The sequence below is a fragment of the Moraxella sp. genome, from assembly GCF_030525845.1.
In the GTDB taxonomy this organism is placed as follows: domain Bacteria; phylum Pseudomonadota; class Gammaproteobacteria; order Pseudomonadales; family Moraxellaceae; genus Moraxella.
The window spans coordinates 1-55,773 of the sequence record NZ_JAUNDY010000009.1; the positions used below are offsets into that span (position 1 = coordinate 1).

Sequence of the window (55,773 nt, forward strand, 5' to 3'; positions counted from 1 at the left end):
GTCAGTTGCTCTACCAACTGAGCTAAGCCGGCGGTGTTTCCTAAGTGGTGCGTATGATAGCATAATTTTGAGTTTGTGCAAGCACTTTTTTATTATTTTTGCAAATTAGTTTATAATTTATTGATTTTTAATTATTTATTTTTTAATGCATTGCCACCGCCAAAAATGGCATTTTTGCTCTTTTACAAAAATTTGCACAAAATATCACGCAGAGGTCGCACAGACATTCTGTGATTTTGTATAATATCATCAATCTAATTTTGGTGGATAGCCATGAGTACAGAGTTGTTATTAAGTGTTTGTTTGGGGATTGGCTTGGCGGCCAGCTCAGGGTTTCGGGTATTTGTACCGTTGTTTGGCATGTCTTTGGCAAGTTATTTTGGCATACTGCCATTGAGCGATGGCTGGTTGTGGCTAGGCAGTACGACCGCACTCATTATTTTGGCAATTGCTAGCATTGCCGAGTCTTTATCTTATCTTATTCCCTTTGTAGATAATCTACTAGACACCATCGCAGTACCGCTTGCTGGCATGGCCGGCACGATAGTCATGGCAAGTAGCCTGACCGAGCTTAGTCCTGCGATGACGTGGGCATTAGCCATCATTGCAGGAGGGGGAGCAGCAAGCATGGTAAAAACCACCACCGCCAGTGCCAGAGCTGTATCTAGTGCCACCACCGCAGGGGTCGCCAATCCCGTCATCGGACTTGCCGAAACAGGGGCGGCGGTTGGGTTGTCCGCTTTGGCTATATTTGCCCCCATCATTGCAGGAGTGGTGTTTGTCGTAGGTATCATCATATTCATTTGGCTCATCGCCAAAATCAAACGAAAATTGCACACCTCCACAAATACCACAGACCACTAAAAACCATTTGCAATTTGCGTGGATTTTTTGTAAATTAAGACTTTCATTTGCCAAATAAGGATTCATTATGCCCGCCCTACGAGATGACATCGACCCACAAGGACTTTTGGAATATTCGGTGGTTTATACCGACCGTGCCTTAAACCACATGTCTGCCGAATTTCAACGTGTCATGAAAGACCTATCCACCACCCTAAAATCCCTCTACAATGCTGACGCCCTCGCCATCATTCCAGGTTCTGGCACGTCAGGCATGGAAGCGGTTGCCCGTCAGCTTGCCACCGACAAAGACGTGGTCATCGTGCGAAATGGCTGGTTTAGCTATCGCTGGACACAGATATTAGAACAAGGACGCATCGCCAAATCCACCCAAGTTTTCACCGCCCAAATCCACACAGGCGAAAAAACCACTTTCGCCCCTGCCGACATTGATACCATTACCGCTTATATCCGTAAAAACCGTTCCCAAATCGTTTTTGCTCCACATGTAGAGACCGCCTCTGGCATGATGTTGTCCGATGATTATATCAAGGCACTCAGTGAAGCGGTGCATGAAGTTGGTGGTATTTTGGTGATTGACTGCATTGCCTCTGGCTGTGTGTGGCTTGACATGAAGGCACTTGGTATCGATGTACTACTGTCCGCTCCCCAAAAGGGACTATCCAGCACGCCCTGTTGTGGACTTGTCATGATGTCAGAAAATGCCAAAAAGCTCGTGGCAGAGAGCGAATCCACGAGTTTCGCCCTTGATTTAAAAGTGTGGGCGGGCATCATGACCGCTTATGAAAATGGCGGACACGCTTATCACGCCACCATGCCTACCGACAGCCTAAGACAGCTTAGAGATACGCTGGTAGAATGTCAAAAAATCGGCTTTGACACGCTCAAATCCGCCCAACTTGAACTGGGCCAAAAAATCCTAACCGTCCTAAACGACAAAGGCATCGCCAGCGTGGCAGACCCATCCGCCCAAGCGGTCGGGGTCATCGTCTGTCATGCCCCAAGTGATGAGGTGCATAAAGGCGTGGCATTTGCCAAAGTCGGTGTCCAAATCGCAGGCGGTACACCCCTACAAGTGGGCGAACCTGCCGATTACAAGAGTTTTAGAGTTGGGCTATTTGGACTTGATAAGCTTACCGATGTTGATGGTGCGGTGGCTCGCTTTAAGCAAGCGTGCGATGAGGTCTTTGCTTAATCCACTCTAATTTATCAACAACCAGCCATACCTGTTCGGTGTGGCTTTTTGCTGTATTTTTAATTGTTTACCAATAATGATTTACCAGTATCATCACACAGTCAATGCAATCCCACAAAACTTTTAATGAATTCTTATTATAACAGTTGGTTATAAATTATTTTAAATAAAATCTTTGGTTTTATGCGATATACAAGCCCCTCAAGCCCATTTATATTAAGGTCATGAACCCATCATCATGATTGCAAATATCCTTGCAATACACCAATAACTCATCGGAGGTAGTCATGCAAAAGTTAGGTTTATCAATGATTGCTGTTGCGTCTTTATTGGTGGTGGTGGCAGCGTTATTTGTCGCTGTATTTATCGCCACAGAGTACGCCAGAATGGACCCAGACCTTGCTCAATATAATAGGCAGGACCGCCACGAAATTTACCTGTGATGGGGTCTTTGATTTTAAAAAGCTGGGCAAGACTAGACTCAGCCAATGCCGATGCCATACCAATGATAGCAATCAGCCACATCCAAAACACCGCCCCAGCACCACCAATACCAATGGCAAGTGCCACCCCTGCAATATTGCCCACGCCGACACGGCTGGCAAGTCCTGTTACAAATGCCTGAAAAGCCGAGATGCCTTCGCTTGCGTCATGACCTTTGCGACTACTTAGCATACTTTTGACGCTTCGCCCAAATAAGCGAAACTGTGCAAATCCTGAGGCGATGGTAAAAAACGCCCCTGCAAAAATCAACATCCACAACAAGATGTCCCACAAGGGCGAATTAATGGCATTAACCGCACAATGCAGTTTATCAACGCCACCACCCGCTTGGGCGATGCATTCAGAAAAACTAGACATGCTATTACCTTTTGTCATTTAATCAAAAAACGACACGCCAAAATGACGGTCGCTATGGTTGCACCGATTACCACTTCAAAAGTTATCGGTATTTGTCATAAGTTTATGGGAAAATATTATAAACCATTCTTATCAACTTTTCAAATTTGAATGATTGGACTTCGTATTCAAATCGCCCCCTCTTTGTCTTTGGTAAATCCTAGCACCCAATTTAAGAAAATCGCCACAAAAGTCGCTGTACCGATACCGCCCAAATCAAATGAACCAAGCATCAAACCAAAATTACCCGTACCCAAAATCACGGTAACAGAGGCAACCATGAGGTTTTTGTTGTTGCTAAAATCCACTTTGTTGTCAATCCAAATTTTCGCCCCTGCAATAGCAATCAAACCAAAGACAACAATACTCGCCCCTGTCAGCACAGGCGTGGGAATGGTTTGGATTAACGCCCCAAACTTAGGCGATAACCCCAGCAAAATCGCAAATACACCCGCCACCACAAACACGAGTGTCGAGTACACCCGAGTGATTGCCATGACACCGATGTTTTCGCCATAGGTGGTCATGCCTGTACCGCCCACACCTGCCGAGAGTGCCGTTGCCACGCCATCAGCGACAAAGGCTTTGCCAAGCTGTGGCGTCAGGTTTTCGCCTGTCATTGCTCCGACTGCCTTGATGTGTCCTAAGTTTTCCGCCACAAGGATAAACGCCACAGGAGCAATGATGAGCATGGCGTTCATGTCAAACACAGGCGACGAAAAATTTGGCACGCCAAACCAACTTGCCTGCCCAATCACGCCAAAGTCAATCGGTGTTCCCATGTTCATGCCATTGGCGACAACGGCATAAATCACATACGCCATAATCAATCCCACGAGGAGTAGTAGGCGTTTTAAAAAACCTTTGGCAAATACCGCCACCCCACTCATACAAAGTACCGTTACTAGTGTCATGGCAAGCTCAAAGGGTTTGCCCGCCACGCTCAACACCGTCACAGGGGCAAGGTTAAGCCCGATAATCATGACGACCGCACCTGTTACGACAGGGGGCATGAGTTTTTCAATCCAGCGAGTGCCTGTCCCCATGACGATAAAGCCGATGAGAGCATAGACCACGCCACAGGCAATGATACCGCCCAAAGCCACACCCAGATTGGGGTTTGCCCCAGAACCTGTGACATGAGCCGTTGCTGCTGCCACCACGCCAATGAAGGCAAAAGATGACCCAAGATAACTTGGCACACGTCCGCCCGTCATGACAAAAAACAAAATCGTACAAATGCCACTCATCATAATGGCAAGGTTGGCATCAAAGCCCATCAAAATGGGGGCAAGCACGGTCGCCCCAAACATGGCTAGGACATGCTGAATGCCAAGCATGACCGTTTGGGCAGGAGGTAGGTATTCGTTGGTTGCCACAGGCTCTTTGGCAATGTCGCCTTGATAAGGTTTGAATGTGGGAAAAAATGACATTTTTTATCCTTTTATGTTTTGCAATCAATGTTTAAAAAATCAATTTAATAACCATCATTGCCAAGCTGCACCCAGCATCGCCAGATAAATCAGCTGAAACGGTGCGGTGACCACATCAGCCACAAAGGCAAATGGTTTTAATAAGGCTCGTTTAGCTTTATCATCTCTAAGATGAGTGATATGAATGGGATAAGTGCCTTTGACGGGTTGTAGGGTGGCGTTGGGTGGGGTGGTTTTGTCGTACACTTTCATCAGAAATGACATTTTACAGCTGCCATAAGGGCTAGGGAGATGGGTGTAACAATAACGGTTTAGTAGCTCTTTTTCTTGGTTGGTGATGAGATTTTCTGGTTTATCATAAGAAAAATAAAAAACAGCGTAATCATCTACAATGGTATCATGCTTATAATGGCGAATTTTAAACTCAATTGGTTCAGGCTTAAAATGCTTTAAATCCAGCACTTTGCCAATTTTATTGAGATTATCTAGATTTTTACCATCATCATAAGTATCATTGAGTTCATAGGTGTATTTGTCGCCCAAAATCACCATCAAATCACGCCGTGGCGTACCATCTGCCGAGACGTAATTTAACATATAACGCACGTGGTCGTGTTCGGTGGTTTTGATACTTAGGCTGGTTTTGTCATACACATGGGAAGTGACACAGCCTTGCAATAGCAGGGCAGTCAAGCTAAGTGTGCAAGCGGTTTTTAATAAGTTCATACAATACTCCTTAGTAAAATACCACAAAAAAGCGATAATTAAACAATCATCGCTTTATGATTTATTGGGATTTTAATAAAGGGTTGGTTGCCAAATCAGTTTCGGACAAACGCCAACGCCCCTTTTTTTTGGTGGTGGCACGCCCCTTTAAGGTAGTATTACCCAAAAGTTTGTGCATCGAATGGCTAGAATGAGCATGACAAATGGCACACGCCAAGCCGTCCGATGCGTCCGCTTGTGGCACGACCGACAGCTCCAAAATACGGCACACCATCGCCGTTACTTGCTCTTTGTCCGCTGCCCCATAGCCACAGACGGCTTGTTTAATCTGACGAGCGGTGTATTCGGACACCGTCAAGCCCTGTGCGGTCAAAGACGCTATCGCTGCCCCACGAGCCTGCCCAAGTTTTAAGGCACTGTCGGGATTGGTTGCCATAAATACTTGCTCAATGGCGGCATGTATTGGCTCATCAAAGTATTTTTGATGGTGCTGAACAATACGAGTAATGCCCCCAAAAATCTGCCCAATACGCACAGGCATATCCGTCCCTTCGGTGCGTATCACTCCTGCATCTAAAAAGCTAAGACGGTCGCCCACAGCACGAATAATGCCATAGCCTGTCATACGAGAACCAGGGTCAATGCCGATGATGAGTGTCATTGTTCAACTACTAAATATGTTACAATTTGTTATCCAAAGCCTTGAAAATTTGGCGTTGGGGCAAAGATTTGGTATTATAAACCATTTTGTTTTCAAATTCATTATCTGTTAGGTATTCTAAGGAAAATTTATGGGCGTGGTCGTTGGCATTTTGCTCGTTTGGTTCATCATTGAAATGCTTGTTTGGTATTTGCTTGCTCAATTCATGAGCGGTTGGCTTGTGTTTATTTGGTTCATCGTGGCGATTTTTATTGGGCTTGCCCTCATCAAAAAATCCGCCAGCACCCTAAACCCAATGGCTCAGCAAATGAAAGCCATGCAAAATGGCGTGATTCCCAACCCTGCCAACCAGCCCCCCGAAGCCACTGTCACCAAATCGGTAGCAATGGGATTGGCTGGGATTTTGTTTCTATTACCAGGTTTGTTGACGGATGCGGTGGCGTTTTTATTATTATTGCCTGCCATTCAAAAAACACTTACCACCAAAGCCAAAGATTACGCCATGAAAAACCAAGACAAAATGATGGCGATGATGGCAAAACAAATGGGCGGTCAAAGCCCCTTTGGTGGCATGGGCGGAATGGGTGGCAATCCATTTGGCGGTATGGGGGGTATGGGCGGACAAAATCCGTTTGGACAAGGAGGGTTCGGCTCCGGCACAACCATTGATGGACAAGCCAAAATCAAAGGCAAGTCCGCCAACGATGATTGATAATGCATAAATAAAATCGCTCAATGAAAATTGGGCGATTTGCATTATTGGTAAGGCTTTTTTATTTTATAAACCGATAAACATCAATCGGCATTTTATGGGGTTTGCCTGCGATTTCTTGGACAAATTTTGGCATAAGATAACCCGATAATTTTTCTAGCATTTGCCAATAAATCTCCGCCACCCTTTCTGATGAAATGTCAAAATGGCTCGCCCCTGCCACTTTATCCAAAATGTGCAAATAATAAGGCAAAACCCCAATGTCAAATAAGCGATGACTTAATTCACACAATGTATCTGCGTCATCATTAACCCCTTTTAATAAAACGCTTTGATTTAATAACATCACGCCATGATGTTTTAGGGCTTGGCATTTATTGGCTAATGCGTCATCAATTTCGTTGGCATGATTGATGTGTAATACCATGACGATGTTTTTTGGGCTTTGATTTAATATATTTAATAATTCATCGTCAATACGATTTGGTAGTATCGCAGGCATTCTAGTATGAAGGCGAATGGTTTTAACGTGGTCAATATCAGATAATGCCGTTATCCATTCATTAAATCGGCGATTATTGATATTTAAAGGATCGCCACCGCTTAATAACACTTCATCAATATTTTCATCACGACTGATATAATCAGCAATTTGGCGAATGTCATCAGAGCTTGGCAAATTCGCCCCATAATCAAAATGCTGACGAAAACAATAACGACAATGCACCGCACACGCCCCCGTTACCGTAATCAAGGCTCGGCTTTGGTATTTGTGCAATAATCCCTTGATGGGATTGTGGTTATTTTCATCGAGTGGGTCGGTCGTATAACCCATGACGGGCAAGGTTTCGGCGATGTCGGGTAGGATTTGTAAAAGTAGGGGGTCATTTGGGTCGCCTTTTTTTATTTTTTTGATAAAAGCGTGTGGCACTCTTAGGGGGAATTTTTTGGGCTGGTGTGGTTCGGTAGGTGCTGGCAAATCAAGCAAGGCATATAAGGTCGGCACGTCGCTCACGGCATTGGCAAGTTCGGTTTGCCACGTCGTTTCTTTAAAAAAAATCTCGTTCATTTTTGACAAAGTTTAGGGATATTGGGTATAATAAGGGGTTAAAGTGCGTTATTATAACGCATTTTTCTGATTTCTTTTACAATTAAGGTAATTTTCATGGCAAGTTTTTCTACCAACGAATTTAAAGCTGGCTTAAAAGTCATGCTAGACGGCAACCCCTGCTCTATCTTAGAGAACGAATATGTCAAACCTGGTAAAGGTCAAGCCTTTAACCGTGTCAAACTACGCAACCTAAAAACAGGTAAAGTCCTAGAACAAACCTTCAAATCAGGCGACACCCTAGAAGGGGCGGACGTAGTAGACACCGAAATGAACTATCTGTACAATGATGGCGAGTTCTGGCATTTTATGCACCCTGAGACCTTTGAGCAGCTATCTGCTGACAAAAATGCGATGGGCGACGCTGCCCAATGGCTCAAAGAAAACTCAAACGCCCTTTGCACCATTACCCTATTTAACGGCGCTCCCTTGTCTGTTACCGCTCCGAACTTCGTTGAGCTAGAAATCGTAGAGACTGACCCTGGTGTGCGTGGCGATACTTCTGGTGGTGGCGGTAAACCTGCCAAGCTAGAAACGGGTGCGGTGGTGCGTGTGCCATTATTTGTTCAACAAAACGAAATCGTCAAGGTAGACACTCGTACTGGCGAATATTTGGGTCGTGCGTGATTAAATCCCATGAAGACAAAAGACAGTTACAACAACTGTCTTTTTTGTTTTGGGTATCCTACACACCTTAGTATTAGAAGTTGAACGACAAACTTGCCGACACATGACGCTCTGGCATGGTCGCACGCTCTATTTGAGTGCTATCCGTTGCCGACATGCCTGATACAGTAGCGTAGTCATGGTATTTTTGATTGAACAAGTTGTTTAGATTGACATTTAGACGAATATTGGGGTTGATGTTCCAATAAGTTGCCAAATCCATAACATGGTAACCACCAGCATGATAAAACTGCTCGCCATTATCCGAGCGTTTACCCGCCACAAAACTAGAAGTAAGCCCCACGCCATATTTATCATCTGGACTGTCATAACCAAACCCTAAGGTTGCTTTGGCAGGCTGTACGCTATCAATAGCCACCTTAGCTCCTAACCTATCAGTGGCTTTGTAGTTACTCGCCCCTGCCCCAAATAGTCGCCCCAATTTGGCTGATTTCTTTGGCATCAATAGAGGTAACCGACCCAGCCCCACGCTCCAACGCTCGCCCTACACCAGAGACTGAAATAACCATCGGTTCAAGTTCTATATGAGGTATTTGCGATAACGCTTTGGCAGACGCAGGCGACATCAACACCACAATACTCAGACTAAGCAAGGTCAATTTTATTTGCATTGTTTCTCCAAAAATTAAATGATAATCATAATTATAACATTATTATTTTCATTAATAAATGGGATTTATTCACAAAAATTCATCAGACAATAAAAAACCCAAGACATTCATCTTGGGTTTTGGGTAGGTTATTGTTTGTCGTTATTTTCTAGTTTGTCTTGCAAGCGAGCCAAATAACGAGCCGCAGCCTCACGTCCTCCCAAGCCAAAGGCTAAGGCAAAAGCGACAGCCACAGAACCAAGTGTCAGACCAAAGGCAAGGTTGACGATACTATCAGCGATACCCATTGCTTTTAGACCCATCGCCAGCACCAAACCAACAACCAGTGTGCGTACGATGTTAGCAAGGCATTTTGAGCCTTGATTGGAACGCTCAATCACACCAGCCACGATGCCAGAGAGCCAAAAGCCAATGACCATGATGACTGCACCCAAGATGATTTGTCCACCAAAATGAATGAAATGCGTGATGATTTGGCTAATTTGTACCAAGCCTAGCACGTCCGCTGCCGCCACAGAAGCAAACAACATAGCAAAGAACAAAATACCGCCACGCACCAAGCCTGAGACTTTTTGTGAACCTAGTGCTTCTTGTACGCCCAACTTGGCAGGAATGCTATCCACCTGCGTGTTTTCAAGCAAGCCCTTAACGATGTCCGCCACCATACGCACCACAAAATAAGTCAGCACCAAAATCGCTGTCGCCGTGAAAACATTCGGCAATGCCCCCATGATTTCGTTGAGCATGTTGGTAGCAGGACGGCTAATCGCTTCTACTTGCAGTGCATCGAGCGACGCAATGGTAAACGGCACAATAACAAGCAAGAAAGCAAGCGAACCTGCGATGTTTGGCAAGCTGTTTTTTTCGCTGATACCCGCTTTGCTGGCTAGGGCTTGGATATTTAGTGAGCCCACCAAATCAGTAGCAATACCCTTGATGATTCTAGCAACCACAAGACCAATAAAGAAAATCACGCCTGCAATAAAGATGTTTGGTACAAATGCCAACATCTTATCAATCATGTTGGTTAGTGGCGTAAATAGTCCATTTAGCCCCAAACGACCCAACACGATGGTTAGCACCACAAGCAAAATCAGCCAATACACCGCATCAGCAATCGCCCCACTCATGGGCTTAACAGAGGCTTGTTTTGCCAATTTATCATCTAAGGTGGTCTTAGATAGTGCTGTCAAGATGGCATTTTTTGCCATGATGGCAAGTACCCAGCCAACCACACCGACCGCAACCGCTGCCAGCAGGTTTGGCACAAACAGCAGCACTTGGTTTACCATGTTGGCAAATGGTGCTGAGATGGTAGATAGATTTAGCTGATTTAAAGATGCTGATACGCCAATAGCAAAAACAAACCAAAACACGATTTTACTAAGCAGACTGTGCAAATCATAATTTTTGCCCGTCTGAGCGTTCATTTTTTGGTTAAGGTTAATCTTGGTCAGTGCTGTTTTGGTTGCCGAACCAAAAATCAGTGCAGCAAAATAACCCAACAAAAAAATCAAAATCGCCCCAATAACCGAACCTATCGGACTGCTCAGATAGTGGTTAAACAACGCAAAAGAATTTGGTTGCATAAGGACACTCCTTACTAGTTATGAAAAATTTAATAATAATAAATAAAAAGCAAACCCATAAGACTTTGCAAAAATCATACCTTTTATTCATTTTAACGACATATGCTATCATTTATTTGACTGAAAACACCGTCAAGACACAAAAATTTACATTATTATAACAAATATCAAACCAACATCAACCGCAAGCACTACCTTCGGTAAGGATTTTTAAAAGATTTTGGGTATAATACCAATAAATTTATCAGCTTACCAAACCCATGAAATCAAGTGCCAGCCCTCCAAAACCCACCAAACCCATTTGGCTTATCCTAAACCGAGTGTGGTTTTTGTGGATTTTTTACCGCCTACTGGCGTATCCGTTGCTGGTTGGTTTCTCTTTGTCATCAATGGGGCAGGCACTGATGGGTGTGGTATGGCAATTTTTTGTTCTGCTCCCTGCCTTGCTTTTGACACCCACCATCAAAAAAGGAAACTCCCCCTACGCACTCATCGTTGCAAGCCTTGTGATGTTGGTATATTTGGGGGCGGTTGGCGTGTTTTTACTCATGCGACTTTACGAAAATGCACCCTTGCCAGTCAGCATAGGGTTTGCCATCGAAACCTTCTTACTACTTGCCATCAATGCCCTACTGTTTGTTTTATTAAAACGGCTGCCACCCATGCACAAAAGTGCCTTGCAAGGACGCTCCAATGATTTGTAATTTTAAAAACATGGTCATTTTAGCCTTTTTGACATCATCTTTACCGTCGTTTTCCCAAGAAAATCCAATGCCTATGGGACAGACCACGCCCACCGTGCCACTCATTTATCAAAATCATCATCAACATTTTGGCTATCATAACAAATGGCATAACAGCACCTCATTAGCAAGCGAGCCGACCCAAAAACCCCTCGCCCCCAGCATGACCACAGGGGCACGTTTTAACGAGCAATATCTAAATAAAGAAATCGCACTGTGGATGCTTCGTCAAATCAATGAAAGTACACCCATCATTGAGGACGCATGGGTAAGTCAGCTCATTTATGACATGACCGCTAGCATGAACGCCACCGTTCGCACTCAGCCCCTCATTGCCACGCCCATCATTCACGACAACAGTATCAACGCCTTTGCCGTACCAGGTGGGCTGATTGGGCTGAATACAGGTACGGTGCTGTCGTCGGGGTCGCTTGATGAAGTGGCGAGCGTGTTGGCTCATGAAATCGCTCATCTTTCTCAACGCCACTACGAACACCGCCAAGACGAAAAAGGCAAACTGCTCGCTTTGCAATTAGGTGGACTTTTGACAGCGGTTGTGGCAAGTGCAGTCAGTGGCGATTTGGCAACCACCGCCCTTATCGGCTCACAAACCGCTGTGGCAGAAAGTATGGCAACCCACAGTCGAGAGCATGAAAAAGAAGCCGACCGTGTGGGCATGCAGATTCTCGCCCAGTCAGGCTATGATGCACGAGCGATGGCACGGTTTTTTGAGCGTCTTTATAAACAAGCATCGCTCCATCAAAGCAAAGATGCTTTTTTGCCAAGTTTTGTGCAATCTCACCCACTGACCGCCGACCGTCTTTCCGAAGCGTCCGTGCGAGCGATGGCATATCCGCTTGTGAGTATGAGTACCAAAGAAAGCCAAGCCAGAGATTTTGATAAATTGACATGGCGACTTAGATACCTTACCCATCAAGCCGACATCAGCACGCTAGATATCGCCAGCAAAAGCAGTCAAGGGGCGACGTTGGCTTTGGTTGGTGCGTTGGCGGACAAGGGGCGATATGATGAAGCAATGGAAGTTTTTGGGCGTGGCAATTTTGATAAATCCGACCCGCTTGTGTGCATAACTCACGCTCACGTTTTGACCAAAAAAGGCAGCCACGCAGAAGCAGTGGCGGTTTTGACAGCGTGCCAAGCCATTTATCCAGAACGGCGAGATTTGCGGATACATTTGGCAAATGCACGCATTGATGTCAATGATGGCGATGAGGCAATCAGGCTAGTCAAACCATTAACCGATAAAACCGCTCACGACCGCGAAGCATGGGGTGTATTACAGCGAGCCTATGAAAAATCCACCCTAAGCCCAGCCCTTGCCAATATCTACGCCCTACACGCTCGCTCGCAAGTGGAATTGTGGGGAGCAAAATATCAAGGAGCGTTACAATCCAACGCCCAAGCCATTAAAATCGCCAAAGAAAATCCCGATTTTAACGTTTTACCCATGCTAGAAAACAGCAAGCAAGCGATAATGACGGCGAGGGATTATAGACCTTGATAAAACTACGTGCTAAGAGGTGGTCTTAGTTACGTCTTGCAAACAAATCTTAATTTTATCAATCAACGTATCCACCTGCTCCACACTCGTATCAAAACTCATCATCAGCCTTATTTCACCTGTGGTCGCATTCCAATCATAAAAATGAAAATCCTCATGCAATCGTGCCACCACATCGGCAGGCAATATGGCAAAGACAGCATTAGACTCCACCGCTTGGGTAATGCTAACACCGTCTAAGTCTTTGATTTTATGGTATAAATACCGTGCCATCTCATTGCTATGGCGAGCAAGGGTCAGCCACAACTCATCGGTAAACCACGCCACAAACTGAGCCGAGATAAAGCGGTGTTTGCTGGCTAGGTGCAGATGATTTTTACGCAGATAGGGCATGACACTATCTATGGCAGGGTTTAGCACCACCAAGCATTCGCCCATCATCATGCCATTTTTTGTACCACCGACTGAGAGCATATCCACGCCCGTACTGGCGATGTCAGCAAAGCTGCAACCCAGATAAGCACAAGCATTTGCAAGCCTCGCTCCGTCAATATAAACCGCCAGCCCATAAGATTTGGCAACTTGGACAATCGCGCGGATTTCGTCCAGCGTATAGCACGTCCCAAGCTCCGTAACTTGACTGATATAGACGGTGGTGGGCTGTGGGGCGTGCGGATTGCCGATGTTTTGGCAAAGGCGAGCGATGTCATCAGGGCGTAATTTGCCGTCAGGGGTGGCGACCGTCAGTAGGCGAAGTCCAGCCACATAGGCAGGGGCGTTACTTTCATCGTTGTGAATGTGGGCATTAGTGGTGCAAATCACCGCCCCATGTCTGGGGGTGAGTGCCGACAGGGCGATGATGTTCGCCCCTGTGCCGTTAAAGACAGGGTAGGCGGTGGCGGTCTTACCAAAATTTGCCTTGATAAGCTCATCAAGTTTACGATTGTAAACATCATCGCCATAGGCAGGCTGGTGTCCACCGTTAGCCTCTGTTATTGCCTGCATTATCGCAGGGTGTACGCCTGAGTAATTGTCAGAAGCAAAGGCAAAACTTGTAGGATTGTGCAAACTCATGCGGTGAGTGCCTTTTTTACCAAGCCAGAAATGACGGCAGGGTCAGCCTGTCCTGCGGTGGCTTCTTTGACGGCATTCATGACTTTGCCCATGTCTTGCATGCCACTTGCCCCAAGCGTGGCAATGGTTTCGCTGATGATTTGGGCAAGTTTTTCTTCGGAGAGTTGGGCGGGCAAAAACTCGCTAATCACATCAATCTCAAACTGCTCTTTTTGTGCCAAATCATCACGCCCATTGGCAACATAAATACCCAAAGACTCTTGGCGTTGTTTGATTTGTTTTTGCAATAGTGCCAAAACTTCTTTGTCATTGAGTTCTTTTTGGTCATCGATTTCAATTTGCTTAATGACGGCTTGCACATTGCGTAGCACTTTGACTTTATCCATGTCTTTGGCTTTCATGGCGGTTTTAACGGTTTCGGTGAGGGTTTGTTTTAGGGTCATGGATTGTCTCCTATGGATGGATGAGGGTTATTTATGCTGTTTTAACAATTCATTCATTTCTTTTAAAAGTTTAATTTCTTCTTTTAAAGAGAGAATAATTTCATCTTTTTGAGCGTTTGATGATTTTTCGTAGGCAATTTTTTGTTCTAAGAAATCAATTTTTGATTTTAAATCAGTATCGCTGAAATTTTCATAATAGTTATTTTGAGCATAATGACTGATATATCCATTTAAAACAGAAATATTATAATCACTGTCTCGCCATGCTATTAACTCTTCTATTTTCATACCAAAAGCATGAGCAATTTTTTCTAAGCTATCAATGTTGGGTATACTCTCCCCACGCTCAATATTAGCATAGCCGTTTTTAGATAACATGGCACGCTCTGCCATGTCTTCTTGGGTAAGCTGATGTAACTCACGCAATTTGCGAATGGTGTTATGAAGTGCCATAAAATACCTAGTAAAATGGGTGGAGAAACCCAGTGGTGTGGGTTGTTTGGATTGATTTTTGTAATTATTATAACAAAGATATTGCATTATTATCAATTTATTTAAATATTTTTTGAATGATTTTGTGTTAAAGGTAGTGGATATGAAAGGTGTGGTTATTGATTTTTCGATTCAGACAAACAGCGGACTTATTAGTGGTGATGATGGTAATCGCTATACTTTTACAGGGTCAGAGTGGCGTGAGAATTCTCCACCAATGCGTGGCATGAGAGTGGATTTTGATATAGACGGCAATGGTTTTGCTTCTGCAATTTACCAAGAGATTGTCGTCAAGTCGCAAAAAATTGAACGCCCTACATTTAGGCAAAATCCACAAAAATACGCACCAAAAACTGAGATTATGTCTCAAGATGAGTATATTGATGAGAGTGAGTATACTTTTATAGATTGGTACAAAAAAGTACTTGTGAATTACGTAAATTTTACAGGTAGAGCGAGACGTAAAGAATATTGGTTTTTTGTCCTAGTCAATTTCATGGTGGGTGTAGCTCTTGGTATCGTAAGCCCGTTTATTAATGAATGGGCAGTGGCACTTTACTGGCTATACAGTCTTGCGACTTTTTTACCAGCTTTAGGTGTAAGTATTAGACGACTACATGATATTGGTCGTTCAGGCTGGAGCCTTTTGGTAGGCTTAATACCAATCATCGGTCCATTTATTGTCTTATTCTGGTTTGCAACAGAAGGCGATGATGAGGAAAATGAGTATGGATATCCACCAAAATAAATTCAAGGATAGGTAATGGCAACCGCAATTCTTATATTTTTAAATGCTAGTATGCTTATCGGCTTGATATTGATAGCAATACACGGCATTAATTATTTTGTTAAAAATTTTAATCAATTTGAGCAGGCATTAGAGAAGAAAGAAAAGCAAAGAGAGTTGGGTTATGTTACCGCTGACGATGGCTTAACTTTTACGGGAAATAGGTCTGAGCTTTCTGACATTTCTGAGCAGGAAATAACGCTTTTTAAAGGCGTGATGATGAATGGCTACCTTGAACTAGAAAAGCAGTTTATGTGGATAGTTGCTTATGATGTTGCCAAAAATTATGCCAATAGATTAGCTCATATTGGCATTTTAGTTGGTGAAGAGGAGAAAACAACGGTAGAAAAATTATTTAAAAGCATTGCCAATAGGTTTCCAAAACTGCATATTCATGGTATGGATGAAGATGTAGAAAACTTTATAGACCTTGAGACTACCGCTACCATTAATGCTGTTAGAAGACGTTTAAGATAATTAAACTTATGTTGAGTTTTTTAATTTATTTAAGGCAGTCAAGATATTATGCTTAAAAAAATTTTAATAGGTTTTATTGCTTTTATCATAGGGTTAATTATTTTAGCTTTTATTGGTTTTAAAGTGGCTTTGCATTACGAAAAACAAGAAGCAAAGGAGTATTTGTTTCAAGAGCGTTACAAGCATTGTCGATGGCAAGGTCATAGTGATGAGAGTTGCTTAGAGTTTGCAGAGCGTATGCAAGAAATAGATGAAAATCCAATTCGTGTTGTTGGTTCAAATTTTAATTAATTCGGAGAAATTATGTCATTTTTAAAAGAACTCTTTACTGGTGCAGGTCAAGGTGCTGGTTTTGTGCTTGGTGGTGCTATTAAAGCGGTGGGTCATGCCACAGACAGCAATTTTATTAAAGAAGTTGGCAGTGGTGTTGAAAACTCAATGACTTATACTGGTGTTGTTTTAGGAAATGTCGCTGATGGTATTGCTGATGTGGTGGATGGTATTGCTTGTCAAGATGAGCGTAAAGTCGGACAAGGGTTTAGCAATCTTGGTAATACCGCAGTGGATGTTGGCTCACAAATGGTTAATACGGTTGCAACAGTTGCCAAAGAAAGTGTAAATACGGTCGGCTGTATCGTAGATGGTGATTTAGATGGCGCCAAAGAATCAGTCAAACATCTTGGAAAAGTTGCGGTGGTATCCACTTTGGCTATTGGTATTGTTGATGTAGTGGACAGCATTGAGGACACAGAAATGCAAACAGACAATCCACAATATTTAACAATAGACAATCCTAATACTCATTATGTAGAACCACACGAAAGAGTATTGCATGACGGTAGAGTGATTTGGGTGGATGGTGATGGAGATACTTCGGTTCATCGTGATACAGGTTGGTTCCAAACAAATCCTGATTATAAAGTTCCTGTTTAGTAATAATGCCCACAAAGGGCATTATTTATTTCTGCAATTCCAATAACCTATCATAAACCTCACTTTTTTTAAGTCCTAACACTTCTGCCACAATGCCACTTGCTTTTTTGGGGGGTAATTCACGGGCAATAGCAAGTAACCAGTCGTCATAATCGGCTCTACTCTGCTGGGCGGTGTTGCCCGCCACCACGATGACGATTTCGCCTCGTTCTTGGTTGGGGTCATTTTTCACAAATTCTAACAAATCAGCAAGCGGTAATTTTTTAATGGTTTCAAAGGTTTTGGTAATCTCACGGCACAGTGTCGCCTCTCGCTCTCCGCCAAACACTTCTGCCATGTCAGCAAGGCACGCCACGATACGGTGAGGAGCTTCATAAAAAATCAAAGTTTCGCTACTGTTTTGGTATGCTTTTAGGGTCTCAATACGCCCATGTTGTTTGGCGGGTAAAAAGCCAATAAAACTAAACTTATCAGACGGCAAACCCGCCACCGACAACGCCCCAATGACCGCACACGCTCCCACGATTGGCACAGCCTGTATGCCCACTTCATGGCAGGCTTTGACGAGTCGAAATCCAGGGTCGGAGATGAGTGGTGTGCCAGCGTCCGAGATGAGAGCGATGGATTTGCCTTGTTGCAGTAAGTCAATCAAACGAGCGGTTTGGGTGTCGGCATTATGCTCATGATAGGCGAGCGTGGGCGTGGATATATTAAAATAACTTAATAATTTACCACTGGTGCGAGTGTCCTCACAAGCGATAAAATCCACCGTCTTTAAGGTGTCGATGGCTCGTGCTGTCATGTCGCCCAAATTACCAATCGGGGTGGCGACAATATATAAAATGCCTGTCATCAGTTTTCCTGTGTATTATCCAAATCGGTGTTTTTCAATTCATCATTTGCCGTATTTTCATCAAAAGATAAATGCTCGCCCAAATGTAGCCAATTACCCAAAACATCTGCCAATTCATCAAGCCCTTCTTTATCTAATGCCGAAAAAAGCTGAATGGAAAAAGGTAAATCTAGGGCTTGTAGTTGTTTTTTGGTTTGTAGTAAGGCGGTTTTTTGAGCCCCCCGTTTTAATTTGTCTGCCTTAGTTAAAAGTACATGAACGGGCAATTCGCCGTCTTTTGCCCAATGGAGCATTTGCTCATCAAAATATTTTAAAGGGTGGCGAATGTCGGTCAGCAAAATCAATCCTGCCAAACTTTCACGGTGCACCAAATAATTCTCCAGCTCTTTTTGCCATTTGATTTTCATCGCCTCTGGCACTTGGGCATAGCCATAACCGGGCAAATCCACGATACGGCTATGGGGCGAGCCGACATTAAAAAAGTTAATCATCTGCGTTCGCCCTGGGGTTTTGGAGGAGCGGGCGAGCTGTTTTTGGTGGGTAATGGTGTTGATGGCAGAGGATTTGCCTGCGTTGGAACGCCCTGCAAATGCCACCTCGAAACCTGTGTCAGGCGGACAAAGTTTGAGCGTGGGGGCGGACATGGAAAAGGCGGTTTGGCGAATGAGTTTTTGATAATCGGCGGTGTTCATGAGGTTTTTGATAAATATAAAAATAAGCAAGTTTACCACGAAAACCATAAAATCGCCAACGGAAAAAATGCAAACAAAACTCATTTTAAATTGTTACCAAATCACTATGGTAAATTGGTTAGAATTTTGCATAATGAAACCAATGACAGTCATCAAACGAGAATTTGCCATGTCAAAAGTTGCCATATCTGCCCTTGTTGGTTTGATGTGTTTTGCCACCACAAGCCATGCCAATGTTGCTGATACTTATAAAAAAACGTGTGGCACTTGCCATGATACTGGGGCGTTGAATGCCCCCAAAAAAGGCGATAAAGCCACATGGGATAAACTCAAAGCCCAAAAAGGCATGGACGCTCTACTCAAATCCACCAAGCAAGGCATGCCTCAAATGCCTGCTCGTGGACTATGTCAAACATGTAGCGATGATGATTTTCGCTTGCTTATTGAGTACATGGCAAGATAGTCAAATGATAAAATTTTACCAAAATTGCCCAAAAAGCATTCAAAATATTAAAATTTTAAAAAAAAATACGACCAAAGCCACATTTTTTGTAGGAAAATTTAGTCAAGTCTTGCTATAATATGACAGAGTTTTAAATTTAGCCAAAATTTGGCTAAATCAACGTATACAAAACCCAAGACACGGATATTATCTCCGAAGTTAGTAGGAAGTTGTTATGAAAATCAATACGCCATTAACCAAAGTTACGCTTGCCAATGTACTGCTCGCTACTGGCTTTGGCTTTGCGACACTGACCGCTAGTGCCGCTCCGGTTGTTCCTGAGTTTGACATTGAAGCTGGTAAAGCCATCGCTGAGTCCAACTGTGCCGCCTGTCATGGTACAGATGGTGTCAGCCCTGTTCCTACCCAGCCTAACTTAGGCGGTCAAAACATCAAGTATCTCTACAAACAACTTGTAGACTTCAAGACCAAAGCTCGCCGTAACGGCATCATGGAAGCACAACTTGTGGGCTTGACCCAACAAGATTTGGCAAATGTGGCAGGCTATTATGCCAGCCAATCTCCTTGGCTACCTGGTTATGGCAATAAAGCCACCAATGCCACAGCCCAAAGACTTTACTTAGGTGGCGATAAAACTCGTGGCATTATCCCTTGTGCAGGTTGTCATGACCCCAAAGGTGCAGGCAATGAATGGGCGGCATTCCCACGCATTGGCGGTCAACATGCTACTTATATCTCCACCCAGCTAAAACTGTTCCGTGCAGCAGGTCGTGAGGACGATGTGGGCGAAACCGAAGTGCGTACCAATGACTCCGCCAAAAAAGACGAAAAAGGCATGATGCAAATCGTCGCCGCCAAGCTCTCAGATAAAGACATCAAGATGCTCTCTGAGTTTATCGGTGCGGTTCACTAATTTCATTATGATACCGACGATTGACAGACCCCTTGATTGGGGTTTTGTCGTTAATTTAATATCCACCAAACCTTTTGGCAAAACCTGACTATGTTATCTCGTTACACCGTGTTTTTTTTGGCATGCGCCTTGCCATTATTATTCGCTCATCAAATCGCCCCAAGCATGGCTCATGAATTGGACTTTTGGCTTTTGTGGGTGATTGCCATGTTAGTTGTGGGACTACCTGTACTCTTTGCAGAGCTTGCCCTCTCGACTCGTAGTGGCGATGGTGTATGGCTAGGCATGCAAAAGCTGACACGTGAAGCCGATGCCAAAATGTCATGGCGGATATTTGCAGGGTTGTCTGTACTGATATCACTACTTATTTGTGCCACCATGACCGCTCGCATTGGGACAGGCATTCCCCAACATCTGCCCCAGCTGGGATTTGACATACCCAGCATCGGACTTAGCGTGGGAGCGATGATGGTTGTGATGATTCTAAGCCTCCTAAAAACACGGCTACTCGTCTCAGGATTGGCATTAGTTGTCATTGGGGGACTGGTTTCATTATTTGACGGTGGGTTGTCAAGCGGTATTAGCATACCCACCATCACAGCCACCTCTTTATCAGAATGGGCAAAAGCCGTCTCACTCGCCCTACTCTCTGTCGGTGTAGGCACGGGGCTATATTGGTTTGCCAGTGAAGATATCACAAAATCACTTCACAAAAAACCTCTATTTGGTCTGATTTTGCCCATTTGGCTAACCCAGCTTATCTTTGGGGCATTTGCTCTTTTGGTGGGTAGTGCTTTTGTTACACCAACCTCATTTGTCGTATCTGGTGTAGGCATGCTCCTAATTGCGTCATTTTTATTTTATTATGCCACAAGAGAGCTAAAAGCACGGTTTGGACTGATTAAGGGCATCTGTGCAGGCATTGTGTTGGCCCTGCTACTTGCCACCCTCCCTGCCAAAATCGCACTGATGTTACTGCTTATCATCAGCCTTGTGGCGGTACTATTACTCTCAGCGTTTTCTGGTTTTGTCATGAAAATCAGCCATTTGCGTAAGACGCTAAATTTTAAAAGCGAGGGACGCTACAACATCTGGCGAGTATTGATACGAATCGCTGTACCACTTGCTATCGCATTGGCACTATTTGGCTGGATAACGCAATGGCTATAAACATCAGTCTAGCCTACGCCCATCACGATACACAGCACTACACTCAGATGAGCCTAGATGATGGCACTACCATCTATCAAGCCCTGCAACACTCAGGGTGGCTACTCATGCCAGAGTTGGCGGATTTTGCCACTTGGTGTCTGCACCATCAGCACGCCTCGCCCAACCACAAAGCGTGGTATGTTGGCATTTATAGCCAAAAAAAACGTCTAGACACCCCCCTATCTGATGGCGACCGCATCGAAATCTATCGCCCGCTATCCTTTGATCCCATGTCAAGACGCAAAAAGCTATCGACCAAAAATCCATCAAGACGTAACAAACACCAAACAACGATTTAGCAACATTTTTACAATAAATTAACACCATATCGCATGCTAATTGCAATTTCACTAAAAATTATTTAAAATATAACTTTACTTCCCCCCCCCCCCCCGCCAAATCCACACATGATTTGGCAATGTCGTCTCGTGCAAACACGGGCATTCATCCACAAGGATATTTTCATGAAACTTAAACTTTTATCTTCTGCACTGCTTGGCATTGCTTTGCTTGTAGGTTGTGGTGGCGATAACAATCAAGCAAATACCGCCACCCCCAGCGAATCTGCCGCACCAGCCGAACAAGCCAATATGGCAACTTATAATGTAGGTAGCCAAAGTGCCTACCCTCCATTTGTGTTGCTTGACGAAAAAGGCAATCTTGTCGGTCTAGACATCGATATCCTAAAAGCCATCGGCGAAAAACAAAACATTAAGTTTAATTTCGTATCTGAGGGTGCTCGTGGTATCGTTGATTTGCTACAATCGGTTAATAAAGGCGATATTGACATATTGGCGACAGGGATTAACATCACCGAATCACGTCTAGAAAATAATGATTTTAGCAAACCTTATATCAATGGTTCTTGGGCTGTCTTACTGGATAAAGATACCAGTGGTCAGGTAGGCTCTTTTGAGGAATTATCAGGCAAACCCATCACTGTGCAAGCAAACAGCTATTCACACACCCAGCTGGATAACACCAACATCACAGATAAGGCTGTCCCAGTAGACACGCTATATTTGGGACTAAAAGAACTCAAACAACAAAAGGCGGTTGCACTCTATGATGTGGATATCGCCCTAGCACCCTACCTAGAAGATAGCAGTCTTTATACCATCAAAGACACCAAATCTGGCACCATTCCTGTCGGCTTTGCCCTCAAAAAAGGCGATACCGAGCTAAAAGCAAAACTGGATGCTGGTCTTGAACAAATCAAGCAAGACGGCACTTATGATAAAATTCTCGCCAAATGGCTAAACCAAGCTGCCACAGACATCGCCAAAACATCATCAGAGTCACAAGCTCAGTAATTTGTAATTAAAGATGTGATAAACCCATCATGTGTTATGATGGGTTTTATTTTGTGTGTTTTTTTTGGTGGTTATTGGTTTTTGAGGGGCAGAGTCTCACGCCCTGCGATACGCACCACACGCCCATTTTCAAAATAAATACTCATGTACTGGCTGGCGTTTTTGATGTTTTTCTTGCCTGCTCGCTTGCCGTCTGTGCCTGCGGTGTAATCATACAGATAATCAAAACGGTCGGGGTTTAGGGTATCCTTAATGGCAGGACTACCAAGCAAATAGGTAACTTGGTCGGCAGTCATACCCACCCTAACCTGTGATGCCTGAGCTGAGGTAATGGGCGTGCCCTGTGGCAAATCAATGGTATAAACTCGAAACACAGAGCAGCCAGATAACACCAACGCACCTGATAGCACCACCGCACTTAATTTTAAAAAAGTCGTCATTGTCTAATCTCTCTGATAAAATACCATCATATTAAACGCAAGCGATAAAATATGCAAGTATTTTATTGAAGGCTTTTCAGAACCCCCAAAATATGTTAAGCTAAAACTCATCACACCACCAAATTACACCACCGACCATGTCTCACGTTCAGTTATTTTTTGATGAATTTCATAAAATCAACCAACACGCCATCTGGCTCACACCCCTACTGGACATTCATAAAAGTTTTGGGTGTAGCGACCCTAAGACTTGCTTACCACTTTATCGATGGCTAAATGACTACTTTGACCATCATCACATCGCACTTATGGGAAGCCAAAATCAGCCGTTATCATTTACCCACCAAAATGATTTAGAGCATGGCATCGCCTACGAGGCACACATCGGCAAACACCGCAAAATCCCCACACGTGATAATCTGCACGACTGGTTTGGGGCGTGCATTTGGTCGATTTTCCCAAAAACCAAAGCCCTCCTAAACACCAAACACCTATCCCACATCAATCAAAACGACACCGCCAACAAGCGAAACCGTGTGCGAGACACCATCACAGTATTTGATGAAAATGGAGCGGTTTTGGTGGTATCTGATGATGAAGTGGGGGAGCAAATTGGGCAGGCATTAACGGCATTTGACTGGCAAACCTGCTTAATTAAGCACCGAAACCACTGGTCAGATTATCAAAATCATCAAGACACAGACAAAAAAGCCAAAGTGTTTATCTTTGGGCACGCCCTACTTGAACAACTCATCAACCCTTACAAATCATTATGTAGCCACACTTTTATCATCAAAGTCCCCAGCAAGTTTTTTGCCTTGCCGACAGATGAACAACTTAAATTCTTAGATGATAAACTAAGTGAAAGCCTAGACGATTTTTTGGTAGAAGGCATTACCCCAAAATCCCTAAATCCTTTACCAGTTTTGGGTGTGCCGTATTTTTGGGATAATGCTGACACAGCATTTTACGATGACCCTTTTGTGTTTAGAAGTGGGCGAAGCAAATAGTTAATAAGGCTCATCATGCATAAGTTGATTTTAATCCTCCACTTATTAGGTGCCAGTATTTGGGTGGGCGGTCATTTGTATTTACTCATTCGTCTAATGCCGACATTCATAAAGAATAACGACATTCAAGGGTTTTTGGCATTTGAAAAAAGCTACGAGCCACTTGGTATGACCGCTCTTTTTGTGCAAATCATTACAGGCTTTTATATGATGCACAGCATCATACCGATGAACTTATGGACACCCTCCATGGGTACGCTTGTGGTGATGATTTATGGAAAAATCACATGGCTGGTACTGACCGCCTTGATTGCTCTGCATGCCAGATTTCGCATCATCGCACGGTTAGAAAACAAAACGCACGATGAAAATACCCTAAAAATAATGGGAGTACACGTATTATTCATATGTTGTTTGAGTGTGGCATTTGTGGTCAATGGATCATTTTTTCGTTGGGGATTTTGATAAAATTGATTCTGTACTCACAATGGTGGAAATTTAATACAGTCATCAAACCAAAACAAGCAAATCCCTCTTCTATTTTGCAAGTTTGTGATACACAGTGATTCTATCATTGCTGCGACATTAGGAGAGAGTTCGTGGCAGTTTTTCAAGTTCTTAAAGTATATCTTACCCACAAAACTTATAGACGACACACCGCCATCTCTCACAACGCATCAGTGTTTCTCAAAAATTGCTGTAATTTTATCAAATTTTAGCGTATAATAGATGAGATTTTTCATGTCTAAATTTTGACATAAAAGCAATTGTTAATCATTTAACAAACTAGGTAGCCAGTCGCCACTGTAACTGGGTGTATCTTACTTTTATTTTGCCACTAAATAAAACAAATACACACATAGCACGGCCTGCCGTGAGTTGTGCAAACCTTGACATCAAGGTAATTTAGTATTTTTGGGTCAAAATAATGGCAGTATTTTAAGCACCAATCCAAATACTTGATACGCCCTAGCATTAACGTGTTGTTAAGGAGTTTAGGTCAGCGTTAAAGCTCTTATGGGTTTTACCCATAATATACCAACAGGAGTCTGGTATGGTCATTTCACTTAGAGTGAGTATCCGCTTATGATTACCATCAAAAAAGGATTGGATTTACCCATCACGGGCGAACCCTCCAAAGAAATCAGCGAACACACACCTACTCATGTCGCCCTTATCGGTTATGATTACATCGGTATGCGTCCGACCATGCATGTCAAGGAAGGCGATACAGTCGCCAAAGGACAGGTGTTGTTTGAAGATAAAAAGCGTTTGGGCGTCAAATACACCGCTCCCATCTCAGGTAAAGTCATCACCGTCAATCGTGGCGAACGCCGTGTGTTTGAAAGTTTGGTGATAGAAGCCCAAAAAGGCGATGAAATCACCTTTAAGGCACACGCCAAAGACAGCCTTAGTAAACTATCTCGTGAAGAAGTTGTCAATCAGCTCAATGACGCAGGCGAATGGGTGGCATTTCGTACCCGTCCATTTAGCCGTACCCCAGAGCTTGACAGCGTGCCATCTGCGATTTTTGTAACCGCTACCGACACCAACCCTCTGGCACTTGACCCACTTACCATCATTAATGACAATCTTGATGCCTTTAATGACGGCTTGGCAGTGCTTTCGGTGCTATCGCCCAAGACGTTGGTTTGTCATGGAGCAACAGCCCCTGCCAAAGCCACCAATGTTGCCAACAGTACTGAATATCACGGCTTTGTCGGGGTTCACCCAGCGGGCAATGCTGGCACACACATTCACTTTTTGCACCCCTTAGCTCGTGGTGTAACGGTCTGGACAATCGGCTATCAAGACGTGATTGCCATCGGTAAGCTTTTTACTACTGGTAAGATTTATACCGAACGCACCATCAGCCTCGCTGGTCCTGTCGTCAAAAACCCACGCATTATCCGTACAACTCGTGGGGCGGATTTGAACGCTTTGACACAAGGCGAGCTCCAAGACGGCGAAAACCGCATCATCTCAGGTTCGGTGTTGTCAGGTCGCAAAGCATCAGGCACTTTGGCGTATTTGGGTCGTTTTGCCAACCAAGTTTCTGTATTAAAAGAATGCTATGAGCGTCCTGCCATGCACTTTTTCTCGTTTGGTTTTAACCGCTTTTCGTTTTTGCCAATTTATATGTCGCAATTTGCCAAAGGCAAAAAATTCCCTTTCACCACCAATACACACGGCTCGCCTCGTGCGATGGTGCCGATTGGTACATTTGAAAAAGTCATGCCACAAGACTATCTGCCCACTCAGCTTTTGCGTGCTTTGATTGTTGAAGACATTGTTGAGGCGGTGGAACTTGGTGCGTTGGAGCTGGACGAAGAAGATTTGGCACTTTGCACCTTTGTGTCGCCTGGCAAATATGAATTTGGCGATATTTTGCGTGATAACCTAACTCGCATTGAAGCCGAAGGCTAAGGATAGACAACGATGAAATTTATTCACGATATTTTTGATAAGTTGGAACCGTCCTTTACCAAAGGCGGTAAACATGAAAAATACTATGCCATCTTTGAGATGTTTGACACCTTTTTTCGTCAGCCATCATCTCGCACTTACTCAGCCAGTCACGTCAGAGACGGTATCGACTTAAAGCGTATCATGATTACGGTATGGCTATGTACTTTCCCTGTGATGTTCTGGGGTATGTATAATGTCGGTTTTCAAGCCCTAACTTACATGGCTCACGCTGGCGTACAAGCCGAAGGTTGGCGTACGCTCATTACAGGCATGTTTGGCTATGACCCAAACAGCATCTTGGCATGCTTTGCCTATGGGGCAATGCAGTTTTTGCCCATTTATATCGTTACCTTTGCGGTAGGTATCTTCTGGGAAATCGTCTTTGCTGTGGTGCGTGGACATGAAGTCAATGAAGGTTTCTTTGTTACTTCGGTACTGTTTGCCCTATCATTGCCACCAAACATGCCTCTATGGCAAGTTGCCTTGGGTATTACCTTTGGCGTGGTCGTTGCCAAAGAAGTCTTTGGCGGTACAGGCAAAAACTTCCTTAACCCCGCCCTTGCAGGTCGTGCTTTCCTTTATTTTGCTTACCCTGCCACCATCAGTGGCGATGCAGTTTGGACGGCGGTTGATGGCTTCTCTGGGGCAACGCCACTTGGTCAAGCTGCTGCAGGCGTAAGTGCTGATAAATTTGTTGATGCTTATGGTCAGACCATCACTTGGGGTCAAGCATTCTTGGGTAACATGCAAGGTGCGATTGGCGAAGTCTCTACCCTTGCCATTCTTATCGGTGGTGCGGTGCTGATTTATACCAAAATCGCCAGTTGGCGAGTGATTGCAGGGGCGATTATCGGTCTTGTGGTTACTGCCTTTATCTTTAACCTCATCGGTAGCGACACCAACCCAATGATGAGCCTTGCTCCACATTGGCATTTGGTCATGGGTGGCTTTATGTTTGGTGCGGTCTTTATGGCAACTGACCCTGTGTCAGCCGCCCATACTGATACAGGTCGTTGGTTCTATGGTTTGCTTATCGGCTTTATGACCGTTGCCATTCGTGTGGTCAATCCTGCATTCCCAGAAGGCATCATGCTTGCCATCTTGTTTGCCAACTTGTTTGCCCCACTCTTTGACTATTTTGTCAAACAAGCCAACATCAAACGTCAAACAGCACGGAGATTAGCTCATGTCAGCCAAAAATAGTAACGTTACCACCATCGTAACTGCCTTGGTCTTGTGCTTGGTCTGCTCAATCGCTGTCTCATCTGTGGCAGTGGGTCTAAAACCCAAGCAACTTGCCAATGCCAGTTTGGATTTGAACAAAAACATCTTGGTTGCGGCAGGCAAATTTGACCCCGCAACCGACCCAAGTAGTGTGGTGGCAGAGCGTTTTGCCGATTTTGAAGTCAAATTCATCAATCTTGAAACAGGACAATTCGCCACAGACGAAGAAGTATCGGGCTTGGGCGACCCAAATACCTACAATGTCGCCAAAGCCGCTCGCACCCCATCACTAAGCACACCGCTTAGCGAAGACATCGCCTCAATTGGTGGCAAACCCAAATTTAGCAAAGCCTACATCACCAAAGACGCAAATGGCGAGATTGAGCTTTTGGTATTGCCCATTCATGGGGCGGGTCTATGGGGTCAAATCTATGGTCTGCTGACCTTGGACAAGGATTTTAACACCATCAAAGGCGTCAATTTTTACGAACACAAAGAAACCCCCGGTCTTGGGTCTCGTATCGTTGATGAGCCATTCCGCTCTCAATGGCACGACAAAAAACTTTATAACGATGCAGGCGAGCTGATTATGGGCGTTACCAAAGCAGGTACGCACAAAGAAGGTCAAGTGGACGGCATCAGCGGTGCGACTCTGACAGGTCGTGGCGTGCATAACATCGTACAGTTTTGGTTGGGCGAAAACGGCTACAAGCCATTTTTGGATAACCAACGCAAGGCGAAAGGAGTATAATCATGGCGGACACCAAAAAGATTTTGACCACGCCAGTTTTCAACAATAACCCCATCGCATTGCAAATTTTGGGTATTTGTTCGGCTCTGGCGGTTACCACCAGCGTCAAGAACGCCCTTGTAATGTGTATTGCATTGACATTGGTAACGGCGTTTTCTAGCTTTTTTATCTCAATCATTCGCAACAACATTCCATCGTCCATTCGTATCATCGTACAGATGGTGGTGATTGCGTCTTTGGTTATCGTGGTAGACCAAGTCCTAAAAGCAGTCGCCTATGACACCGCCAAATCTCTGGGGGCGTTCATCGGTCTTATCATTACCAACTGTATCGTTATGGGTCGTGCTGAGGCATACGCCATGAGCAACCCACCAATTCCAAGTTTCTTGGACGGTATCGGTAACGGCTTGGGTTATTCTACCGTGCTTATTTTTGTTGCTAGCATTCGTGAGCTTATCGGTAATGGCAGTTGGTTTGGCATTCAAATCCTAGAAAAAGCCACTGATGGCGGTTGGTACATTCCCAATGGCTTGCTACTTTTGCCACCATCATCGTTCTTTGTGATTGCATTGTTCATTGCCATTGTGCGTATTTGGAAACCTGCACAAGTTGAACCTGCTGAATTTACCATGAAGCCTCAATCCAAAGGCATGGGAGGACATCACTAATGGGACACTACATCAGTTTATTTATCACGTCCGTATTCATTGAAAACATGGCATTGTCATTTTTCTTGGGTATGTGTACGTTCATCGCCGTCTCCAAAAAAGTCTCGACCGCCATTGGTTTGGGCGTGGCGGTTGTGGTGGTCATGGCAATCTGTGTGCCACTTAACAACCTACTTTACCAATTTTTGCTCAAAGACGGTGCATTGGCATGGGCAGGCTTCCCAAATACCGACCTATCATTTTTGGGCTTGCTAAGTTACATCGCCCTTATCGCCGCCACCGTACAAATCCTTGAAATGTTCTTGGACAAATTCGTCCCTGCCTTGTACAACGCTTTGGGGGTATTTTTACCACTCATCACCGTAAACTGTGCCATCATGGGTGGCGTACTGTTCATGGTGGAGCGCGATTACAACTTTGGCGAATCGCTCGTCTATGGCGTGGGTTCTGGCTTGGGTTGGGCGATTGCCATTGCAACATTGGCAGGCATTCGTGAAAAGCTCAAATATTCAGACGTGCCAGCCCCCCTGCGTGGTTTGGGCATTACCTTTATCACTGTGGGACTGATGTCGCTTGGCTTTATGTCATTCGGCGGTATGTCGCTATAAGGAGAAAACATGGAATTTAGTACAGCATTTGGTGGTGTCGCCATGTTTACCGCCATCATCATGAGTTTGGTTGTGGTCATTTTGATCGCCCGCTCACGATTGGTAAGCTCTGGCAAGGTAACCATCAATATCAATGATAATCCTGACAATAACGTAACCACAGCCGCAGGGGGCAAGTTGCTCCAAACCCTAGCTGGCGAAGGCATTTTCCTATCGTCTGCCTGTGGTGGTGGTGGTACTTGTGGTCAATGCCGTTGTAAAGTCTTGGACGGTGGTGGTTCTATTTTACCTACCGAAGAAGGTCATTTTACCCAAGGCGAGATTCGTGATGGTATGCGTTTGGCATGTCAGGTGGCAGTCAAGCAAGACATGAAAATCGAGATTGACCCTGAATTCTTTGATGTCAAAAAATGGGAATGCGAAGTTATCTCCAACGACAACGTTGCCACCTTCATTAAAGAACTCACGCTCAAAATCCCAGAGGGCGAAGTCGTGCCTTTCCGTGCAGGCGGTTATGTTCAGCTTGAAGCACCACCGCACGAAGTTCACTACAAGGACTTTGACATTGATCCAGAATATCACCCTGACTGGGACACCTTTAACTTGTGGCGTTACACCTCAAAAGTGGACGAGCCTGTGATTCGCGCCTATTCGATGGCAAACTACCCCGAAGAAAAAGGCATCATCAAGTTCAACATTCGTATCGCGTCTCCACCACCTCGTGGTCCTGAGGGCATTCCCCCAGGCAAGATGTCATCTTATGTGTTTAGCTTAAAACCAGGTGATAAGATTACCGTTTCTGGTCCTTACGGCGAATTCTTTGCCAAAGAAACCAAAAACGAGATGGTATTCATCGGTGGTGGTGCAGGTATGGCACCCATGCGTTCACACATCTTTGATCAACTAAAACGCCTAAAATCCGACCGTAAGATTAGTTTCTGGTACGGTGCTCGCTCTAAGCGTGAAATGTTCTACGTGGAGGACTATGACGGTCTGGCGGCAGAATTCCCCAACTTTGAGTGGCATGTAGCACTCTCTGACCCACAACCAGAGGACAACTGGGAAGGTTATACAGGCTTTATTCATAACGTCCTGTATGACAACTACCTAAAAGACCATCCTGCCCCAGAAGACTGTGAGTTCTATATGTGTGGTCCACCGGTCATGAACGATGCGGTCATCAAAATGCTCAAATCTTTGGGTGTAGAAGATGAAAACATCATGCTTGACAACTTTGGTGGTTAATTTTAAGTGAAAAAACAAAAAAATCCGTTCAAGACATTGGGCGGATTTTTTATGGTACATCAGTTTATTTTATCATTAATCATGTTCAAAAAAGCGATTGACAACAGGGGGGGTTGTTTATAATAAGAAATTTAATCATTTTGGGCATGTTATGAAAAAAGCACTTACCCCCCTACTATTGGCACTTATTTTGACCGCTTGTGGCAACGACAACCCAGCTCCCACCGACACCACCCAAACTGACACCACAAAACCTGCCGACACCACCAAAAAATACAGCGAAGAATACGTGATAGGCATCGATATTGGCTCGCCACCGTTTAGTTTGCGTGATGAGCTGGGTCAGGCAACAGGCTTTGAAGTTGACATCCTAAAAGCCATCGGCGATGACCAAAACTTTGGCACTACCTTTCTTGGCGAACCACGTGCAAAATTGTATCAAGACATGGAAGATGGCAAATATCAAGTCATTGTTGCCTCCTTGGAAATCAACCCAAACAATGAAGCCAAATTTGACATGACAAATCCTCATGCCAAAAGCTACCGTGCTATTTTAAGTCGTCAGGATAAAAAAGCCCAATCATCTGCTGATTTGATTGGTGGAGGCTTGGTGGGTGTACAAGAAAACACCGTCAGTGCTAAATCCCTGACAGACATGGGGGCAAAAATCCAAGAATTCCCCAATCTATACACCAATTTTCAGGCATTTGTCCGCAAAGAAACCGACTTTTTGGTGGGTAACGCTGTACCCCTAAACTATTACATCAAACAATACCAAACCGAAAGCAATCAGCAAAGCATGGGTGATGTCATCATGACTGCCTATGACAACCCCATTCAAATCAATCATATCGCCTTTGGGGTCAGTAAAAACAACGAAACCCTAAAAAACAAAATCAACGCTGGTCTTGCCAATATCCAAAACAACGGTAAATACGATGAAATCTACCAAAAATGGTTTGGCGATGATGATACCGCCAAAATAGAAACCAAGTAACCATAAGACGGATTTATTCCGTCTTATTTCATACGCAACACCTTAGCATCTTGTGGTTTGACACCATTTTGTTATCTCCCATGCAATGTATTATAAATCGTCTTCGCCAAAACTTTGCCGATGCCTTTGACGTTGGCAATTTCCTTTTGAGATGCTCCAAGTAGCTGGCTGATGCCGCCAAAATGAGCAAGTAAATCTCGCCTGCGTTTTTCTCCCAGATTGGGAATGACTTCTAGCACAGATGAGCCTCGTGCTTTATCTCGTTTTTTACGATGAGCGGTAATGGCAAATCGATGAGCTTCGTCCCTGATGTGCATAATCAGGTGTAGTGCCTTGTTATCGGCTGGCAAATCTATCGGCTCATGATTGATAAAATGAAGCACTTCTAGTCCTGCCTTTCGCCCCTCCCCTTTGGCAACACTCACCAACAAAACCTCATCTGCTTTTTGTAGTTCACATAATACCTCAAAGGCGACATTTAGCTGTCCCTTACCTCCATCAATAAGCAATAAATCAGGCAATGGATACTTGCTATATCGTCTCATCAAGACCTGCCTCATCGCCCCATAGTCGTCGCCACCGACCACGCCTTGTATGGCGTATTGGCGATAATCTCGATTTCTAGCCCCTCGCCCATCAAACACCACGCACGACCCCACCGCCATCTCGCCCATCGTATGACTGATGTCAAAACACTCAATGCGGTTAATGGGTTTGTCCCACACCTTTGCAAAGATGTTTTGCATGGCTAAAAAACGCTCATTTAATTCATAAAAATTAGATAATTTGGAAGTTAGGGCGTTATTGGCGTTTAATATTGCAAGCTCTTGCCATTCACGGCGATGTTTTTGGACGCTAGATTTGATGATGGTTTTAGCCCCAAAATGCTCACCAAGTAGCTGGGCGATTACCTCTTTTTCTACCAATGCCTCACTGACGATAATCTCTTTGGGTAACTCATCACTGACCTCCCCATAAAACGACAACAAAAACCGCTCCAAACGCTCATCTAGCGTATCGCACATCGCCACATCATCAGGAAAATAATTCTTCCCTCCAAGCACCCAACCGCCACGCACCGTCAGTACATGCACCGCTGTCAAGCCATGATTATGACAGATGGCGAACACATCGGCATGACTGTCTTCATCGCCCACACGATGCACCGCCTGCTGTGCTGTGATGTCCGAGAGCATGGCGAGGCGGTCTCGATAAAATACCGCCTGCTCAAAACGCAAATCTTCGGCAGCCTCGTGCATTTTTTGGGCGAGCATGGTTTGCAATTTCCCTGACTTACCATTTAAAAAATCAATGGTCTGCTCCACACTCTCCCCATAATCCCCCTGCTCAACCAATCCCACACATGGTGCCGAGCATCGCCCAATTTGATGTTCAAGGCAGGGGCGTTTGGCATTGGCAAACACACGATTATTACAATTTCGAAGCATGAATAATTTTTGGATAAGAAGCATGGCTTCTTTGGCACTATTTGCTGAGGGGTAAGGTCCAAAAAACCGCCCCTCTGCGTGATTGCCCCTGCCACGCCCCACACCAATTCTGGGGAATTTATCTTTGGAAATAAACAAATAAAGATAGGATTTATCGTCCCTTAAAATGATGTTATAAGGAGGACGATGTGTTTTGATGAGATTTTGTTCAAGTAGCAGTGCCTCAGCTTCACCACGTGTGATGATGATTTTAATGTCGCAAATACGTGCCACTAGTGCTTGTGTTTTTGGATGATCGATGGTTTTGGCAAAATAACTACTCACACGATTTTTGAGTGATTTGGCCTTACCGACATACAAAATTTCCCCCGATTTACCCAGCATTTTATAAACTCCTGGCAGATTGGGGAGGTTTTTTAGGACTTGGATAAGATGGTCTGAGTGATTCATAATAGCCGTGCTTTAAATGTGCCTTGCATGTTTGAACATTTTAGCAATGTTTTTATGAAAAATCCTGTGTTTTTGTCAGTCTGATCATCAACCCAAAATCAACGCCTTGTAAATACAGCACGCTTTACTCTTTTGTTAGTGGCATGTCGATGAAGGCTTGGACGTTATTTGGGTCGTAGATTTTGCTTGCCATGCGTTTTAAGTCATCAAGGTTGATAAAATCCACCAAATGTTCGGATTTGCCAAGATAATCCAAATCGCCATTTTCGTACGACAACACAAGGCGGTTGAGCTTGGTATGTGGGTCATTTTGGCGGGATTTTTCTTGGGTGATGAGTGTTTGTTTGGCACGAATGACATCATCGGCGTTGATGAGTGAGGGTAGGTTTGCCAAAACATCTTTGGCGACTTCGACCATTTCGTCCACTTTGTCGGGGCTTGTGGTAAAACGCAAATGGCTTGTGATTTGGTTGGTTTGGGCGTTGAGTGTGGCGTCAAAATTTAGCCGATAAATGCCAAGTTTATCATCACGCAAGGCGAATTTGAGTTTTTCGCTGGCAATATTTTTAAGCAAAGCAACCTGCATAGCGTCCACACCTTGCCATGTGTAAGGTGTGCTTGACCAAAGCTGGACATCGGCACGCTGTTCAAGGTTGTAGGCGAATTTGACGGTATCGGTGTTTGGGGTGGGGGTGTGTGCGTGGTGCAAAAACTTGCCGTCATTGGCATGGGGGCTGGCAAATAACGGCACAAATTGCCCCATTTGGGCAGGCGTGGCATCGCTGATGATATAAATCGTCATGGGGGCTGTGCGGATACGCTCCCAAAGGTTTTGCAAATCCTGCTCGTTTAGGGCTTCTAGCTCGTCAGCGTTGGGCAGGTAGCTTGGCAATCCACGCAAGCGAGCAATGGCGAGATGACGTTCATGTTCAAGCTGTTTGCGTGACGGAGTTCGAGTCGCCCTTTGTCATCATGCAACGGCAAAATGGTGTAACGAAAACCATTGTCAAGCATGCCTGTGATGGGAGTGCTAATCTCGGCTAGGGCGGATTGGGCGATAAAAAAGAGGGCAAAAATAATTTTTTTCATAACATTCTCAAAAAATAAACCAAAAGCACCCATCTTAGGTGCTTTTGTTGGTTGTATCAAATTAATGTACTACCAATTGTAGGTCGCCCCAAGCCAGATTTGACGACCTTGCTCGTAGGTAATGACAGAACTATTGTTTGGTTTGCCAATTTCCATCTTTTTATTAAAGACATTGGAAATATCCATGGTCAATTCCAGATTGGTGTGTGTACCAAAGTATTTTTTATAAGCCATTCGCCAATCATAAGTCAGCTGTCTACCAAAATCCGTCTCTTCGTACAGCGTTGCTCGACCAGCATAATTGCCACAAGCATATTCGTCTAACGGACAATCCACCGATGTGGTGGTGTAGCCTTTATAAGGGGCTGTATATTTAAGATAATGCCCCCATGTAAAGTTAATGTCAGGGAAAGTCATGTCTACATTCAAAAAGGCATGCCACGGCTTGTTATAATCAAAGGCTGGCAAATCCGCCTTTTGCATGAGCTTGCCCTCAAAGATGGCATAATCTTCATCGCCTGCTGAGGTGTCATCATAAGTATTGGCGGTGTTTTGGCGGTTATCCGACCAACTGGCCCCAAACGACCAATCCAAATCCAGTCCACTATATCTAATGGGTTTTGTAGGGCTGACACTGAGTGTAACCGTATCTGCCTTTGACCAACCACTATTGTCCATGATACGCTCGCCAGCCTCGTTGGTGGTTTGTGAGCGTGCAAAGCTCTTTTTAGAATCACGATTGACCCATTTTAGCGTCCACGAAGTATTGGCGATTTTTTGGGTTAGACCAAGTACTTTCTCATCGCTGTACGGTGTATCTAGTCCACTAACGTCATGGTTATATTTGCTAGCACTTCTCTCTTTGAGCTGACCGTCCGTCCACTCGGTTAATGTGCCATCAGCATTCATGGTGCGTGTTTGCTGAAAGTTGCTACTGATGCCATTTTTTAATTTATAAGCAAAAATAGCATTGTTATGATACCTACTCCAACCGCCGAACAGCTTGGTTTTATCATTGTTAAATACATCAGCTGTCCATGCAAAACGTGGTGAAACATCAGTATTTTTTAGATAATCATTATAGCTTATGCGTATACCCGGTGTCAGCTCAAAACGACCGATTTTGATATTATCTTCTGCGTAGATGCTATATTTATTCATACTCGCTGACACACCACGAGCAGGGTAAAGCAGACGAATAGAGGTAAATTGCTCACCATCAATACAGCCGTCCACCCCTTGACAGATGACTTTATCATTCCACGTCATCATGCCGCCTAAGCTGGTATCATAAAAACGCTCATAGTCTTTGTTTTCATGGCGATATTCCCAACCTGCGTTGATTTGATGAGTGCTATCCCCCAAACTCATGTCATAAAAAGCATAGTCTTGTTTGGCGGTAACGGTTTGGCTCTCTGTGGCAAATTTACCATAGCCACCTTGCAAACCTGTTTGATTGCCTGCAATAGTAGGCACGCCTGTTTGCCATGTGATAACATCGGAGGTATTGCCACGATATTTATGCCACCATGGATAGTAGTGGTCAGATTCATTGGTAACCTTATTTTCATCTTTTTGGTAGCCGATGACGCTTGTAACCTTACCCCAGTCCGCCAAATGCTTCCAATCCACATTGAGGCGATAACCACCCCCAGCATTTTCAAAGCCACTATCTTTGATGTTACGCCGATAAAATAAAGATGAATGTGGGGCATACATGGCGGTCGCACTGATGGTATCGCCATTATTTGCTTTATAATTGCCCTTAATAAGATAAGTCTCGGTTTGACGCTCTTGATCTCGCCACTCGCCCAAGATGTCTTGATAAAAAGGGATTTTTGAGGTGGTGCGGTCATACGAAAATAACAATGCCAATTTGTCATTCACAGGCTGATTGATGCTGGCAGAATAGGTCTGCTTGGTAAAGCGTGGTTGATAATACAATCTACCAGCAGATTCAAAATCCCCCTTAATGCCATTGTGTATATGAAAACTGGTCAAATCATCGCTGGTCGTGCGATAAGAGATATAGCCTGATGCCCTGTCCGAGCGTGGGTTTTTAATCTTAGCATCAACTACCCCACCTGTAAAATCACCATATTTGGCAGAGACATTGCTGTCAAATACCTCCACACTATCAAGCAATCGGCTATTAATCCACAGCGACTGCTCTCCCCCAGCAGGCAAATCCCACGCATTATACCCCGTAGGCAGACCGCCCGCCACTGCATTATTGCTGGCGGGGTCAATGTTGTTGTTATTGGACAAGCCATCAATCATGTAATTATTGTTATAAAATTTTTCGCCATGAAATGAGATTTTTTCAGGTTCTAGCTCACCACCCATCAAGGAGCTGTTTGTAGCATTAGCAAATTGAACGTTTGGATTGCTTTTTAGAAGTTCGTTGATACTGCCGTTGGCTGTGGGTCGCTTGGCGATTTGCTCGCTGGTGAGTTGTTGAGTACCCATTTGCTGACTAAATGGCGTAACCACGATTTTTTCATCTGGTAGTCGTGCCTGATAGCTGGCACGCCCCGCCTCATCAATGCTAATGGTGGTAGAGACAGCACTATTATCATCGGCATAAGCCACACCCACTAAGGCATGCCCCACTGCAAGTGCAATGAATGTCTTTTTCATAAAAAATCCCATTATTAAAATAACAATTATTTACAAACCTGAAATAATATAATAGAAATGATAATAAAAGTCAATTATAAATTCATATCATTTAAATATTAAGACATATTATCATTTTTATCATAATTTTATAAATTATGATAAAATAAAGCCTAATGCTTATTTTGGGACAAATATGGACTGGTCAAAAGAACTCATCGAATCTGCCATTTGGCTCTCCAAAAGCCTTGCCATAACAGGGGCTGTGTTTAGTGTGTTTGTGTGGGCTTTGGTTAGGTTCACACATTGGGGGCGGCAGTTTTGGTCGATGGCAAGTGGGTATTTAACGCCCAAACGTAGCGTTAAGCCTTTGGCATTTTTTACTTTTATTGTGTTTTTGACACTCTTAGAAGTGCGTATCAGTTTGATTCATTCTAACTGGTACAACACCATGTATTCGTCTTTGCAGGATTTGAACCAAGAAGTTTTTTGGGTACAAATGGTGGTGTTTTGTTTTATCGCTGCCGCCGCCGTTGCCAATTCGCTATTGACTTACTATGCCGAACAGCGTTTTCGCATCAACTGGATAGAATGGCTCAACAAAAATCTCGTGGACAAATGGCTTGCCAACCAAGCCTACTACAAGACCCAACAAAACTTTGGCGAGCTTGACAACCCCGACCAACGTATTCAGCAAGACGTACAAGAATACGTTGCTCGTTCCTTGTCGCTTGCCACAGGCGTGATTGCGTCCGTCAGCTCGATTGTGTCGTTTACCATCTTGCTGTGGGGGCTTGCAGGTCCGATGAATGTCATGGGTGTGGAAGTGCCAAAAATGATGGTGTTTTTGGTATTTATCTATGTGTTGATTGCTACCGTCATTGCGTTTTGGCTTGGGCGACCGCTTATCCAACTTAATTTTGATAACGAAAAATTCAACGCCAACTACCGTTATTCGCTCATTCGCATCAAAGAATACGCCGAGTCCATCGCCTTTTATATGGGCGAAAAAGCCGAAAAAAGCCGACTGTACCGTGAATTTGATAGAGTCATTAGCAATATGTGGGCGATTGTTTATCGTACGCTCAAATTTTCAGGGTTTAACCTTGTGGTATCGCAGGTGTCGGTGGTGTTTCCGCTACTGATTCAAGTGGGGCGGTATTTTGCGGGCAACATCAAGCTAGGCGACCTCATGCAAACCATGCAAGTATTTAACCGTTTGCATGGCAATTTATCCTATTTTCGTAATGTTTATGATGATTTTGCCACCTATAAAGCCACACTCAACCGTCTAACTGGCTTTGAAAATGCCATCAATGCTGCCACACAAGGCAAATCCATTGACATCATTCATCATGATACCGATGTGATTTTTGAAAATGTCTACATCAAAACCCCAGCAGGCAGAACATTGATCACAGATCTCAATCTGCACCTAACACAAGGTACACACCTGCTCATTCAGGGTAAATCAGGACTGGGGAAAACCACCCTACTGCGTGCCAGTGCAGGACTTTGGGGGTTCTGTGAAGGCAAAATCACTTGCCCATCTGACGCTCTGTTTTTATCCCAAAAGCCTTATTTGCCACAAGGGAGACTGATTGATACTATTTATTATCCGCATATCGTACCAGAGACGGTTGATGATGATGGTATTCGTGGGCTTTTAACCAAAGTTCAGCTTGGGCATTTGGCAGATAAGATTCACGAAGAGCATGACTGGACGCATATTTTGTCGCTTGGCGAACAGCAACGTCTCGCCATTGCTCGTGTGCTACTACATCGCCCTAATGTCGTGTTTTTGGACGAAGCGACTGCCAGCATGGACGAGGGCTTGCAAGACAGCGTGTATCGTACATTGATTGATAACTTGCCAAACAGTACGCTGATTAGCGTTGGTCATCGCTCAACACTGCTTGGCTATCACACAGACAGGCTTGAAATATTAGGCGATGGGGCATGGCAAATTACCAAAATCTAAAAATAAAACTCCCTGATTGGGAGTTTTAGTTCATCATGCCGTCCAGCCATTTTTGTTGTTCTTTATTAGGGGTAAACTTCTCCCACAAATCAGGGCGGCGTGCTTGGGTGCGTCCCGCCTGCTGTAAAAACCGCCACCGAGCAATATTGGCATGATGACCCGACAGTAGCACCTCTGGGACTTTTTTATCTTTAAAAATCAATGGCTTGGTGTAATGCGGGCAATCAAGCAGTCCATCAACAAAACTATCCTCCATCGCTGATTTATCATCATTCATCACATGAGGCAGACGGCGTATCACGCTGTCCATCAGTACCATCGCAGGTAACTCTCCCCCTGTCAGCACATAATCGCCAATGGAAATTTCTCTATCAACATAAGCTTCTAGCAGTCGCTCATCAATACCCTCATAACGCCCACAAAGCAGTATCATGCCATCTAGCTCGCTGTATTCTAGCACCGTCTGCTCACTGAGCGTTTGACCTTGTGGCGACAGATACACCACAGGACAGATGGGATTATCTTTATTTGTTTTTGTAAAATATTCATCAGCCAAGATTTTGGCATGCAAAATCGCCCTCTCCAATGGCTCTGCCATCATGACCATGCCTGGTCCACCACCAAAAGGTCTCTCATCAATACGCCGATAATTATCCGTGGTAAAATCTCGGGGGTTGATGGTGTGTATGACGACTTGCCCACGAGTAACCGCCCGCCCTGTAATGCCGTACCCTGTGGTTGCTTCAAACATCTGGGGCAAAATACTGATGACTGCAAAAAACATCGCCTATCCTTATTGACCAAATTTTTTGGCAAAACCATCAAGCACGCACGGCGGTACAAATTTACAGACATCGCCACCGAGTTTGGCAACTTCACGCACGAGCGTGGACGAGACGAACGAGTATTCTTGGGCAGGGGTCAAAAACACCGCCTCAAAACTCTCATCAAGGCTACGATTCATGTTGGCAAGCCCAAATTCATACTCAAAATCAGACACCGCTCGAAGCCCACGAATGACCGCCACCGCATTTTGTTCTTTGACAAAATCCACAAGCAGTCCCTCAAAACCCACCACCGAGACACGAGGATTATCCTTAAAAATTTCTTGAACGAGGGCGACTCGCTCATCGAAGCTAAATAGGGGCTTTTTGTGATGAGCAAACGCCACCGAAATGACGACTTCATCAAAGATTTTTAGGGCACGATTGACAAGGTCAATATGACCGTTGGTAATGGGGTCAAAAGTACCAGGATAAAGGGCTTTTTTGGTCATGGTATCAAAAATTTCAAAAAAAGCCTATGTTAGCAAATTTTTATGGTTTTGGGGATTTTATTTTTACAAATGGCACAATTACTTAAAAAATTAACAAGAATACTGCTTTTGGATTTGACGTAAAAATGAAAAAAGGGCATTTTAACCTTAAAACACCCTTATCCGTTCTGTAAAAATCAACGCTTGGCAAAACCTTGTGATTGCAAATAATCCAGCATAAAAGGACGCACTTCACCACCAAAGGTTTCGGCAATCTGAGCCTTCCAATCCAAATCCAGTCCACGACCGCCATAATACGCCTTGACTTCCTCATTATAAGCCGATAAGGTGTCCTCGCTTGGGATTTGATAAGTATCAGTGGAGATGATGACATCTAAGGGCAGGCGTGGTCGCTGGGATTGGTTGATTTTGGAATCCCAATCAGGGTGCCCCAAGCACAGCCCAAAGAGCGGAATGACGTGCTTTGGCAAGCCCAGCACTTCGCTGGCACGTTTGATGTCATTGCGAAGTGAACCGATGTACACACCACCCAGTCCCAAGCTCTCTGCCGCCGCCAGCATGTTTTGAGCCATGAGTGCCACGTCAATCGCCCCGATGAGTAACACCTCCGTCCAATCAGTATTGACATCAGCCAGCTGATTGTGGCGGTGAGCATCTGCACAAAATACCAAATATTCTGCACAGCTCTGTACATAGCCATGCCCCAAGCGTTTGCCGTCTGCAAGAGCTTGCTCGTATGCTTCTGCCGTCATGTCGCAGGAGATTTGGCGTAGGGCGGTGCGTTTGGCTTTATCAACCACACGAATCACGCTGACCGCTTGCAAATAGCTTGATGTAGAGACCGCTCGCCCTGCCTCAAAAATGGCACTTAGCATGTCGTCCGAAATCGGCTCGCCTGTGTATTTACGGACGGAGCGGTGGTTAAGGAGGGTTTCTAGGGTGGGTTTAGAGGTTAGCATGGTATTTTTCCAAAAAAAATAAAACCCATATTATCAAGGATTGATGATAAAGGCAATTTGTTTTTATGGATTAAATCTTTTATAATGCAAGCATTTATTTTATAGGAAAAAATCATGTCAAAAAAACCAAAAAAAACCTCCAATCAAATCTGTGCCAACAAAAAAGCCCGCCACGAATATTTCATTGAGGAAACCTTTGAAGCAGGCATGGCGTTAGAGGGCTGGGAAGTCAAATCCATCAGAGCGGGCAAAATGGCAATCACGGACGCTTATGTGATTTTTAAGGGTGGTGAGGCGTTTTTATTTGGCGGACACATTCAGCCTCTATTAACGAGCTCCACTCACATCAACCCCGACAACATTCGCACTCGTAAACTTCTACTCAATCGCCGTGAGATTGATAAATTGTTTGGCATGGTCAATCAAAAAGGCTATGCGGTCGTCCCCCTATCCTGCTACTGGAAAGGCAGTCGTGTCAAATGCGAAATTGCCCTTGCCAAAGGCAAAAAACTCCACGACAAACGAGCCACCTTAAAAGAACGTGATTGGCAAATGGATAAAAAACGAGGCTTTAAGGCGGATTTACGCTGATATGGTCAAGTTAGGCATCATCAATTAAGCTGTTTTACCAAAGAAACAAATTTATCGCCCCGTTCGCCATAATTTTTAAATTGGTCAAGGCTGGCACAGGCAGGCGACAGTAGCACAGCTTTGTCACAGCTTTGGCAGTCTTGCTCTACTGCTTTGTCCAATGTAAATACTTTGTGAGTGCGATTGGCAAGCTCATCATCACTGATAAAGACATCATATATCAGCTCAGCGTCTTGCCCGATGAGGTAGATGTGTTTGGCAAAGCGTTTGGCATATGGCATGATTTCGGCAAAATCTTGCCCCTTGCCCTGCCCACCCACAATCAGGGCGATTGACTCATCGCCATACACCGCTCCTAGTCCGTCAATAGCGGATAAGGTTGCTCCGATGTTTGTGCCTTTGGAATCATTAAAATACACTTTACCACCCACGTCCGCCACAAATTCACAGCGATGTGGCAAGCCCTTAAAGGTGCGAAGGACATCGAGCATGGCACTCATGTCAAGCCCAACTGCATGACCCAACGCCAACGCTGACAACGCATTTAGCAGGTTGTGTTTACCCTTAATCAAAATCTTATCAGACGATAGGAGCTTTTGTCCGTCATGACATAGATAAATCTGCTCACCGTTGTCGCTTGGCTCACCTTTTAGGCAAAATTCTGCCGAAAAACCTTCGCCAATCTCGCCACTGGTGCTTATCATGGTGGCAGTTTTTGGCAAATGAGCAATGCAAGTGCGTGCCAGCTCTTTATCATCTAGCCACACCACCGCATTTTTTACGTCATCAAAAATTCTGAGTTTTTGGGCAAGATAACCTGCCATGTCGCCATGACGGTCTAGGTGGTCGGCAGAGAGATTTAGAATGGTCGCCACGTCCGCTCCAAGTCCGCTCATCATTTCAAGCTGAAAACTGGATAATTCAAGCACCACCATGTCCATGCCGTCAATGGCAAGCAAATCAAGGGCTGGCGTGCCGATATTGCCTCCCACACCGACTGTTTTGCCTGCTTGTTTTGCCATGAGACCCACGAGTGTGGTAACGGTGGATTTGGCATTTGAACCCGTAATGGCGACAATGGGGGTGTGCGTGCCAGTTTGGGCATCTCGCTCTTTTAGCGTTTCAATGAACACTTGTACATCACTCACCACGCTCACACCCTGCTCCATCGCTTTGGCAACGGCTGGGGTGGTGGGGTCGATACCAGGGCTGATGACGATTTTGTCAGCCGTCAGCAACACATCGCCGTCAATACCTCCAAAATACGTCCGCACGCCTTGTGGCAATTTGTCAGCCAAAGACGGGAAATTTCCGTCCGTAACTGCCACTTCATGCCCTTGCCCCACCAAAAAATTGACCGCCGACAGCCCAGAACCGCCCAGCCCAATAACCACATAGTTTGCCATAATCTACCCTTATCTTTCATGAAATCTGGTTATTCTATCAGAATTGCCCTGTCTGTTGTTGGATTTTTGGTAAATTTATCCTATAATAATCCCAGCCAACCATCATAAGGATTGTTATGAAACTTGTTACAGCCATCATCAAACCCTTTAAATTAGATGACGTGCGTGAAGCCTTGTCCGATGTCGGTATCAACGGCATTACCATCACAGAAGTCAAAGGATTTGGTCGCCAAAAAGGACACACCGAGATGTATCGTGGGGCAGAATATGTGGTGGATTTTTTACCCAAAATCAAACTCGAAATCGCCTGCTCTGATGAGATGGTTGAGAATGTCATTACCGCCATCATTGATACCGCAGGTACAGGTAAAATCGGAGATGGCAAGGTGTTTGTAACCCCACTTGAACAAGTCATTCGCATTCGTACGGGCGAGACAGATGAAAGTGCGTTGTAAGTTCACATAACACAAAACCCCCAGTTGGGGGTTTTGTATTTGGCATAACCTATAATAGGTTATTGACGTACACCTGTTTGAGTGCCAGCAGCACTCTTGATGGTAATACTGTTGCCATTTAGGGTAATGTTGGCAGTACCTGAGATAGGCAAGGTTGGGTGCTTGCCCTTACCTGCATATTTACCACCGCCTTGTGCTTTAATGTCGCTGATGACGGTCGCTCCTTCACGTTTTTTGGCTTTTTCGGTCAGACCCTTTGTCATGACTGCTTTATATCCATTGCCTGACTTGCTGATATTGATGATGGCTTTGGCTTCGCCCTTTTCGCTCATCTTCCAGTTACCTACGATGGCATCGTTGTTGGCAAATGCACCAGCAGATACCGCCATACCCAAACCAATAACCAATAATTGCTTTACTTTCATAAAAACTCCAATCATGTCTAATGAACATTGTCAATCGTTGTACTGACAACTGTTTACTCATTATAAACAAGGCATTGACAAATTGCAAATGCTAACCGTGTAAGAAAATGCCCTTTTTGTGATAGATTGTAAAAAAACACCGTCAAATTTTACTTTAACGGCATTTTTGTAAAATTTAATTAAAATTTAGCAACAAATTCTGCATAAGCATCGATAAAGCCCTGCAAAGTGGTCTTGGCTTGCTCGCTCACAAGCTCGCCAGACTCATCAAATGCCCCTGCAAAAATTCCACCCACGCTCGCAGCAAACGGAGCAACGGGCATGTTGATATAAGCCCCAGCGGCCACCGTGCGAAGTGCGTCCACCGCACGATTGCTACCGCCTGCATTCACGCTGATAAGTCCTAGTGGCTTGCCAATCCACAAGCTTTGACCTACTGGGCGAGATACTACATCAATGGCGTTTTTTAACATGGCAGAGTAGCTACCATTATGCTCTGGCGTTACCCAAATCACAGCATCAGAAGCCTTAACCGCTTCACGTACACGTGTATAAGCTGGCACATCTTGCTCGTCCAAATCGCGGTCGTATAGTGGCAAATCGCTGATGTCTACGACATTTAGGGCGATAGAGCTTGGGGCGATTTTTTGCAAATGCTTAACCGCCAAGTGGTTAAAAGAGGTCTTACTGGCAGAACCAATGAATACGGCAATTTGTTTTGTCATGATGACATTTCCTATTTTAAACTAAAATTTATGGGGGCAATTTAACCCACAGCACACAATGAATAAACCAAGCCATTGTATCATAATTTGATGATAAACATTAAATCAGCTTACCTTAAATCAAACAACAAAAATTCACTTTCGTCATTTGCCACGATGTCAAGCGTATCCTCTTCGCTCATTGCCACGCCATCGCCTGGCATGACTGCATGACCATTGACACTAAATTCACCTTTGACAGCTTGTAGCCAGTAGTTGCGATTTTGGTTTAGAGTGATGATTTCGCTTGTATTTTTGGCAAATTGATACCGCCAAAGTTTCATGTCTTGATAAATTTTAAACGAGCCATCTTCGGCATTGGGCGACAAAATCAGCGTGCCACCAACCTTATCAGAAAAGCGTTTTTGGTCGTAACGAGGCGTAATGCCTAGCTCATTTGGCATAATCCAAATTTGTAGCAAATGTAGCGTCTCGTCCTCTTTGGGGTTAAACTCCGAATGCGTAACGCCAGTACCTGCCGACATAATCTGAAACTCGCCTGCATGAAATTCTTTAACATTACCCATGCTGTCTTTGTGAGCGATGGCACCTTGTAACACATAAGTCAAAATTTCCATGTCTTTGTGCGGATGGGTGCCAAAACCCATCGTTGGTGCTACTCTATCCTCATTAATCACTCGCAAATCAGAGAACCCCATAAAATTTGGGTCATAATAATTAGCAAACGAAAAAGTATGGCGAGCATCAAGCCAGCCATGATTGGCGTGTCCTCGCTCAGATGATTTTCTAATATAAATCATGTTAATTTCTCCAAGTGATTAATGGTGCGTATTATACAGGTGCATTCTTTTGAAATAAATGGCTAGAATGGATAAGATTTATCCATATATGGAATAATAACCCCACACGCATACTTATCGCACTAATTGACCCGCCCCAATCATGAAACCACACCGCCTCATCATACCCACCCCTTTGGACTGATACTCTAAAAGGGAAATAAATTGCAATTTTTCAAATCCAGCCTTTAAAAGAGCGTATTGGCTGTAAAATTCATTAGATGCATTACAATTCTTTTAAAATGAGCAATAAACCACTATAATGGGTGTGATTTATCCTTATGAGGAATAATAAATGCTTCTTGCCGAACACATGACCTTGTTTGTGGCAATCGTTAAAAACAAAAGTTTTTCTAAAACCGCCCTACAATTTGGCATTGCTCAGTCTAGTCTATCTCGCAAAATGAGCGAATTAGAAGCACATTTGGGACTAAAACTCATCCACAGAACCACAAGAAAACTCACTCTGACCGAAGCGGGGCAATTTTATTTTGAACGAGCAGTCGCCATTGTGGACGAACTGGACCGCACCCACCAAGCGATGAGCGGTCTAAAATTAGAACCAGAAGGCGTGTTAAAGATGTCGGTAAATAACGAAATCGCTGACTGGCTCGCCGAAATTTTACCAAGATTTCATCAAAAATACCCCAAAATACAGTTACATATTGATGTTTCCGCCCAAAAAACTGACCTTTTGGCAGGGGGTGTAGACATGGTGGTTAGGGCAGGCACGCCGACCGAAGGGCATTATATCGTCCACCCCTTGACAAAAACCCACCTAAATTTATACGCCAGCAAGTCTTATTTGGACACACATGGCACGCCAGCCACGCCTGATGAGTTAAGCACCCATCAGACTTTGGGGTTTATGGGGAAGAATCTGTGGAAGTTTTATTCTCATGGGACATGCATCAGCATTGCTCCGACATTTTTGTATCAATCAAGCAGTTTTCGTTTGCTGGCTCACTTGGCTCATGCGGGGTTGGGCATTGCCATGTTGCCCACCATCAACAAAGACACCAAAGGACTTATCCCTGTGCTATCAGAATATCAAGGGGAATGCGTGCCAATTGTGATTTTGACCGCAACACGACTGCTACCTATCAAGGTTAAGTGCATGACGCAGTTTTTGCAGGAGCATTGCTCATCACAACTGACAGCATAGATAGGTAGCTTACAAAAAGGGATTGTCCACCCAAGTAGAGGCACGTCTTTCGTCAGTTAACTGCTCTGGCAAATCATCTAATGCTTCAAATCTTGTCATCAAATCCTGCATAAATTCATACAACACCCTCGCCTGCTGTCTACCCAAAGCCGATTTGTCAATCTGCAAATCACCAGTAATTAGCACACTATCCATGCCATTTTCTATGGTCAGACCGCCAATTTGTAGTACTTCACTGTCATTGTTAAAAATATCCATGCCTAACCACGCTCCTTCAAAAACGCCATCACAAACTCAATAATAGATTTGATAAGCACGCCAAGCCAGCCTCCATCTTGTGATGATTGGGGGTTTTGGCTTATTCCGCCCTCATAAACGCCAGACAAATCAGGCAAATTAAACGGAGCATGCGAAATATCCTGCGACAGATAAGGCATCACGCTAATGCCAGTACGCTTTGCAAATTGGTCAAAACTGATGTACTCCAACTCGCCTGAGGCGTTATTTGCAGAATAATACACACCTGCACACCCCAGACTGGGAATATAAACCGCCTTAAAAAAATGACTTGGCACAAGCACACCAGAACCAATACTCGCTACCTTTTTACCATCAAATACCACACCTGTAACCACATAGACCTCATAGTGTGTCACCGCCATATTTCGCACGCTTTTTTCAATGCTTTGCCACACACCACGATTGTGTTCGTTGTTTTGGGGGGCGATGTTGGCCAAACTAAAACTATCAAACTGCTCGGAGGCATTCGACATGTCGCCATTGGGTGATAAATGCCCTCTGTCATAGCCTGAACGGCGATAGTCATTTAAGGTCGCCCTAGCCGAAGATGGCAGACGAGTCTCTTCATGAAAACTGTCTTTGCGTGTCAAGGTGCGTGCTGATAAAATGCGGTTTTTAGTTAGATACTCGGCAGAATAAATGGGTGTTTTTGAAATGCCAGAATACAGCACCGCAAAGCCATCAAAACACAGCTCATAATTTTCACGAGCAAGTTTTCGCCCCTTTTCGCCAACCAATGCTGGTGGCACACCTCCATAAAAATGCTGTGAACATCTGGCTAAATTTTGGGCGGTATGCTCACTACCTTGATGACCCACAAAAACTTCTGGCTCATTGGCATACGCCACCGCCACATTATCATCGGCATAAGCAACGGCAATGTTATCTGTATTAGCATAGCACACACTTGTCAATAACACCGCTACCATTAAGGGAGTTTGCCTAAATTTTTTACTAAAACCTAACATGATTTTTACCAGATAAATTTTTATCATTATAACCGATTTTACCTCTGTCTCATGAAATTTTAGCCATCGTCCCCATAAAGGGGTTTTTACTTTGATGATTCATCATGAATACCAACACTTTTGCCCCACGCCTTTTAGACTGGTGGCGCGCTCACGGTCGCCATGACCTAGCGTGGGAACAGCACCACAAGCCCACCGCCGACATCTACGCCGTCTGGCTCTCTGAAATCATGCTCCAACAAACTCAGGTGGCAACCGTCATCGGTTATTTTGACCGTTTTATCCACCGATTTCCCACCGTGCAGGATTTGGCAGGTGCAGACTGGGATGAAGTGGCGACACTTTGGGCGGGCTTGGGTTATTATGCCCGTGCCAGAAATCTGCACAAAGGAGCAAAGCAAGTGGCGGATTATATCAACACACATGGACATTTTCCCCAGACAGTTGATGAATGGCAAAACATCTGTGGGGTGGGACGCTCGACCGCAGGGGCGATTGTGGCGATGGGTGTGCGTGGACGTGGGGTGATTTGCGATGGCAACGTCAAACGAGTACTGACACGTTGGGCGGGCATTGATGGCGACATCACCAAAACCGCTACCGACAAAATACTTTGGGAGCTTGCCGACACACTCACACCCACGCACGATAGTGGTAAATATGCCCAAGCGATGATGGATTTGGGGGCGACCGTCTGCACTCGCACTCGCCCAGCCTGTGAGGATTGCCCCCTGTCGACTGACTGTACCGCTCATGCCAATGGCAATCCCACCGCCTATCCTATCAAAGCCAAAAAGATGGACAAGCCCCACCGTCATTCGCTCGTGTTTGCCCTATGTTTTGATGGGAAACGACTGTGGTTAAAACGAGAAAATAGCCACACCACCATTTGGGAAGGTTTATATGCCCTGCCTATGATGATGATTGGTGATGACAAAACCAAAGCACCCACCACCCTATCCATCGCCAAAACGTTGCATGATAAGCTACCGCCCATCCAACAAATCAGCCTTGCCGAACGTCAAATTTTTGACAGTTTGCCTGATGAGTTACCAAACGCCACCAAAACCATCAAACACACGCTGACGCATTTTCATTGGCATTTGTCATTGATAACGCTTAATCTTGATGAAAATTTGTACCACACCATCAATCACGCCTTGACCGCAGTCAATGCTGATTTTGTGTGGCAAAAAGATGGCAAGGGTTTGGGCGTGCCAAAGGCGATGGAGAAGCTGTTGAATTGATTGGGAATGCAGGTTAATGCCCTCTTGTTTGCAACCAATCCACCACCTGCAATAGTAGATTATCCACCCCAAACTCCGCCACCTGCTCCCTCGCCTGCCCAAACAGCTCATCGGCATAAGCACGAGCCTTGTCCACCCCAAGTAGCTTGACGTAGGTGGATTTGTCCAATTTATCATCACTGCCCGCAGGTTTACCCAAAGTTGCCGTATCCGCCACCACGTCTAGTACGTCATCTTGGACTTGATAGGCAAGCCCAATGAGCCTTGCGTATTTGTCAAGTTTCACCATTTCCTCATCAGACGCACCGCCACACACCGCCCCCATCAGCACACTCGCCTGTATCAATGCCCCTGTTTTATCCCGATGAATACTTTCAAGCTCACTTTGCGTGAGTGATTTTTGTTCCCCATTCAAATCCGCCTGTTGACCTGCCACCATACGCCGAGCATTGGGGGCTAACAGCTTAACCAATTTGGCAAATTTCACATCGTCCACTCCACCAAATCGCTCATCACCCAAAACTTCAAAAGCCAGCGATTGGAGCACATCGCCCACCAGCATGGCAACCGCTTCGCCATAGACCACATGACAAGTGGGCTTGCCACGTCTTAGCTCATCATCATCCATGCACGGCAAATCATCATGAACCAGCGAATAACTATGCACCATCTCTATGGCAAGCATGGCACGGCGAACATCAGCCAAATCTGCCAGATCGCCTCCCACCGCCAAAAATGTCGCAAGCACAAGCAAAGGTCGCACCCTTTTTCCGCCATTGGACAGGGCATAGCGAGTCGCTTCATCTAAGGGACTAGGCAAATTTACGCCATCAAATACCTGCTCAAAATCCACTTCAAGTTGTTTGTTGGTAAAGGTTTGTGTGTTTTTTAGGCAATGCAAATCAAGAATAGGCATGGTAAATTGTCAGTTTAAACGAATGGCTTATCATAACCCAAAATCAGCATTTTTTGGCAAAAATCCATGAATTTTTAAAAATTTTACATTTTTATGAAAAAAGTGCTTGCAAAGTTTTAAAAATACGCTATAATACGCACCACTTAGCCAATAAAGCTAACTGGCGCGGTAGCTCAGTCGGGAGAGCAACGGATTGAAAATCCGTGTGTCGGCAGTTCGATCCTGCCCCACGCCACCATATTTTAAAAAGCACCCAATTTTGGGTGCTTTTTCTATTAGCTTTCCTTAAAGATTAACTGTGTTAATTTGCTCTTAATTCTACCTGATGAAAAATCCGCTTCAAAAACAAATTCCGCCTCACATGGCAATTTTATATCTCGATACAAACTAAAATTTTCCGAACCCTTGATTTTAAACTGCTCAAAAGTATGCCCAATTGCCCCCTCTCTGATTTGATAATCAGTAAAAGGGCGAATGGCGGTAATCACTAGATTGTCATAATCAATGGAACGACCATAATTATTAAAAGTACCTTTTGATTTATGCAAGCCGACAACTATAAAAACAGGATTGTTTGACATGATAGAACTCTCTTTTAAATTGGTTGAAAAATTTTGGATTGATAAATTATTTGATAAAGGATTGTTGGCGATTATCTGCTCCTTAGGATAAATCCAAGTTTTATTATCCAGATGGTTTAAAATATAATTTTTAACAAAATCGCTGGGTATTTCTATGCCGGTATTTAAAAAGACACTCAAATCAATCTCAATGGTTTTAACACCCAATTTATTGATAAAATCTCTTTTTTCATCATCGATAAAAGAAGTAACCGCAATTTCAATAAATACCATTTCATCATCATTGATAGCAATCAAATCAGGACGAATATCGCCAACTGATTGCTCTGGTTGAATGGTGTGAAATTGATATAATTTACCCTGTTGATTACCATCATATGATAACTCTGGTAAATAAATTTTTTGCTCTGCAATAATGACTTCTTTGGCGTATTTATGTAAAATACTTTCGGGGTGAATGTGGCAACTTTCTTTATTGCTAGCATGAGCAAAATGATGTTCGTTGATTTCGCCTTTTTTGGCAATCACACTCTCGCCACACTCAAAGCAAAAACATTGGCACGCCAAGCCCCGTTCCACCTGTCCAATACTCACCAATTGGTCGGATGAATTAAGGGCAACTTTCATTAACATAAAATTTCTCCGAGTGAAAAAGTTGAGTGTATTATCGGCGAATTTTTGGGGTAAAAACAGTCCAAAAACAGCTTAAAAGGGGTTTTCATCCCTTTATTGTGAGGTAATTATGAGTAAAAATCATATTTTGGTCTTTGAGACATTAAAAAAAGCAATTGATAACTTAGCAGATGAGCAAGCTAGTTTTTTATATCTTAATTCTTTGATCGAAAGAGCCATTAAGAATGCAAAAAATCCCATCAATGAATTTGAAGTAGATAAAATATCTAGGGCAGAGTTACATGCTATTACATACAATACCCCATTGGATGAGATAGACAAAGAAAGAGTTAAAAGAAACTTAAATATAGAAAGTTTTAAAAAATTTCTTATTAACTTAATTTCTAACAATCAAGAGTTGCAGGTTAAATTTAAGGATTTGGGATTTTATCCAGTTATTAAAAATAGTGAAGGCAAAGGTCGTGGCAATGAAAGAAAAATATGGTTAGATATTGATGTCTATGATGAGAATATTTTTGGCAAAGAAAATCAAAAAGAAATTATTGATAAGTCCACTATAAAATACGATAGACAAGAAAATTCACTGGTGAAAATATCTTTATTTTCAAAAATATTTTTTGATAAAAATTATGAATTAAAAATGATGAGTTTTAAGGGGATTTTATTGCTTTTTATTTTAATCAATAGCTTTTTTATCAACTTAATTATCATTGCTTTATTATTTGTTTCAATATTTATTATTTACGAGTTTTTGAAAATTGGCTCAATTATTACACCAACATTGATATTTTTATCATTATTTATGTTTTCTTATTTTATGTATAATTTTTACATTCCATTAAATAAAATTCAAACCCATAGAATTGTAAAAGCGCCACAACTATTTAAATACATCAATCACACCAATGCCGAAATCGAATTTTTTGGTAAAGAAAAAGATTATAAATACAACATCGCCCGAATTACTGAGATTCGCTCCGTTTGCCCGATTTGCACCGCTCCCATTCTACTGATGGACGGCAGACCTGACCAGTCCGCTCCACTTGTCGGACGATGTATAGAGGCACCGCACGCCCATGTGTATAGCTTTGACCGTGTGATGATGGTGGGGTATTTTTTGGGGCATCCCGCCTATTTACAAGAAAGTCAGTCAGAAAACGACTCATAAAAAAACCCACCATAGGGTGGGATTTTTTGTGCAATAAAATCACTTTTTCTTAGCAGGTCCAAGAAGCATGCCAATCTGACGACCTTCGAGCTTGGGAGCTTGTTCTACGCTGGCAATCTCGGCAGTATCCTCAATAATACGCTCCAACTGACGAAGTCCAATCTCTTGATGGCTCATTTCACGTCCACGAAAACGAATAGAAACCTTGACCTTGTCTTTGTCCTCCAAAAACTCCACGATTTTACGCAATTTAACCTGATAGTCAGCCTCCTCAGTACCAGGACGGAGCTTAATTTCTTTGACTTGGGTTTGTTTTTGGTTCTTTTTGGCTTCTTTTGCCTTTTGTTTTTGTTCGTACAAATGGCGTTTGTAGTCCATAATCTTGGCAACAGGTGGTTTGGCATCTGGGACGATTTCCACCAAATCCAAGTTGGCATCTCTTGCCTTTTCTAGGGCTTCTTTTAGGCTAACAACACCAAGCTGTTCGCCATCTTCTTTGACGAGGCGGACTTCTTTGGCACGAATGTCTTCGTTGATGTTTAGGCGATTTGACGGTTTAATGGGTCATACTCCAAATAAAAATACGAAGCCCTATTTTACTTAAAAAAAATGGGGATTTCAAGGGGTTTTGGGTGGATTAACAAAATAAAACTCACTACCTTTGAGGGGTTTGCTTAATACGCACAGAATTCAATGTTGGCATAACTGTCACCCTTGTTAAATGGCGTGATGATTATCGTGTATTTACCATTTTGAGGAATGTCCCAACCAGACATCGAACCACCATTATTTTTGAGAGTTTGCCCTTTTGGGTTTTTCACAATCACTTCATATTGACTTCTGTCGGTAGGATTAACAAACAATGTCTGATGTTTCATTAATCCCAAGGTAAATCTTCTACCAACCACATCTCCCTCAAAACTGCCACAATAACTGCCCTTGGCAAATACAATAGGCGTGGTTTTGGCAAAACTTTGTCCACTTACTGCCAATAACGCACAAAGAGCTAAAACTTTGACGCTTTTCATTAAATATTCCTTAAAAAACCATTTTTATCATCATAACAAATTTATAAAACAAATACAAGTTAAAAATTAAAAATGGTAGGAACTGCCATCATTTTACCATTTGACAAAATTACCCAAATCCGATACGAGAACAAAGACCATTTTAATACAAAGATTAATTTATGACCGTGCTTACTTTGCATATCCTAAGGCGAATTGTCCGCCCAAGCTGACCAATATGGATTATTAAATAAACAATCCATATTGCAAACCTTTTGTGAATTTCTTGAAAAAAAGCCCAAAGAGCGAAAACTTAGTGGGACTTAAAGGAGTGGTTAAATTTATGGCGGATGATTTTAATGAGTGATTGTAATGATTTGTTTGATAAGGAATTTTTTAAGTAAAAAATCCACTCAATTTTTTGAATGGATTTTTTTTAAAATTAGTAACAACTAATAAACTCTCGATATACCCAGCCAATGTATTTATCAGTTTTGACATCAAACACCACGACCCACGGACGATTTTGACCGTCATAACCATACTCACCCACATGAACCACCGTGCCATTTTTGACCTTGCCAATGATTTTACCATTAGGGGCGGATCGTACATTTAATGGCGTGTCTGTCGGATCGGTTACTTTGCAGGTTTCGGCATACGCAGACACACTCAAAGAGAGTGTGGCACATAGAGCTAAGGCAAGTTTTTTCATAAAAAATTCCTCAAAAAATCACTAGCACTATCATAACAAATTTACAAAGTGATTAATGTTGGAAAAATGTTTTTTTATTCATCTATCTGGCAAGCGTGGAATAAATAAGCCAACAGTTGCAATATGGATTGGTAATGTAACCAAATCAACTGCAAATGCAACAGGTGTTAATATAATACTGGTTGCTTTTAATGCATTGTTGCTTTTTGTGTAATAAATACGATATTCGTAAGGGTGTTTAAACTGGTGGGTTAGACTGTGGCTATTATTTACCGCATTGGCTAGGGTTACTTTGGTATTTAATTCGTAGCGACAATATAATTCTGATGGTATTGGATAAAGATTGGGAGCGGTTGGAATAAATTCTGGCTCATATTCACATTCAAATCCCATATTGGTTAATTCTTTTTGGCGATAACTATCTTTTTCAATGTTGTTTTCTCTATAACGTAATACAAATAACTCTCTAATTTTGTAAATTTGTTGGGGTTTATCCAGCTTCATTCCTTTTTGATTGGTACCACCACTTTCGCCGATACTGGATAAGCTTAAATATTGATTATTGATTTTTCCACTTTGTAATTGGGGGACTAATTGATTAAATAGATGATAGTCTTTGCTTTCCAACTCAACAATCAAACTGTTTTTTGGGCTTGCTAGTATTAGAACATTATTAAACCCTGTGATTGGCTGACTGGGCTTACCAATGGCGATAAATTCATCTTTCAATAATGTAACATCTTCTGAACTTCTGTCAGAAATTTCATTAACCAGCATTGACGCACAACCTGATAGCAAAAAAGCATTAACCGTCAATACAGATGATAATTTGATGATTTTGGACATTTTATGCTCCAGTCAAGGGTTTTAGTTATTATATATTAACTGAATAAAAAAATACAAGCCAAACTTTGACTTGTATTTTTAAAAGACATAATAAATATGATTTTATTCCCACTCTTCCAAATCGCCCATATTGGTGGTATCGTGGAATG

General features: G+C 43.7%; 62 protein-coding genes, 1 tRNA gene and 1 pseudogene. 31 read left to right on the plus strand and 33 right to left on the minus strand.

Features of this window, described 5'->3' with window-relative positions; all coding sequences use genetic code 11:
- Positions 1–273: 273 nt before the first annotated feature.
- The gene (locus tag Q4B79_RS04965) at positions 274–864 is read left to right on the plus strand and encodes a DUF4126 domain-containing protein (protein ID WP_303085326.1); all 591 of its coding nucleotides are present in this window, start codon (positions 274–276) and stop codon (positions 862–864) included.
- A gap of 67 nt (positions 865–931) precedes the next feature.
- Positions 932–2,059, plus strand: coding sequence for an aminotransferase class V-fold PLP-dependent enzyme (locus Q4B79_RS04970; RefSeq protein ID WP_303085327.1), 1,128 nt, complete (start codon positions 932–934; stop codon positions 2,057–2,059).
- Between the two features lie 393 nt (positions 2,060–2,452).
- On the opposite strand, the pseudogene Q4B79_RS04975 reads toward Q4B79_RS04970, so the two are convergent.
- From Q4B79_RS04975 to ruvC, 4 genes and pseudogenes are all read right to left on the minus strand, one after another.
- A pseudogene (locus Q4B79_RS04975) lies at positions 2,453–2,920 on the minus strand (alanine:cation symporter family protein); the annotation flags it as partial.
- Between the two features lie 167 nt (positions 2,921–3,087).
- Entirely contained in the window at positions 3,088–4,392 is a 1,305-nt protein-coding gene (locus tag Q4B79_RS04980) for a solute carrier family 23 protein (protein WP_303085328.1), read from the minus strand.
- Between the two features lie 54 nt (positions 4,393–4,446).
- Positions 4,447–5,118 carry a hypothetical protein gene (locus tag Q4B79_RS04985; protein ID WP_303085329.1) on the minus strand — a complete coding sequence of 224 codons (672 nt, stop codon included), beginning with the start codon at positions 5,116–5,118 and terminating at the stop codon, positions 4,447–4,449.
- A gap of 61 nt (positions 5,119–5,179) precedes the next feature.
- Positions 5,180–5,779, minus strand: a complete 600-nt coding sequence (ruvC, locus tag Q4B79_RS04990) for a crossover junction endodeoxyribonuclease RuvC (RefSeq protein WP_303085330.1) — start codon at positions 5,777–5,779, stop codon at positions 5,180–5,182.
- A 130-nt stretch (positions 5,780–5,909) separates the two neighbouring features.
- Between ruvC and Q4B79_RS04995 the strand changes: the two genes are divergently transcribed.
- Complete coding sequence (locus Q4B79_RS04995; RefSeq protein ID WP_303085331.1) at positions 5,910–6,491, plus strand: FxsA family protein; 582 nt, start codon at positions 5,910–5,912, stop codon at positions 6,489–6,491.
- A 61-nt stretch (positions 6,492–6,552) separates the two neighbouring features.
- Here Q4B79_RS04995 and epmB read toward each other — a convergent pair whose 3' ends face one another.
- Entirely contained in the window at positions 6,553–7,560 is a 1,008-nt protein-coding gene (gene epmB / locus Q4B79_RS05000) for an EF-P beta-lysylation protein EpmB (RefSeq protein WP_303085332.1), read from the minus strand.
- Between the two features lie 96 nt (positions 7,561–7,656).
- Here epmB and efp point away from each other — a divergent pair, with 96 nt between their 5' ends.
- Positions 7,657–8,226 (plus strand): elongation factor P, encoded by a 570-nt coding sequence (efp, locus tag Q4B79_RS05005; RefSeq protein ID WP_303085333.1) that lies wholly within the window; start codon positions 7,657–7,659, stop codon positions 8,224–8,226.
- A gap of 73 nt (positions 8,227–8,299) precedes the next feature.
- Here efp and Q4B79_RS05010 read toward each other — a convergent pair whose 3' ends face one another.
- The 3 genes from Q4B79_RS05010 to Q4B79_RS05020 form a co-directional block, all read right to left on the minus strand.
- Positions 8,300–8,728, minus strand: a complete 429-nt coding sequence (locus Q4B79_RS05010; RefSeq protein WP_303085334.1) for a TonB-dependent receptor — start codon at positions 8,726–8,728, stop codon at positions 8,300–8,302.
- Positions 8,676–8,897, minus strand: a complete 222-nt coding sequence (locus tag Q4B79_RS05015; RefSeq protein WP_303085335.1) for a hypothetical protein — start codon at positions 8,895–8,897, stop codon at positions 8,676–8,678. The genes Q4B79_RS05010 and Q4B79_RS05015 overlap by 53 nt, the downstream gene beginning before the upstream one ends.
- A gap of 128 nt (positions 8,898–9,025) precedes the next feature.
- Positions 9,026–10,486, minus strand: coding sequence for a mechanosensitive ion channel (locus tag Q4B79_RS05020; RefSeq protein WP_303085336.1), 1,461 nt, complete (start codon positions 10,484–10,486; stop codon positions 9,026–9,028).
- A 260-nt stretch (positions 10,487–10,746) separates the two neighbouring features.
- On the opposite strand from Q4B79_RS05020, the gene Q4B79_RS05025 reads away from it, so the two are divergent.
- Positions 10,747–11,190: a hypothetical protein gene (locus Q4B79_RS05025; RefSeq protein ID WP_303085337.1), complete on the plus strand. Its 444-nt coding sequence runs from the start codon at positions 10,747–10,749 to the stop codon at positions 11,188–11,190.
- Positions 11,180–12,751 carry a M48 family metalloprotease gene (locus tag Q4B79_RS05030; protein WP_303085338.1) on the plus strand — a complete coding sequence of 524 codons (1,572 nt, stop codon included), beginning with the start codon at positions 11,180–11,182 and terminating at the stop codon, positions 12,749–12,751. Before Q4B79_RS05025 ends, Q4B79_RS05030 begins: the two co-directional genes overlap by 11 nt.
- A gap of 12 nt (positions 12,752–12,763) precedes the next feature.
- Here the strand turns inward: Q4B79_RS05030 and Q4B79_RS05035 are convergent, their stop codons facing one another.
- The 3 genes from Q4B79_RS05035 to Q4B79_RS05045 are packed head-to-tail and all read right to left on the minus strand — an operon-like array spanning position 12,764 to position 14,721.
- Complete coding sequence (locus Q4B79_RS05035; protein ID WP_303085339.1) at positions 12,764–13,825, minus strand: low specificity L-threonine aldolase; 1,062 nt, start codon at positions 13,823–13,825, stop codon at positions 12,764–12,766.
- Positions 13,822–14,268, minus strand: a complete 447-nt coding sequence (locus Q4B79_RS05040; RefSeq protein ID WP_303085340.1) for a GatB/YqeY domain-containing protein — start codon at positions 14,266–14,268, stop codon at positions 13,822–13,824. The genes Q4B79_RS05035 and Q4B79_RS05040 overlap by 4 nt, the downstream gene beginning before the upstream one ends.
- Positions 14,269–14,295: 27 nt before the next feature.
- Positions 14,296–14,721 carry a helix-turn-helix domain-containing protein gene (locus tag Q4B79_RS05045; protein ID WP_303085341.1) on the minus strand — a complete coding sequence of 142 codons (426 nt, stop codon included), beginning with the start codon at positions 14,719–14,721 and terminating at the stop codon, positions 14,296–14,298.
- A 142-nt stretch (positions 14,722–14,863) separates the two neighbouring features.
- Here Q4B79_RS05045 and Q4B79_RS05050 point away from each other — a divergent pair, with 142 nt between their 5' ends.
- From Q4B79_RS05050 to Q4B79_RS05065, 4 genes are read left to right on the plus strand one after another with little or no spacing between them, the layout of a single operon-like run.
- Positions 14,864–15,508, plus strand: a complete 645-nt coding sequence (locus tag Q4B79_RS05050) for a DUF805 domain-containing protein (RefSeq protein ID WP_303085342.1) — start codon at positions 14,864–14,866, stop codon at positions 15,506–15,508.
- A 15-nt stretch (positions 15,509–15,523) separates the two neighbouring features.
- Positions 15,524–16,024 carry a hypothetical protein gene (locus tag Q4B79_RS05055; RefSeq protein WP_303085343.1) on the plus strand — a complete coding sequence of 167 codons (501 nt, stop codon included), beginning with the start codon at positions 15,524–15,526 and terminating at the stop codon, positions 16,022–16,024.
- A gap of 48 nt (positions 16,025–16,072) precedes the next feature.
- Complete coding sequence (locus tag Q4B79_RS05060; RefSeq protein WP_303085344.1) at positions 16,073–16,315, plus strand: hypothetical protein; 243 nt, start codon at positions 16,073–16,075, stop codon at positions 16,313–16,315.
- Between the two features lie 12 nt (positions 16,316–16,327).
- Positions 16,328–16,957 carry a hypothetical protein gene (locus Q4B79_RS05065; RefSeq protein WP_303085345.1) on the plus strand — a complete coding sequence of 210 codons (630 nt, stop codon included), beginning with the start codon at positions 16,328–16,330 and terminating at the stop codon, positions 16,955–16,957.
- Positions 16,958–16,982: 25 nt separating this feature from the next.
- Here Q4B79_RS05065 and rsmI read toward each other — a convergent pair whose 3' ends face one another.
- Positions 16,983–17,810: a 16S rRNA (cytidine(1402)-2'-O)-methyltransferase gene (gene rsmI, locus Q4B79_RS05070; protein ID WP_303085346.1), complete on the minus strand. Its 828-nt coding sequence runs from the start codon at positions 17,808–17,810 to the stop codon at positions 16,983–16,985.
- Positions 17,810–18,502: a ribosome biogenesis GTP-binding protein YihA/YsxC gene (gene yihA, locus Q4B79_RS05075; RefSeq protein WP_303085386.1), complete on the minus strand. Its 693-nt coding sequence runs from the start codon at positions 18,500–18,502 to the stop codon at positions 17,810–17,812. Before yihA ends, rsmI begins: the two co-directional genes overlap by 1 nt.
- A 142-nt stretch (positions 18,503–18,644) precedes the next feature.
- On the opposite strand from yihA, the gene Q4B79_RS05080 reads away from it, so the two are divergent.
- From Q4B79_RS05080 to Q4B79_RS05100, 5 genes are all read left to right on the plus strand, one after another.
- Positions 18,645–18,965, plus strand: a complete 321-nt coding sequence (locus tag Q4B79_RS05080) for a cytochrome c5 family protein (protein ID WP_303085347.1) — start codon at positions 18,645–18,647, stop codon at positions 18,963–18,965.
- A gap of 214 nt (positions 18,966–19,179) precedes the next feature.
- Positions 19,180–19,878, plus strand: a complete 699-nt coding sequence (locus tag Q4B79_RS05085) for a cytochrome c (protein ID WP_303085348.1) — start codon at positions 19,180–19,182, stop codon at positions 19,876–19,878.
- A gap of 129 nt (positions 19,879–20,007) precedes the next feature.
- Positions 20,008–21,048 carry a hypothetical protein gene (locus Q4B79_RS05090; protein ID WP_303085349.1) on the plus strand — a complete coding sequence of 347 codons (1,041 nt, stop codon included), beginning with the start codon at positions 20,008–20,010 and terminating at the stop codon, positions 21,046–21,048.
- Positions 21,039–21,389 carry an RnfH family protein gene (locus Q4B79_RS05095; protein ID WP_303085350.1) on the plus strand — a complete coding sequence of 117 codons (351 nt, stop codon included), beginning with the start codon at positions 21,039–21,041 and terminating at the stop codon, positions 21,387–21,389. The genes Q4B79_RS05090 and Q4B79_RS05095 overlap by 10 nt, the downstream gene beginning before the upstream one ends.
- A 165-nt stretch (positions 21,390–21,554) precedes the next feature.
- On the plus strand, positions 21,555–22,403 hold the full coding sequence (locus Q4B79_RS05100) for an ABC transporter substrate-binding protein (protein WP_303085351.1): 849 nt from the start codon (positions 21,555–21,557) through the stop codon (positions 22,401–22,403).
- Between the two features lie 71 nt (positions 22,404–22,474).
- On the opposite strand, the gene Q4B79_RS05105 is transcribed toward Q4B79_RS05100, so the two are convergent.
- On the minus strand, positions 22,475–22,843 hold the full coding sequence (locus tag Q4B79_RS05105) for an outer membrane protein assembly factor BamE (RefSeq protein ID WP_303085352.1): 369 nt from the start codon (positions 22,841–22,843) through the stop codon (positions 22,475–22,477).
- A gap of 137 nt (positions 22,844–22,980) precedes the next feature.
- On the opposite strand from Q4B79_RS05105, the gene Q4B79_RS05110 reads away from it, so the two are divergent.
- The 9 genes from Q4B79_RS05110 (at position 22,981) to Q4B79_RS05150 (ending at position 31,815) form a co-directional block, all read left to right on the plus strand.
- Complete coding sequence (locus Q4B79_RS05110) at positions 22,981–23,853, plus strand: DUF3025 domain-containing protein (RefSeq protein WP_303085353.1); 873 nt, start codon at positions 22,981–22,983, stop codon at positions 23,851–23,853.
- Between the two features lie 15 nt (positions 23,854–23,868).
- Positions 23,869–24,318, plus strand: a complete 450-nt coding sequence (locus Q4B79_RS05115; RefSeq protein WP_303085354.1) for a CopD family protein — start codon at positions 23,869–23,871, stop codon at positions 24,316–24,318.
- A 621-nt stretch (positions 24,319–24,939) separates the two neighbouring features.
- Positions 24,940–26,280, plus strand: a complete 1,341-nt coding sequence (locus tag Q4B79_RS05120; protein ID WP_303085355.1) for a Na(+)-translocating NADH-quinone reductase subunit A — start codon at positions 24,940–24,942, stop codon at positions 26,278–26,280.
- Positions 26,281–26,292: 12 nt separating this feature from the next.
- On the plus strand, positions 26,293–27,525 hold the full coding sequence (locus Q4B79_RS05125; protein ID WP_303085356.1) for an NADH:ubiquinone reductase (Na(+)-transporting) subunit B: 1,233 nt from the start codon (positions 26,293–26,295) through the stop codon (positions 27,523–27,525).
- Positions 27,509–28,297, plus strand: a complete 789-nt coding sequence (locus Q4B79_RS05130) for a Na(+)-translocating NADH-quinone reductase subunit C (protein ID WP_303085357.1) — start codon at positions 27,509–27,511, stop codon at positions 28,295–28,297. The genes Q4B79_RS05125 and Q4B79_RS05130 overlap by 17 nt, the downstream gene beginning before the upstream one ends.
- A gap of 2 nt (positions 28,298–28,299) precedes the next feature.
- Positions 28,300–28,965 carry an NADH:ubiquinone reductase (Na(+)-transporting) subunit D gene (locus tag Q4B79_RS05135; RefSeq protein WP_303085358.1) on the plus strand — a complete coding sequence of 222 codons (666 nt, stop codon included), beginning with the start codon at positions 28,300–28,302 and terminating at the stop codon, positions 28,963–28,965.
- Entirely contained in the window at positions 28,965–29,573 is a 609-nt protein-coding gene (nqrE, locus tag Q4B79_RS05140) for an NADH:ubiquinone reductase (Na(+)-transporting) subunit E (RefSeq protein ID WP_303085359.1), read from the plus strand. The genes Q4B79_RS05135 and nqrE overlap by 1 nt, the downstream gene beginning before the upstream one ends.
- A gap of 9 nt (positions 29,574–29,582) precedes the next feature.
- A complete protein-coding gene (gene nqrF / locus Q4B79_RS05145; protein WP_303085360.1) occupies positions 29,583–30,818 on the plus strand; it encodes an NADH:ubiquinone reductase (Na(+)-transporting) subunit F in 1,236 nt (411 codons plus the stop codon).
- A gap of 151 nt (positions 30,819–30,969) precedes the next feature.
- Complete coding sequence (locus Q4B79_RS05150) at positions 30,970–31,815, plus strand: ABC transporter substrate-binding protein (RefSeq protein WP_303085361.1); 846 nt, start codon at positions 30,970–30,972, stop codon at positions 31,813–31,815.
- 71 nt (positions 31,816–31,886) lie between these two features.
- On the opposite strand, the gene uvrC is transcribed toward Q4B79_RS05150, so the two are convergent.
- The 4 genes from uvrC to Q4B79_RS05170 all read right to left on the minus strand — a co-directional run bounded on the left by uvrC (position 31,887) and on the right by Q4B79_RS05170 (position 37,442).
- Complete coding sequence (uvrC, locus tag Q4B79_RS05155) at positions 31,887–33,713, minus strand: excinuclease ABC subunit UvrC (protein ID WP_303085362.1); 1,827 nt, start codon at positions 33,711–33,713, stop codon at positions 31,887–31,889.
- Positions 33,714–33,837: 124 nt separating this feature from the next.
- A complete protein-coding gene (locus Q4B79_RS05160) occupies positions 33,838–34,605 on the minus strand; it encodes an insulinase family protein (protein ID WP_303085363.1) in 768 nt (255 codons plus the stop codon).
- A complete protein-coding gene (locus Q4B79_RS05165; protein WP_303085364.1) occupies positions 34,572–34,802 on the minus strand; it encodes a hypothetical protein in 231 nt (76 codons plus the stop codon). Before Q4B79_RS05165 ends, Q4B79_RS05160 begins: the two co-directional genes overlap by 34 nt.
- A 69-nt stretch (positions 34,803–34,871) precedes the next feature.
- A complete protein-coding gene (locus tag Q4B79_RS05170) occupies positions 34,872–37,442 on the minus strand; it encodes a TonB-dependent siderophore receptor (RefSeq protein ID WP_303085365.1) in 2,571 nt (856 codons plus the stop codon).
- Between the two features lie 175 nt (positions 37,443–37,617).
- Between Q4B79_RS05170 and Q4B79_RS05175 the strand changes: the two genes are divergently transcribed.
- The gene (locus Q4B79_RS05175; RefSeq protein WP_303085366.1) at positions 37,618–39,402 is read left to right on the plus strand and encodes an ABC transporter ATP-binding protein/permease; all 1,785 of its coding nucleotides are present in this window, start codon (positions 37,618–37,620) and stop codon (positions 39,400–39,402) included.
- 25 nt (positions 39,403–39,427) lie between these two features.
- Here the strand turns inward: Q4B79_RS05175 and trmD are convergent, their stop codons facing one another.
- The 3 genes from trmD to nfsA all read right to left on the minus strand — a co-directional run bounded on the left by trmD (position 39,428) and on the right by nfsA (position 41,637).
- On the minus strand, positions 39,428–40,186 hold the full coding sequence (gene trmD / locus Q4B79_RS05180; RefSeq protein ID WP_303085367.1) for a tRNA (guanosine(37)-N1)-methyltransferase TrmD: 759 nt from the start codon (positions 40,184–40,186) through the stop codon (positions 39,428–39,430).
- 9 nt (positions 40,187–40,195) lie between these two features.
- On the minus strand, positions 40,196–40,678 hold the full coding sequence (coaD, locus tag Q4B79_RS05185) for a pantetheine-phosphate adenylyltransferase (RefSeq protein ID WP_303085368.1): 483 nt from the start codon (positions 40,676–40,678) through the stop codon (positions 40,196–40,198).
- Positions 40,679–40,854: 176 nt separating this feature from the next.
- Positions 40,855–41,637 carry an oxygen-insensitive NADPH nitroreductase gene (gene nfsA / locus Q4B79_RS05190; RefSeq protein WP_303085369.1) on the minus strand — a complete coding sequence of 261 codons (783 nt, stop codon included), beginning with the start codon at positions 41,635–41,637 and terminating at the stop codon, positions 40,855–40,857.
- 114 nt (positions 41,638–41,751) lie between these two features.
- Here nfsA and smpB point away from each other — a divergent pair, with 114 nt between their 5' ends.
- A complete protein-coding gene (gene smpB, locus Q4B79_RS05195; RefSeq protein WP_303085370.1) occupies positions 41,752–42,228 on the plus strand; it encodes an SsrA-binding protein SmpB in 477 nt (158 codons plus the stop codon).
- A gap of 20 nt (positions 42,229–42,248) precedes the next feature.
- On the opposite strand, the gene murD is transcribed toward smpB, so the two are convergent.
- Entirely contained in the window at positions 42,249–43,634 is a 1,386-nt protein-coding gene (gene murD / locus Q4B79_RS05200; protein ID WP_303085371.1) for a UDP-N-acetylmuramoyl-L-alanine--D-glutamate ligase, read from the minus strand.
- Between the two features lie 116 nt (positions 43,635–43,750).
- Here murD and glnK point away from each other — a divergent pair, with 116 nt between their 5' ends.
- Positions 43,751–44,089 carry a P-II family nitrogen regulator gene (glnK, locus tag Q4B79_RS05205; RefSeq protein ID WP_303085372.1) on the plus strand — a complete coding sequence of 113 codons (339 nt, stop codon included), beginning with the start codon at positions 43,751–43,753 and terminating at the stop codon, positions 44,087–44,089.
- Positions 44,090–44,148: 59 nt separating this feature from the next.
- Here glnK and Q4B79_RS05210 read toward each other — a convergent pair whose 3' ends face one another.
- The 3 genes from Q4B79_RS05210 to Q4B79_RS05220 all read right to left on the minus strand — a co-directional run bounded on the left by Q4B79_RS05210 (position 44,149) and on the right by Q4B79_RS05220 (position 46,039).
- Positions 44,149–44,514 (minus strand): hypothetical protein, encoded by a 366-nt coding sequence (locus Q4B79_RS05210; RefSeq protein ID WP_303085373.1) that lies wholly within the window; start codon positions 44,512–44,514, stop codon positions 44,149–44,151.
- Between the two features lie 179 nt (positions 44,515–44,693).
- Positions 44,694–45,239: an NADPH-dependent FMN reductase gene (locus tag Q4B79_RS05215; protein ID WP_303085374.1), complete on the minus strand. Its 546-nt coding sequence runs from the start codon at positions 45,237–45,239 to the stop codon at positions 44,694–44,696.
- A 110-nt stretch (positions 45,240–45,349) separates the two neighbouring features.
- Positions 45,350–46,039, minus strand: a complete 690-nt coding sequence (locus Q4B79_RS05220; RefSeq protein ID WP_303085375.1) for a pirin family protein — start codon at positions 46,037–46,039, stop codon at positions 45,350–45,352.
- A 334-nt stretch (positions 46,040–46,373) separates the two neighbouring features.
- Between Q4B79_RS05220 and Q4B79_RS05225 the strand changes: the two genes are divergently transcribed.
- On the plus strand, positions 46,374–47,243 hold the full coding sequence (locus tag Q4B79_RS05225) for a LysR family transcriptional regulator (RefSeq protein WP_303085376.1): 870 nt from the start codon (positions 46,374–46,376) through the stop codon (positions 47,241–47,243).
- A 9-nt stretch (positions 47,244–47,252) separates the two neighbouring features.
- Here the strand turns inward: Q4B79_RS05225 and Q4B79_RS05230 are convergent, their stop codons facing one another.
- Together Q4B79_RS05230 and Q4B79_RS05235 are read right to left on the minus strand one after the other, a co-directional pair.
- Entirely contained in the window at positions 47,253–47,501 is a 249-nt protein-coding gene (locus Q4B79_RS05230) for a hypothetical protein (RefSeq protein ID WP_303085377.1), read from the minus strand.
- Between the two features lie 2 nt (positions 47,502–47,503).
- Positions 47,504–48,511, minus strand: a complete 1,008-nt coding sequence (locus Q4B79_RS05235; RefSeq protein ID WP_303085378.1) for a DNA/RNA non-specific endonuclease — start codon at positions 48,509–48,511, stop codon at positions 47,504–47,506.
- Between the two features lie 104 nt (positions 48,512–48,615).
- Here Q4B79_RS05235 and mutY point away from each other — a divergent pair, with 104 nt between their 5' ends.
- Positions 48,616–49,758 (plus strand): A/G-specific adenine glycosylase, encoded by a 1,143-nt coding sequence (mutY, locus tag Q4B79_RS05240; protein WP_303085379.1) that lies wholly within the window; start codon positions 48,616–48,618, stop codon positions 49,756–49,758.
- Between the two features lie 13 nt (positions 49,759–49,771).
- On the opposite strand, the gene Q4B79_RS05245 is transcribed toward mutY, so the two are convergent.
- Positions 49,772–50,674, minus strand: coding sequence for a polyprenyl synthetase family protein (locus tag Q4B79_RS05245; RefSeq protein ID WP_303085380.1), 903 nt, complete (start codon positions 50,672–50,674; stop codon positions 49,772–49,774).
- Positions 50,675–50,836: 162 nt separating this feature from the next.
- Between Q4B79_RS05245 and Q4B79_RS05250 the strand changes: the two genes are divergently transcribed.
- A tRNA-Phe gene (locus Q4B79_RS05250) sits at positions 50,837–50,912 on the plus strand.
- Between the two features lie 37 nt (positions 50,913–50,949).
- On the opposite strand, the gene Q4B79_RS05255 is transcribed toward Q4B79_RS05250, so the two are convergent.
- Entirely contained in the window at positions 50,950–51,888 is a 939-nt protein-coding gene (locus Q4B79_RS05255) for a competence protein CoiA family protein (protein ID WP_303085381.1), read from the minus strand.
- Between the two features lie 109 nt (positions 51,889–51,997).
- On the opposite strand from Q4B79_RS05255, the gene Q4B79_RS05260 reads away from it, so the two are divergent.
- Positions 51,998–53,056 carry a hypothetical protein gene (locus Q4B79_RS05260; protein ID WP_303085382.1) on the plus strand — a complete coding sequence of 353 codons (1,059 nt, stop codon included), beginning with the start codon at positions 51,998–52,000 and terminating at the stop codon, positions 53,054–53,056.
- Between the two features lie 39 nt (positions 53,057–53,095).
- On the opposite strand, the gene infC is transcribed toward Q4B79_RS05260, so the two are convergent.
- From infC to Q4B79_RS05280, 4 genes are all read right to left on the minus strand, one after another.
- Entirely contained in the window at positions 53,096–53,593 is a 498-nt protein-coding gene (infC, locus tag Q4B79_RS05265; RefSeq protein ID WP_303085387.1) for a translation initiation factor IF-3, read from the minus strand.
- Positions 53,594–53,730: 137 nt separating this feature from the next.
- Complete coding sequence (locus Q4B79_RS05270; protein ID WP_303085383.1) at positions 53,731–54,084, minus strand: hypothetical protein; 354 nt, start codon at positions 54,082–54,084, stop codon at positions 53,731–53,733.
- Positions 54,085–54,505: 421 nt separating this feature from the next.
- The gene (locus tag Q4B79_RS05275) at positions 54,506–54,778 is read right to left on the minus strand and encodes an SH3 domain-containing protein (protein ID WP_303085384.1); all 273 of its coding nucleotides are present in this window, start codon (positions 54,776–54,778) and stop codon (positions 54,506–54,508) included.
- A 78-nt stretch (positions 54,779–54,856) separates the two neighbouring features.
- Positions 54,857–55,624: a hypothetical protein gene (locus Q4B79_RS05280; RefSeq protein WP_303085385.1), complete on the minus strand. Its 768-nt coding sequence runs from the start codon at positions 55,622–55,624 to the stop codon at positions 54,857–54,859.
- Positions 55,625–55,773: the final 149 nt, after the last annotated feature.

Excerpts from the sequence above, each read along its gene's own strand:
- Q4B79_RS04965 (WP_303085326.1), top strand. The coding sequence starts at position 274 with ATGAGTACAGAGTTGTTATTAAGTGTTTGTTTGGGGATTGGCTTGGCG.
- Q4B79_RS04970 (WP_303085327.1), top strand. The coding sequence starts at position 932 with ATGCCCGCCCTACGAGATGACATCGACCCACAAGGACTTTTGGAATAT.
- Q4B79_RS04980 (WP_303085328.1), bottom strand. The coding sequence starts at position 4,392 with ATGTCATTTTTTCCCACATTCAAACCTTATCAAGGCGACATTGCCAAA.
- Q4B79_RS04985 (WP_303085329.1), bottom strand. The coding sequence starts at position 5,118 with ATGAACTTATTAAAAACCGCTTGCACACTTAGCTTGACTGCCCTGCTA.
- ruvC (WP_303085330.1), bottom strand. The coding sequence starts at position 5,779 with ATGACACTCATCATCGGCATTGACCCTGGTTCTCGTATGACAGGCTAT.
- Q4B79_RS04995 (WP_303085331.1), top strand. The coding sequence starts at position 5,910 with ATGGGCGTGGTCGTTGGCATTTTGCTCGTTTGGTTCATCATTGAAATG.
- epmB (WP_303085332.1), bottom strand. The coding sequence starts at position 7,560 with ATGAACGAGATTTTTTTTAAAGAAACGACGTGGCAAACCGAACTTGCC.
- efp (WP_303085333.1), top strand. The coding sequence starts at position 7,657 with ATGGCAAGTTTTTCTACCAACGAATTTAAAGCTGGCTTAAAAGTCATG.
- Q4B79_RS05010 (WP_303085334.1), bottom strand. The coding sequence starts at position 8,728 with ATGCCAAAGAAATCAGCCAAATTGGGGCGACTATTTGGGGCAGGGGCG.
- Q4B79_RS05015 (WP_303085335.1), bottom strand. The coding sequence starts at position 8,897 with ATGCAAATAAAATTGACCTTGCTTAGTCTGAGTATTGTGGTGTTGATG.
- Q4B79_RS05020 (WP_303085336.1), bottom strand. The coding sequence starts at position 10,486 with ATGCAACCAAATTCTTTTGCGTTGTTTAACCACTATCTGAGCAGTCCG.
- Q4B79_RS05025 (WP_303085337.1), top strand. The coding sequence starts at position 10,747 with ATGAAATCAAGTGCCAGCCCTCCAAAACCCACCAAACCCATTTGGCTT.
- Q4B79_RS05030 (WP_303085338.1), top strand. The coding sequence starts at position 11,180 with ATGATTTGTAATTTTAAAAACATGGTCATTTTAGCCTTTTTGACATCA.
- Q4B79_RS05035 (WP_303085339.1), bottom strand. The coding sequence starts at position 13,825 with ATGAGTTTGCACAATCCTACAAGTTTTGCCTTTGCTTCTGACAATTAC.
- Q4B79_RS05040 (WP_303085340.1), bottom strand. The coding sequence starts at position 14,268 with ATGACCCTAAAACAAACCCTCACCGAAACCGTTAAAACCGCCATGAAA.
- Q4B79_RS05045 (WP_303085341.1), bottom strand. The coding sequence starts at position 14,721 with ATGGCACTTCATAACACCATTCGCAAATTGCGTGAGTTACATCAGCTT.
- Q4B79_RS05050 (WP_303085342.1), top strand. The coding sequence starts at position 14,864 with ATGAAAGGTGTGGTTATTGATTTTTCGATTCAGACAAACAGCGGACTT.
- Q4B79_RS05055 (WP_303085343.1), top strand. The coding sequence starts at position 15,524 with ATGGCAACCGCAATTCTTATATTTTTAAATGCTAGTATGCTTATCGGC.
- Q4B79_RS05060 (WP_303085344.1), top strand. The coding sequence starts at position 16,073 with ATGCTTAAAAAAATTTTAATAGGTTTTATTGCTTTTATCATAGGGTTA.
- Q4B79_RS05065 (WP_303085345.1), top strand. The coding sequence starts at position 16,328 with ATGTCATTTTTAAAAGAACTCTTTACTGGTGCAGGTCAAGGTGCTGGT.
- rsmI (WP_303085346.1), bottom strand. The coding sequence starts at position 17,810 with ATGACAGGCATTTTATATATTGTCGCCACCCCGATTGGTAATTTGGGC.
- yihA (WP_303085386.1), bottom strand. The coding sequence starts at position 18,502 with ATGAACACCGCCGATTATCAAAAACTCATTCGCCAAACCGCCTTTTCC.
- Q4B79_RS05080 (WP_303085347.1), top strand. The coding sequence starts at position 18,645 with ATGACAGTCATCAAACGAGAATTTGCCATGTCAAAAGTTGCCATATCT.
- Q4B79_RS05085 (WP_303085348.1), top strand. The coding sequence starts at position 19,180 with ATGAAAATCAATACGCCATTAACCAAAGTTACGCTTGCCAATGTACTG.
- Q4B79_RS05095 (WP_303085350.1), top strand. The coding sequence starts at position 21,039 with ATGGCTATAAACATCAGTCTAGCCTACGCCCATCACGATACACAGCAC.
- Q4B79_RS05100 (WP_303085351.1), top strand. The coding sequence starts at position 21,555 with ATGAAACTTAAACTTTTATCTTCTGCACTGCTTGGCATTGCTTTGCTT.
- Q4B79_RS05105 (WP_303085352.1), bottom strand. The coding sequence starts at position 22,843 with ATGACGACTTTTTTAAAATTAAGTGCGGTGGTGCTATCAGGTGCGTTG.
- Q4B79_RS05110 (WP_303085353.1), top strand. The coding sequence starts at position 22,981 with ATGTCTCACGTTCAGTTATTTTTTGATGAATTTCATAAAATCAACCAA.
- Q4B79_RS05115 (WP_303085354.1), top strand. The coding sequence starts at position 23,869 with ATGCATAAGTTGATTTTAATCCTCCACTTATTAGGTGCCAGTATTTGG.
- Q4B79_RS05120 (WP_303085355.1), top strand. The coding sequence starts at position 24,940 with ATGATTACCATCAAAAAAGGATTGGATTTACCCATCACGGGCGAACCC.
- Q4B79_RS05125 (WP_303085356.1), top strand. The coding sequence starts at position 26,293 with ATGAAATTTATTCACGATATTTTTGATAAGTTGGAACCGTCCTTTACC.
- Q4B79_RS05130 (WP_303085357.1), top strand. The coding sequence starts at position 27,509 with ATGTCAGCCAAAAATAGTAACGTTACCACCATCGTAACTGCCTTGGTC.
- Q4B79_RS05135 (WP_303085358.1), top strand. The coding sequence starts at position 28,300 with ATGGCGGACACCAAAAAGATTTTGACCACGCCAGTTTTCAACAATAAC.
- nqrE (WP_303085359.1), top strand. The coding sequence starts at position 28,965 with ATGGGACACTACATCAGTTTATTTATCACGTCCGTATTCATTGAAAAC.
- nqrF (WP_303085360.1), top strand. The coding sequence starts at position 29,583 with ATGGAATTTAGTACAGCATTTGGTGGTGTCGCCATGTTTACCGCCATC.
- Q4B79_RS05150 (WP_303085361.1), top strand. The coding sequence starts at position 30,970 with ATGAAAAAAGCACTTACCCCCCTACTATTGGCACTTATTTTGACCGCT.
- uvrC (WP_303085362.1), bottom strand. The coding sequence starts at position 33,713 with ATGAATCACTCAGACCATCTTATCCAAGTCCTAAAAAACCTCCCCAAT.
- Q4B79_RS05165 (WP_303085364.1), bottom strand. The coding sequence starts at position 34,802 with ATGAAAAAAATTATTTTTGCCCTCTTTTTTATCGCCCAATCCGCCCTA.
- Q4B79_RS05170 (WP_303085365.1), bottom strand. The coding sequence starts at position 37,442 with ATGAAAAAGACATTCATTGCACTTGCAGTGGGGCATGCCTTAGTGGGT.
- Q4B79_RS05175 (WP_303085366.1), top strand. The coding sequence starts at position 37,618 with ATGGACTGGTCAAAAGAACTCATCGAATCTGCCATTTGGCTCTCCAAA.
- trmD (WP_303085367.1), bottom strand. The coding sequence starts at position 40,186 with ATGTTTTTTGCAGTCATCAGTATTTTGCCCCAGATGTTTGAAGCAACC.
- coaD (WP_303085368.1), bottom strand. The coding sequence starts at position 40,678 with ATGACCAAAAAAGCCCTTTATCCTGGTACTTTTGACCCCATTACCAAC.
- nfsA (WP_303085369.1), bottom strand. The coding sequence starts at position 41,637 with ATGCTAACCTCTAAACCCACCCTAGAAACCCTCCTTAACCACCGCTCC.
- smpB (WP_303085370.1), top strand. The coding sequence starts at position 41,752 with ATGTCAAAAAAACCAAAAAAAACCTCCAATCAAATCTGTGCCAACAAA.
- murD (WP_303085371.1), bottom strand. The coding sequence starts at position 43,634 with ATGGCAAACTATGTGGTTATTGGGCTGGGCGGTTCTGGGCTGTCGGCG.
- glnK (WP_303085372.1), top strand. The coding sequence starts at position 43,751 with ATGAAACTTGTTACAGCCATCATCAAACCCTTTAAATTAGATGACGTG.
- Q4B79_RS05210 (WP_303085373.1), bottom strand. The coding sequence starts at position 44,514 with ATGAAAGTAAAGCAATTATTGGTTATTGGTTTGGGTATGGCGGTATCT.
- Q4B79_RS05215 (WP_303085374.1), bottom strand. The coding sequence starts at position 45,239 with ATGACAAAACAAATTGCCGTATTCATTGGTTCTGCCAGTAAGACCTCT.
- Q4B79_RS05220 (WP_303085375.1), bottom strand. The coding sequence starts at position 46,039 with ATGATTTATATTAGAAAATCATCTGAGCGAGGACACGCCAATCATGGC.
- Q4B79_RS05225 (WP_303085376.1), top strand. The coding sequence starts at position 46,374 with ATGCTTCTTGCCGAACACATGACCTTGTTTGTGGCAATCGTTAAAAAC.
- Q4B79_RS05230 (WP_303085377.1), bottom strand. The coding sequence starts at position 47,501 with ATGGATATTTTTAACAATGACAGTGAAGTACTACAAATTGGCGGTCTG.
- Q4B79_RS05235 (WP_303085378.1), bottom strand. The coding sequence starts at position 48,511 with ATGTTAGGTTTTAGTAAAAAATTTAGGCAAACTCCCTTAATGGTAGCG.
- mutY (WP_303085379.1), top strand. The coding sequence starts at position 48,616 with ATGAATACCAACACTTTTGCCCCACGCCTTTTAGACTGGTGGCGCGCT.
- Q4B79_RS05245 (WP_303085380.1), bottom strand. The coding sequence starts at position 50,674 with ATGCCTATTCTTGATTTGCATTGCCTAAAAAACACACAAACCTTTACC.
- Q4B79_RS05255 (WP_303085381.1), bottom strand. The coding sequence starts at position 51,888 with ATGTTAATGAAAGTTGCCCTTAATTCATCCGACCAATTGGTGAGTATT.
- Q4B79_RS05260 (WP_303085382.1), top strand. The coding sequence starts at position 51,998 with ATGAGTAAAAATCATATTTTGGTCTTTGAGACATTAAAAAAAGCAATT.
- Q4B79_RS05270 (WP_303085383.1), bottom strand. The coding sequence starts at position 54,084 with ATGAAAAGCGTCAAAGTTTTAGCTCTTTGTGCGTTATTGGCAGTAAGT.
- Q4B79_RS05275 (WP_303085384.1), bottom strand. The coding sequence starts at position 54,778 with ATGAAAAAACTTGCCTTAGCTCTATGTGCCACACTCTCTTTGAGTGTG.
- Q4B79_RS05280 (WP_303085385.1), bottom strand. The coding sequence starts at position 55,624 with ATGTCCAAAATCATCAAATTATCATCTGTATTGACGGTTAATGCTTTT.